We start from the raw sequence: 56714 nt of genomic DNA on the forward strand, positions 1-56714 counted from the left end.
TATTCGTAGGCCGACAGGCCTTGCACCACGACGCTGGACTTGGCCAGGGCGGCGGCATCGATCTGCGGCTGGGCGGTGGCCAGTTGCTCGACCTGACGGCCGACGAGGTTTTTCTTGTCCGGCCAGAACTGCACCTGCCAGGCGCGGTTGCCCTCGGCCAGCGGGCCAATCAGCAGCGGTTGTAACTCGGCCCAGGCTTTTTGCGCGTGGAGGAAGTCGGCGCGCGCGGTTTCCAGGGATTCCTTGCCTTGGCAGTAAGCCAGGGCACTGACGGCCAGTTGCCGGTCAGCTTCGACCCAGCGGCTGTAGGTCGGCAGGATCACTTGCTTGGCGATGGCGGCCGAGGTAACCGCTTGCGGATCCTGTGGCGAGCAGGCGCCCAGGGCGAGGGCGGCAAGGCTGGTGAACAACAACTTGGGACGGAACATGTCGAGCTCCCTTCATTAATTGGGGCAAAGCTTATAGAGAATTCAGGAACGCGAGCAACGCGGCGCGCTGCTCGGCGCTAAATGACAACACATGCTGTTGCGCCGCCTGGGCTTCACCACCGTGCCACAGCACGGCTTCAAGCAGGTTGCGGGCGCGGCCGTCATGCAGCAACTGGGTGTGGCCACTGACATTTTGCGTCAGGCCAATGCCCCACAACGGCGGCGTGCGCCAGTCGCGGCCACCGGCCTTGAATTCGGTACGGTTATCGGCCAGGCCTTCGCCCATGTCGTGCAACAACAGGTCGCTGTAGGGGCGGATTACCTGGTTGGCCAGCTCAGGTTCAGCGGCGTTGCCTGCGGTGGTGAATTTCGGCGTATGGCACGACTGGCAACCCGCCTGGAAGAACAGGTTCTTACCGTCTAGCACTTGCTGCTCATTGACATCACGGCGCGCCGGTACGGCCAGGTTGCGGGTGTAGAACAGCACCAGGCGCAGGATGTTATCGCTGACTTCCTGCTCGCCATTTTCGCCGTTGCCGTTGGGCGCCTGCTTACAGGCAACCTGGGCGTCGGTGCAGTCATCGAAGGGTCTCAGGCTGGTCGTCAGGCCCATATCACCCGAGAACGCGTGAACATTTTGTTGATTGAGGTTCGGTTGTCCGGCTTTCCAACCAAAGCGCCCGAGCACGGTTTTTTGCTGGGCATCATCCCAGACCCAGTTCGGGCGGCCGAGCACGCCATTTTTATCCGGGCGTTTGCTGGCGTTTTGCAGGATGTCCGCATCGCTGATGGCTTCAAGCAGGCCCAGGCCGATCATCGGCGGGGCCACGCGCGCGGAAAACCGCGTATCGGGATGCATCGGGCCATAGCCGAGCTGAGTGATTTGCAGGGTTGGCTTGCGCAACTCGACCACCGTGCCGTCCTTGAACGTGACGTTGACCGGCGTGTAGTCGACCCGCACCTTGCCTTCCGGGACCACACCTGGCACGGCCATGTCCTGCAGTTGGCCACCATAGACTGGCTCCGGGACGACACCCAGTTGCTCGATGACCTTGGCGTAGGGCGGTGAATCCGGAATCGACAGGCGCACCAGCATCGACACCGCATTGCTGGCCTCAGGCAAGGGCGGATGGCCGCGCCCGTCCTTGATGTGGCAGTTCTGGCAGGCGTTGGTGTTGAACAGTGGTCCCAGCCCATCACGGGCCGTGGTGGTGGCCGGGGCGATCACCCACGGGTTGCGGAAAAAGCTGTTGCCGACGCTGAAATCCAGGCGGCGCGTCGGCGCCAAGTTGGCCGACGGCAGCGAGAAGGCATTCTGGTCGGTCTTCCTTACCGTCGTGCTGCCTCCCGAACGCGCCTCACCCGGCTCGGCCTGGGTAAATGTCGGCGGCGGGGCGTCATCGCAGGCACTCAGGCTCACGGCCATCAAGAGTGCAGACAGGCGAAGAAGCAAACGGGGCATCGGTAATCCTGAAAAGACGGGCGACGGTGGATGAAATTCAGGGGGCAAAGTCTAACAGGGCAGGGCGGATTGAATAAGAGCAATTATCGTTTGCTCCAATCTGATGCATTCCCGCTAGAATGGCCGCACATTTTTCCTGGAGGTGGCCAATGCAGGCTCTCGACGCTTTGCTCAACCGTGTTTCCGTGCCGCGCCTGCTGGAGCCGGCCCCCACTGCCGAACAGCGCGAAGTGCTGTTCGCGGCAGCCATGCGTGCGCCGGACCACGGCCAGTTGCGGCCTTGGCGCTTCCTCACCGTGGAAGGCCCGGCCCGCGAGCAAATGGGCACCCTGCTGGCCGAAGCGGCCCGCCTGCAAGACCCCGCGGCACCGCAAGCGGTGATCGACAAGGCACAGAACGGTCCATTGCGTGCGCCGTTGGTGGTGGTGGTGATTGCCCGTCTGCAGGAACACTTCAAGGTGCCCAAGTCCGAGCAGTTGCTGGCGGCCGCCTGTGCGGCCCACGGCATCCTGCTGGCGGCGTACGCCCAGGGGATTGGTGCGGTGTGGCGGACCGGGGAGTTGTCGTATTCGGCGCATGTGGCCAAGGGGTTGGGGCTGGGCGCGGGTGAGGAGGTGATCGGCTTCCTCTACCTGGGCACCGCGCAGAACCCGCCGCGTACGGCGGCAAAGGAAGACATCACGGCGTTTGTCAGTGCCTGGACCGGTCTCTGATACCAGCCACATCCAAATGTTGAAGCTGCTTGTGTGGGAGCTGGCTTGCCTGCGATACAGACGCCTCGGTGCATCAGTTACACAGAGGTGATGCTATCGCAGGCAAGCCAGCTCCCACACAAGCCCGCTCCCACATGGGTATCCGGTGTTTTCAGGCCCGGAACTGATCCATCAGCTTCATCTGCTGGTTGGCCAATGCGTTCAATTGGCTGCTGATCGCCGCCGACTCCGTCGCCTGGCCGGTCAGGGTCTCGGTCACGGTACGAATGGCCGAAACATTGCGGTTGACCTCTTCGGCCACGGCGCTCTGTTCTTCGGCGGCGCTGGCGATTTGCAAGTTCATGTCGCTGATCACCGTCACTGCATCGCTGATCTTGCCCAGGGCCTGAACCGCCTGCTGGATCTGCCCGGCATTGTTCTGCGCCTGGCTCTGGCTCGAATGCATGGTGGTCACCACCCCACGGGTCGCGCTCTGGATGCGTTCGATCACCAGGCGGATTTCCTCCACCGAATCCTGGGTACGTCGGGCCAGGTTGCGCACTTCGTCCGCCACCACCGCGAAACCACGCCCGCTTTCCCCGGCGCGCGCGGCTTCAATCGCGGCATTGAGGGCCAGCAGGTTGGTCTGCTCGGCAATGCTGCGGATCACTTCCAGCACCGAGCCGATCTGCTCGCTGTTGACCGCCAGGGCTTCGACTTCGGTCACTGCCTTGCTGACTTCTTCGGCGAGGGTGGTGATGTCACGGGTGCTGCGCTCGATGATCGCCAGGCCCTCGCGGGCTGACTGATCGGCGCCGCGAGCTGCACTGGCAGCGTTTGAGGCGCTGTTGGCCACATCATGGGCGGTGGCGCTCATCTCGTTGGAGGCGGTCGCCACCTGGTCGATCTCGCGAAACTGCACCTGCATGCCTTCGCTGGTCTGGCGCGCGATTTCCGAGGACTGATCAGCGGTGCCACGGGCTTCGGTGATGCTCTGCTTGATCTGGGCGATGGTCGGTTGCAACTTGTCGAGGAAACGATTGAACCAGCCGACCAGTTCCCCCAGTTCGTCTTTTTTCGTGTAAGCCAGGCGTTGGGTCAGGTCACCGTCGCCGCTGGCAATGTCCTTGAGCATCGCCGCCACGCTGTTGATCGGGCGGGTCACGCCTGTGGCCGTCAGCCACATCAGCAACAGGCCCAGCAGGCCGGCCGCAGCGCCCACCAGCAATGCATGCAGTGTGCCGCGGGCCTGGGCGTCGTCGAGCACGCCTTGCAGCTTGACCGAATCGGCCAGCAGCACGTCCTTGGGCAGTTTGATCACCACGCCCCAGGGCTTGGCCTCGGCAATCGGCTTGACCGGGTACACCGCACGGATCGTATCGTCCTGCTCGCGGACCTTGCGGGTGTCACTGGCCAGCAGTTGCACGATCTCTTTGCCTTCGGCGCCGAGTACATCGACGATGCTCTTGCCGACCTTGTCCGGCTCGCCGCTGTAGCTGGCAATCAGGCCACTGCCGGAGAGGATTTCCATGATCCCGGCGCCGTCGAACAGCTCTTTTTGCGCGGTATTGGCGGCCGCTTGCAGGGCATCCAGGGCAATGTCGACGCCGATCACACCAATCACCTTGCCATCTGCCAGCAGCGGCAGCGAGATCGTGGTCATCAGCATCGACTTGCCGGCGACTTCGTCGGCATACGGGTCCAGCAGGCAAACGCTGCGGGTATCCCGTGGGCAGGTGTACCAGATGTTGTAGGGCGTACCACTAAGATTGAGGGTGGTCTTGGTCAGGTCCGCTTCCACCATCACCGTGTTCAGGCCTTCACCGCCGGCGCGGCTCCAATAGCTGGAAAAGCGCCCGACTTCGTTGGAGGCGCGCAGTTTGTCGTCGACAAATTCGCTGTCCCTGCCATCCAGGCCGTTGGGTTCAAACGACAACCAGATCCCCAGCACCTTGGTATTGCGCTCGAAGGCGGTCTTGATCCGCTGGTTGAGTTCCTCGCGCACGGCCCCCGCTTCCAGCGAGCGCTTGGCGGCCATGTTGCGCAAGTCCTTGACCTGATCGGCGAGGGCGGTGACCACCAACAGGCTCTCGCCGAAGGCTTTCTGCAGTTGCACGGCCTGCTCGGCGGCCTTGGCCTGGAGCAGGTTCTCCACGCTGGTGGTGAGCATGCGTGAACTTTGGGCGCTGACCAGTTGGTCGTTCTGGTTGGCCTGGTAGATATTCAGGCTGACGATCAGCGCAATCACTCCCAACAGGCAGAGGCCAGACAGCAGCACGATTTTCAAGCGGATGGAGAGGGTGTCGAACATGGGCTTACTCGCGATTGGACTTATTGGTGTGCAAGCAGGGCAACGGCCAAGTCCATTCGGCGCTATGCCCGCAACATCGGCACCGGCGAGTAATTCATGAGGGGCAGGCGATGAGCGGTAGCGCTCAGGCAGCGGTTTGCGCGAGGCGTTCGGGGCGTGACCAGATCCACAGGTTGCCCAGGCTCATCCCGGCGATGGCCAGGTAGATCGGCCAGCCGTGATCGAGCATCACCAGCATCAGGCCGGCACACAGCAGCATGCTCACGGTGGCGCTGACCTTGGCCCGGCGCGCGATGATCTTGCCGTTGCGCCAGTTGAACAGGATCGGCCCGAACAGGCGGTGGTTTTCCAGCCAGGCGCTCAGGCGTGGCGAGCTCTTGGTGGCAGCCCAGGCAGCCAGCAGGATGAATTCGGTGGTGGGCAGGCCCGGTACGACAATCGCAATCAAGCCGATCCCCAGGCTGACATAGGCCAGCAGGCCGAACAGGATTCGGGCGAGTTTGGAGGAGGATTGGGTTGTGCCGGTCATGGGTACGATTTGTATGGGTTGCGAAAAACCTGAAAGTGGAGCGCGATCAAAATGTGGGCGCTGGCTTGCCTGCGATAGCATCGCCTCGGTCCAACTGATAAACCGAGGCGCCTGCATCGCAGGCAAGCCAGCTCCCACATTAATTGCATTCCAGCAGTGGGTCAGGCCAGTTCTGGGGCGCTAGCGTACGCCTGTTCAAGCAACACGGTGAAGCGTACGAATGCATCCACCGCACCTTTCTCTGCCGCCGCTTCTTCTTCGGCGCTCAGTTCCAGGCCGTCGAGGGTGCGGGTGAAGCTCTTCCAGCCTTCGGCACGGCCACCGGCTGGTTCGCCCAGGTGGCGGGCACCGAAGGTTTCGCTCAGGCCCAGGCCGACGGCGCGCTTGATCAGGAACGCAGCGCCCAGCTTGGAACCTTCGGACACGAACAGCCAACCCAGGGCTTGGGCCTTGCTTGGGTTCTGCACGGCACCGGCCACAGGGGCGGGCACTGCGGTTTCCAGGTCGGCGAGGTCGAGCTTGGCAGCTTCGGCACGGCAGCGTTCGGCCAGGTCAGGCACCAGCTTGATCAGCTCGGGATCGTTGTACAGCGCCACCAGTTCCGACTGGAACAGGTACTGGGCGACGACGAAACGGGCGAAGTTGGCCTGGGTTTCAAATGGGGCGTGAGCCTTGACCAGTGCGTCGAGCTTGGTGTGCGGCTCGTTGGTGATCTGGTTCAGGCGCTGGGAGCGCAGGCTTGCACGTTCAGCGGTGGTGGAAGCGGTCATGGGATGTCCTTGAGAAGGAAAAGCGCCTTATTGCCAGGCTGTTATTACTAGACGAACAAGAAGACGCGTCACAGTAAAAAAACCTCACCCCGCTGGCGATAAATCCGGCGGGGTGGGGTTGCAGGGATCAGATGTCCCAGATCAGGTTGATCGCGAAGTTGCGACCGGGCTGGGTCAGGCGGTCCAGGCTGGCCGGCGAGGTCACGCCGGCTTCACCCACACCGTCGTAGCTGCGCACGTCATCCCAGTTCCAGTATTTTTTGTCGGTCAGGTTGTACAGGCCGCCATTGACGGTCAGGTCGTTGGTGACTTTGTAGAAACCCGTCAGGTCGACGATGCCAAAGCCCGGGGTCTTGAACGGGCCGTTGGCCTTGATGCCGGTCGGGGTAAAGAACGTGGCGCTGTCGACCCGGTTCTGTTTCTTGACCAGGGTCCAACTGACCAGCGCACCATAGTTGTCCTGGTCGTAGCCCAGGCCAAACACGCCCTTGAGCGGGTTGACGCTGTTCAGTGGCTGGCCGGTTTCGTCGTTGCGACCGTGGGCGTAGGCAATCGCGCCTTTGGTATACAGGCCGTGCGGTGCGCCGAAGGCGTCCAGGTTCAAGCGACCTTTGACTTCCATGCCCTTGATGGTGGCGCGCTTGATATTGCCCGGCTGGAAGATCGTGCCAGACGGGCCCAGCGCGGCGTTGTCCTCGTCAATAAAGTCGCGGTATTTGTTGTAGAACACGGCGACGTCGAAATTGCCCGCATCGAAATTGCCACGGATTCCGGTTTCATAGCTCTTGCTGGTTTCTGGCTTGAGGTTGGAGTTGGGTTCCACGACGTAACCTTCGCCAAGGTTTTCAAAGCGGCCATACAACGCCTTGGCCGAAGGTGTGCGGAAACCTTCGGCGTATTGGCCGAACCAGGTGTATTGCTCGGTCAACGCGTAGGTCACGCCGAGTTTTGGCGAGAAGCGGTGCCAGGTTTTGTTCGAATCGTCGTGGGGATACTTGCGGTCCGGGTCGGTGGTGTTGAGGAACTCTTCGGTCAGCTTGGGTTTGAGCTGGATGTAGTCGTAGCGCACGCTCGGCAAGAAGGTCCAGTCATTCCAGCTGATCTGATCCTGGGCGAACAGCGCGTAGCTGTTGATGGTTGGGTCCGGGAAATCGCTGGCTTTTTTCACACTGTCGGCAGGGGTTGGGCTCGGTGCGCCGATGGCGGTACAGCCGGCACCGACGGCCAGGCAGGTCGCCGCGCCTTCACGGGAGCCGGTGACTTTCTGCTGCTTGATCGTGGTGCCGTAGGTCAGCAGGTGATCGGTGTCGCCGATGACGAAGGCCTTGTCCAACTGTGCGTCGAACACCCACTGCTTTTCTTCGTAGAGGGTGTCGCGGGTCCGCAGTACGCGGCGGCCGACCTGATAGATTTCGCTGGTGGCCTGGTCGGTCTTGGCGATCTGGTAGTTGAGGCTGGTCTTGATGTGATCGGCAAACGGCGAGTCGAGGGAAAACTTGTTTTCCAGGCCAAAGCGTTCGCGGGTGATGGTGTCGTTGCCGCGACGGTCACGGTACATATTCATGCCCTGGCCTTCGAGGAAAATCCCGCCCACCGCGCTTTTCTGGTTGATGTCGCGGTCGTCCTTGTACTTCTCGTAGGTCAGGCCCAGGCGGTTGTCTTCGCCATAGTTCCAGCCCAGCTTGGCCAGCACGTTGGTGGTGCGCACGTCTTCCGGGTTGGCGCCGGTGCGGGCCAGGCCGGTGGCGTTGTTGCCGTCGTAGGACTCCATCTCATGGCCATTACGCTGGCTCAGGTGCAGCAAGCCATCGAAGTCCTGCACGCGACCTGCGACGGTGCCGGAGGTCAGCCAGCTTTCGTCGGCCGAGCTGTAGCCGGTCTTCAGGCGCGCGCCGACGTCCTGGCCGGGCTTGATGATGTCGTCCGGGTCGAGGGTGAAGTAGCTGACGGCGCCGCCGATGGCGCTGCTGCCGTACAGGGCCGAGGCCGGGCCGCGGATGATTTCCACGCGCTTGACGATTTCCGGGTCGACATAGTTGCGGCGGGTCTTGGCGTACGGGCCGTTGAAGAAGTTGTCCGGGACCTCTACACCGTCCACCTGGGTGAGGATGCGGTCACCGTCGATGCCTCGGATGTTGTAGCCCGAATTACCGGAGCGGGTGCCGGCGCCGCCGACCGAGACACCGGGCTCGTAGCGCACCAGTTCACGGATGGAGTTGACGTTCTGGCGGTCCAGTTCCTCGCGCTCATGCACGCTGACGGTGCTGGGCACGCTATCGACCGCCTGTTCCGTGCGGGTGGCGCTGATGGTCATTTGTTGCAGGGTGATCGCGCTGCCCGCCGTGCGCTTTTCCAGGACGATGTTGTTATTGCCCAGTTTGCGGTAGTTCAGGTTGGTCCCCACCAACAGCCGGTCCAGGGCTTTTTCCGGGGTCAGCGAACCGCGCGCGCCCGGGGAGGAAACCCCTTGGCCCAGTTCGGCGGGCAGGCCGATCTGCCAGCCGGTGACGGCGGTAAAGGCGTTGAGCGCCGATACCAGGGATTGCTGCTCGATGCTGAAGGTGTAATTGGCGTGGCTGCGCGCAGCGGGTTCGGCCGCATTGGCCGTGAGCACCGGGCTGCCGGCCAGCAGGATCGCGGCGGTCAGCAGGCACAGCGTGGGCGAAGAGGACCGGCGGTTGAAACGAGAGGACATCGAGAGCGCTCCGAGGGACGAGTCTTATAGTTGCGAGCCTGAATCAAATAGGAATCAGTTGCATTGGCTAAGACGAGACGTACCAGCAGGGGCTATCGAGTAAAAATAATTATTCTCAGTTGAGAATCACTAGCGCCGGGAACTCCGAGAGCTTGGCCGAGGTGATGTGGGCCAGGGAGCGCACCACGTCCAGCGGCTGGTCCAGGCGGTAATTGCCGGTCACGGCGACGCTGGCCAATTGCTCATTGGTATTGACGATCCAGCCCGGGTAATAGCGCCGCAGCTCAGCCAGCACCTCGCTCATCGGGCAGTTTTCAAAGATCAACCGGCCCTGGACCCACGCCAGCTCCTTGGTGGCATCGAGCTTGGCCGGTTGGCCGAAGCCCTTGGGGCCGACGCGGATGCTCTCGCCGGCACTCAGGCGCACCCGGTTATTGCCGAAGGTGGTGCTCAGGTCGACATCCCCGCGTTGCACCTGGACCTGCGCCTCACCGTTGAGGTAACGCACGGCAAATGCCGTATCGCTGACGCTGGCGCGCACCGGGCCGGCGTCGATTTGCAGGGGCAGGCCACGGCTGGCCGCGACTTCGAAGAACGCCTCGCCCTGATACAGGCGGGCGATACGCTGATGCTCATCAATGGTGCTGGAAAACGCCGAATTGGTATTGAGCAGCACCTTGGAGCCGTCATCCAGTTGCAGGCGCTGGCGCTCGCCGACCACGGTCAAATGGTCGGCCTGCAGACGCACCGGCAGGTTGCTGAAGCTGAACAGCCCGAGCAGCAACACCGCCGCCGTGGCCAGGGGTTTCCAGTGCGGCTTGATCCGCCGCCAGGCGCTGGGTTTGCGTGGTGCATTGAGGGCCACGGCGGCGCTGTGCACAGGCGCACCGCCCCAGGCAGCCTGGGCTTTGGCGAAGGCTTGGGCGTGACTCGGGTCGGCAGCCAGCCAGGCCTGAAACTCGGCTTGCTGGCCAGGCTGCGGGCACTGCAAGACGATCAGCCAGTCGAGGGCTTGGTCCATGGCCGCATGTTGCAACACCTCATGAGCCAACTCATGGGGGTGCAGGTTGTTCGGGTCCGTCACGGTGTTCCTCGGGTCTTCGCCACGTTTTATTCAATGTCTTACGTATTTTTGTGACATTTCTGTCGGCTTGTCCCGACAAAGCTTAAGGGTGATCGAGTCGTTCGGCCACACCTATGCAGATGGCCATGATCAATTTCAGTTCCTTTTGCACAGTGCTCAAGGACACCTGCAACTGGTCGGCGATCTCCTGATAGCTGCAGCCGTGCAGGCGGCTGAGGATAAAGATTTGCTGCTGGCGGGCGCTCAACTGCCCAAGGCTGACACTCAGGTGCTCCAGCAATTGCTCGGCGTGGGCGGCATCTTCAGGGGTGGTGACCGGGGAGGCGACACTTTGCAGGACATCCATTGGGACATCTTCCTGCAAGGTGCGCGATTGAATCCGACGCGAGCGCAGATGGTCCAGCGCCAGGTTACGTGCGGTCTGGAAGACAAAAGGTTCGAGATGGTCAATGGGGCGTTCGCTGAGGGCCCGAGTGACGCGCAGGTAGGTTTCCTGCAACAGGTCCTCGGCGGTGCTGTGGTTGTTCACCATCCGCTGCAAGGTTCGCAACAGCACCAGCCGTTGGCTGAGGAAGACTTGGTTGAAGCGAGATAGGCTCACGAGGGTACCAGACCGATTGGTAGTGAATGATAATGCTTATCATCAGCGCAAATGGCAAGTGGCACTTTGCTGTATTCCGCTCAACCCTGTAGGAGCGAGCTTGCTCGCGAAGGTCGTCAACGATAACGCTGGCATTCTGAGTTAGCGTGGTGCCTCTGCGTTTCTCGCGAGCAAGCTCGCTCCTACAGTGATTGGGTCAATCAGGTTTTCAGCGGGTTACTCGGCGTTACACAGCGCCAGGCAGTTATCCAGCATGCGGTTGGAGAAGCCCCATTCGTTGTCGTACCAGGCCAGTACCTTGAGCAGCTTGCCGCTGGACTTGGTGTGGTTGGCGTCGAAGATCGACGACAGCGGGTTATGGTTGAAGTCACTGGAAACCAGCGGCAGGGTGTTATAGCCAAGGATTTTCGAGTGCTGGCTGGCTTCTTTGAGCAGTGCATTGACCTCCTCTGCCGTGGCTTCTTTTTTCAGTTGCACGGTCAGGTCCACCAGGGACACGTTGATCACCGGCACCCGCACCGCCATGCCGGTCAGCTTGCCCGCCAGTTCCGGCAGCACCAGGCCCACGGCTTCGGCGGCGCCGGTCTTGCTCGGGATCATGTTCTGCGTGGCCGAGCGGGCGCGGTATGGGTCGGTGTGGTAGACGTCGGTCAGGTTCTGGTCATTGGTGTAGGCGTGGATGGTGGTCATCAGGCCGCTTTCAATGCCCAGCTCGCGGTGTAGCACCTGGGCGACCGGTGCCAGGCAGTTGGTGGTGCAGGACGCGTTGGAGATGATCTGGTGCGATTGACGCAAAATGTCATGGTTTACCCCGTAGACCACCGTGGCATCCGCGCCCTTGGCGGGGGCAGAGATGATCACCTTGCGTGCGCCGGCGTTAATATGGGCGGCGGCCTTGTCACGGTCGGTGAACAGGCCGGTGCATTCGAATACCACGTCAATCTTGTGTGCAGCCCACGGCAGGTCGGCGGGGTTGCGAATGGCACTGACGGCAATCCGGTCGCCATTGACGGTCAGGCTTTCCTGATCGTGGGCGACCTCTGCATCGAAAGTGCCATGGACGGTGTCGTATTTAAGCAGGTGGGCATTGATCGAACTGTCGCCCAGATCATTGATGGCGACGATCTGCAAATCCTGGCGGTAGCCTTGGGTATAAAGTGCGCGCAGGACGTTGCGGCCGATACGGCCAAAACCATTGATTGCGATTCGAAGAGTCATTTGAAAAGCGCCTGTCGTCGATTTGTTGTAAGAATTACAAGATTATTCGCATAAAAATAGAAAACAAGCCTTTTTAGTGGCAATATTTTGTTCAATCTACAACGAGTGACCTGAATCAACTGGTCCGATTGGTCAAGTAACTCCCTGCCAACCTTTGCGCGGCGGGCTTTTGACCAGCATAGACTTTCAGGTCGCCACATCCGTTAGCCTGGAGTTCTACACATGCATCCCCGCGTACTTGAGGTCACCGAACGCCTTATCGCCCGCAGCCGGGCCACCCGTGAGGCGTACCTTGCGCTGATTCGCGGCGCGGCCAGCGACGGGCCGATGCGCGGCAAGCTGCAATGCGCCAACTTTGCCCACGGCGTGGCCGGATGCGGCACTGAAGATAAAAATAGTCTGCGAATGATGAATGCGGCCAACGTGGCAATTGTTTCGTCATATAACGACATGCTCTCGGCGCACCAGCCCTACGAACATTTCCCCGAACAGATCAAAAAGGCCCTGCGCGAGATTGGCTCCGTCGGTCAGTTTGCCGGCGGCACCCCGGCCATGTGCGACGGCGTGACCCAGGGCGAGCCCGGCATGGAGCTGAGCCTGCTGAGCCGTGAAGTGATTGCCATGTCCACGGCGGTAGCGCTGTCCCACAACATGTTCGACGCTGCGCTGATGCTGGGCATCTGCGACAAGATCGTCCCCGGCCTGATGATGGGCGCCCTGCGTTATGGCCACCTGCCGATGATCTTCGTGCCGGGCGGGCCGATGCCGTCGGGGATCTCCAACAAACAGAAAGCCGATGTGCGCCAGCGTTACGCGGAAGGCAAGGCCAGCCGCGAAGAGTTGCTGGAGTCGGAGATGAAGTCCTACCACAGCCCAGGCACCTGCACCTTCTACGGTACCGCCAACACCAACCAGTTGCTGATGGAAGTCATGGGCCTGCATTTGCCGGGCGCTTCGTTCGTCAACCCGTACACGCCGCTGCGTGATGCGCTGACCCGTGAGGCCGCGCACCAGGTCACGCGCCTGACCAAGGCCAGCGGTAACTTCACGCCGATTGGCGAGATCGTCGACGAAAAATCCCTGGTCAACTCCATCGTGGCCCTCAACGCCACCGGTGGCTCCACCAACCACACCCTGCACATGCCGGCCATCGCCATGTCGGCGGGCATCATCCTGACCTGGCAAGACATGGCCGACCTCTCCGAGGTGGTGCCGACCCTGTCCCACGTCTATCCGAACGGCAAGGCTGACATCAACCACTTCCAGGCGGCGGGCGGCATGTCGTTCCTGATCCGCGAACTGCTGGAAGCCGGCTTGCTCCACGAAGACGTCAACACCGTCGCGGGCCGTGGCCTGAGCCGCTACACCCAGGAGCCATTCCTGGTGGACGGCGAACTGGTGTGGCGCGACGGCCCGATCGAAAGCCTCGACGAAACCATCCTGCGCCCGGTGGCCCGTGCGTTCTCCCCCGAAGGTGGGCTGCGCGTGATGGAAGGCAACCTTGGCCGCGGGGTGATGAAAGTCTCGGCGGTGGCCCTTGAACATCAAATCGTCGAAGCGCCGGCGGTGGTATTCCAGGATCAGCAAGACTTGGCCGATGCGTTCAAGGCCGGCCAACTGGAGAAGGATTTTGTCGCGGTGATGCGCTTCCAGGGCCCGCGCTCCAACGGCATGCCGGAGCTGCACAAGATGACCCCGTTCCTGGGTGTCCTGCAGGACCGAGGCTTCAAGGTCGCGCTGGTGACAGACGGGCGCATGTCCGGCGCCTCGGGTAAGATCCCGGCCGCGATTCACGTCAACCCCGAAGCCCAGAGCGGCGGGCCGCTGGCGCGGGTCATGGATGGCGATATCATTCGCGTCGATGGCGTCAAAGGCACCCTGGAGCTTAAGGTGGACGCCAAAGAATTTGCCGCGCGCACACCTGCCACGGGCCTTTTGGGCAATAACGTGGGGGCGGGGCGTGAGCTGTTTGCATTCATGCGTCTGGCCGCAAGCTCCGCAGAGCAGGGCGCCAGCGCCTTTACCTCTGCCCTGGAGACACTTAAGTGAAGCTTGCGCTGGTTGGTGACATCGGCGGTACCAACGCCCGGTTTGCGTTGTGGCGGGACCAGGAACTGCATTCGATCCGGGTGCTGGCCACGGCAGATCACGCCAGCCCCGAGGATGCGATCCAGGTCTACCTCAAGGAGGAAGGCCTGGCGCCAGGTTCCATTGGCGCGGTGTGCCTGTCGGTGGCGGGGCCGGTGAGTGGTGATGAGTTCAAGTTCACCAACAACCATTGGCGCCTGAGCAGGGCTGCGTTCTGCAAAAACCTGCAGGTGGACGAGTTGTTGCTGGTCAATGATTTTTCGGCCATGGCCCTGGGCATGACGCGCCTGCAACCCGATGAGTATCGCGTGGTGTGCGCAGGCACGCCGGAGCCGTTGCGCCCGGCGGTGGTGATTGGCCCGGGCACTGGCTTGGGTGTCGGCACTTTGCTGGATCTGGGCGCAGGCCGCTGGGCGGCGTTGCCGGGGGAGGGTGGGCATGTCGACCTGCCCCTGAGCAGCCCGCGGGAAACCCAGTTGTGGCAGCACATCTACAACGAAATCGGGCATGTCAGTGCTGAAACCGCCCTGAGCGGTGGTGGCCTGCCGCGTCTGTACCGGGCGATCTGCGCGGTGGACGGTCATCAGGCCGTGCTCGAAACGCCCGAGGCGATTACGGCGGCGGGCCTGGCCGGCGATCCGGTCGCGCTGGAAGTCCTCGATCAGTTCAGCATCTGGCTGGGCCGCGTGGCGGGCAATAACGTGCTGACCACGGGTGGCCGGGGTGGCGTGTACATCGTAGGCGGGGTGATCCCACGGTTTGCCGATTTCTTTATCAACAGTGGTTTTGCCAAGAGTTTTGCTGACAAAGGCTGCATGAGTGACTACTTCAAGGGTATTCCGGTGTGGTTGGTGACGGCGCCGTATTCCGGGTTGACTGGAGCGGGTGTGGCGTTGGAGCAGGCTTTTGCGTAGGCAGTGATGGCCCGATCGCGAGCAAGCCCGCGATGAGGCCCTAGAGAGCACCCCATAACAACAAGGAGGCCCCCGTGAGCGTAATCAGTAAATCCATTCTCCTCGTCGACGACGATGAGGAAATCCGCGAGTTGCTGCAAACCTACCTCAGTCGCGCCGGCTTCCAGGTGCGGGGTGTGTCCAATGGCGCAGGGTTTCGCCAGGCCATGGACGAGGCACCGTGCGACCTGGTGATCCTCGACGTGATGCTGCCGGACGAAGATGGTTTCAGCCTCTGCCGCTGGGTGCGCCAACACCCGCGCCAGGCCCAGGTGCCGATCATCATGCTGACCGCCAGTTCCGATGAAGCCGACCGAGTGATCGGCCTGGAACTGGGCGCCGACGATTACATTGGCAAGCCTTTCAGCCCGCGTGAGTTGCAGGCCAGGATCAAGGCATTGCTGCGGCGCTGCCAGTTTGGCCAGGAGCGCAGCGGTGGTGATGTGCTGGTATTCGATGAGTGGCGGCTGGACATGATCAGCCACCGGCTGTTCCACCTCGACGGCGAGGAAGTCATCCTCTCCGGGGCCGATTTTGCCCTGCTCAAGCTGTTCCTCGATCATCCGCAGCAAATCCTTGATCGCGACACCATTGGCAACGCCACCCGAGGCCGCGACCTGATGCCTCTGGACCGGATTGTCGATATGGCTGTCAGCCGTCTGCGCCAACGCCTGCGCGATACCGAGAAACCTCCACGGCTGATCCGCACCGTGCGTGGCAGCGGTTACCAACTGGCGGCCAGTGTGGTTGCCAGCAATGCCCACTGAACGCCGGCGCATTCCGGTCCCGCGTTCATTATTGGGGCGCATGCTGCTGCTGACCCTGTTGGCCGTGCTGTTTGCCCAGGCCTTGTCCAGTGTGATCTGGGTGTCGCAGTTGCGCGCCACCCAGCTTGAAGGCCTGGTCACCAGTGCCCGTAGCCTGGCGCATTCGATGACTGCCAGCGTCAGTTATTTCCGCTCGTTGCCAGTGGCTTATCGGCCGCTGGTGCTGGACCAATTGCGCAGCATGGGCGGCACGCGTTTTGTGGTGACGCTCAATGACAAGCCGCTGGATATGGAAGTGCTGCCGCAAACGCCACGCAAGCTTGCGGTGCTCGGTGCCGTGGATGAAGTCTTGCGCCAGACCCTGGGCAGCAACGTGCATTTTTCGGTGGAGTTTGTCAGCGCCGAAGACCTGCGCATCTTCAATGCCGGCTTGAAACTCGATGAGCTGCCACGTTCCTGGGCGCATTACGCGTTGACCCTGGAACCGGTCAATCCACCGGTGCTGGTCACGCAGATCCAGTTGGCGGCTGGCGAGTGGTTGTACATCGCATCGCTCTTGCCCGAGCCTTACACCAGCCTTGAAGAGCAAGGCCTGCCGTCCCAGCAAGTGTGGTTTATCGTGCTGACCAGCGGGTTTCTGCTGCTGTTTATCGGGTTGCTGGTGCATTGGCAAAGCCGCCCGCTCAAGCGTTTGGCACGCGCGGCGCGGGACCTGTCCCTGGGGGCCGACGTGGAGCCGGTGGCCGAAGGCGGCGGCAGCGAAGTGGTGGAAGTGGGCCGTGCGTTCAATGCCATGCGCGAACGGATCAGCCGCTACCTGACCGAGCGCAGCCAGTTGTTCAGTGCGATTTCCCACGACCTGCGCACCCCGATCACACGGCTGCGCTTGCGTGTGGAGTTGTTGGAGGACGAGAAGCTGCAAGCCAAGTTCGGCCGTGACCTGGACGAGCTGGAACTGCTGGTCAAAGGTGCGTTGCAGTGCGTCAAGGACACCGATATCCACGAGAACATCGAGCCGGTGGACCTCAATCATGTGCTCGACTGCCTGGTGGAGCCGTACCTGGCGCCCAATGGCAATGGGCGGGTGACCCAGCATGGTCGGGCGCTGACGGCCTATTCGGGCAAGCCGCTGGCGCTCAAGCGCTGCATTGGCAACCTGATCGACAACGCCTTGAAGTATGGGCAGAACGCCCATCTGCATATCGAAGACGATGGCGCGCAGTTCATCCTGCATGTGGATGACGAAGGACCGGGGGTGCCGGAGCAGCGCCTGGAACAGGTCTTTGAACCGCACTTTCGCCTGGCCGGGCAGCAGCAGGGCTATGGCTTGGGGTTGGGGATTGCGCGCAACATCGCCCACAGCCATGGCGGCGAAGTCAGCCTGCAGAATTTGCGCGAAGGTGGCCTACGGGTGACCTTGCAGTTGCCCCGCACACCCGATTGAAGCGGTGGGTCAGATGCTTTGGCGCAGTCTGGCTAAATCTCTAAGCGGCGGCGCGCCAAACAGGCGGCTGTATTCCCGGCTGAACTGCGATGGGCTTTCATACCCCACCCGATAACCGGCCGCCGAGGCTTCCAGGCCCTCGGCGATCATCAGCCGCCGTGCTTCCTGCAAACGCAGCTGCTTCTGGTACTGCAACGGGCTCATGGCGGTGATGGCCTTGAAGCGGTGATGCAGGGTCGACACGCTGAGATTCACTTCCCTGGCCAAGTCATCGATGCGCAGCGGCTGCTCGTAGTTGCTGTTCAACCAGGTGATCGCACGGCTGACCCGGTGGCTCTGACTGTTGGCCACGGCGATTTCATACAGCCGATAACCCTGGGGCCCACGCAGCAAACGGTAGAGAATTTCGCGGTTGATCAATGGCGCCAGCATCGCAATGTCTTTGGGCGTATCCAGCAAACGCGCCAGGCGCAGTACGGCGTCGAGCAGTTGGGTGTCGATCTGGTCGACATACATCCCACGGGATGTCGGGCGCGTGGGCACCCCCATCGGGCCGGCTTCGGCAATCAAGGCAGTCAGTTGCGCCGGGTCGATATTGATCCGTACCGACAGGTTAGGATCTTCGGGCGTGGCATCAATGATCCGCCCGGCCACCGGCATCGCGACCGAGAACACCAGGTAGTTGAGCGGGTCATAGGCAAAGATTTCATCGGCCAGGCGTACTTCCTTGCTGCCGTTGGCGAGGATGCACAGGGCGGGTTCCACCAGCACCGGCATGAAGTCGCGCGGTGTGTTGTGGCGGTTGAGGTACAGCGAGGTGATCGCCGTGCCGTAGGAACCGTCTTCCCAGGTATGCCGGTGCACAATGCCGGCCAGTTCGGCGCGCTGCTTCTCCATTTCGGCATCGAGGGGAATGGGCGGGTGTTCGGGCGACGGCATGGGGCGTCCTCTGCATGCTTCTTGGATGGGCTTAGCTTAGCGGTGGCAGTTGCAATCGCGTTATGTCGATTCTGCACAATCCTTGCCTGATCCTGCGGCGTCTCTTGAATCAGGCAAGCAATACGGCCTGTCATCTGCCTGAAACAAGGCGTATGGACTCTGAGTAAAGCCTGGGGCCGAACTGTCTATCTACGCCTCTGGCAGGATTGTGCAATAAGCCAGCAGGAATCGACTAACTCTGCCCGCACCCGCGCCCGTATCTTTGATCCTGTGGCAACACGCCCTCACAGTGCTTGCCGAGCATCACTTCTCAACGGGAGAGTCGAACATGTCCACCCCCATTCCCGCGAGCCATATGGCCTTTATCCGCGCCTGTAGCGGGTGCAGCACCGAACTGGGTGCACGCTTGAGCAGTTTGATCGAACCGGGCCGCCAGGCTCAGGGTTGCCTGCAGTTCTCGTTGCAGCATTCCCAGATTGACCCCGACGTATGGCTGGTTTCAGGTTTCTGGAGCAGCGAGCAAGCCATGAGTGCCTACTTCAGCTCGCCGGCCCTGATGTTGTTTACCGAGTTGTTGAACGACAGGGTCGTGCGCAGCATGGACTTCCGGACCTTCACCGACGCGTCTGCCCTGGATGCCTACGGCGAGTACCTGCAACTGGCCGGTTAGGGTTTAGAATGGCCGACTTTCCATTGGCCAGGACCTGCAACATGGCACGTAAAGAGTTTGCCCACCACGAAGCTGTTTCCGCCCTCGTGCGCGAAGACCAGGGTGGCTATAGCGCCGCCATTGCCGTCAAGGCACTGGATGGCATGAGCGCACCGCGCTTTCACAAGATCCTTGATGGCCAACTGTTCAAGACTGCCGATGACGCCGATGATGCGGCGGCCCAGCAATTGGAGCGCTTGATCGATATCGATGAAGAGGGCCAGTTGGCCTGGGCGACCGCAACCAACTAAAGCACACCACCGCTCCCACAGTTTTGATTGCATTTCAGTCAGGGTTTGGTGGCGCCTGGGCGGTACATCTTGAACAGCGCTTGCGGGCCCAGTTGGAAGTAATCCGCCGGGCCGCCACCGCGTAAAATCGGCTCGGCAGCAGCGGTGTCGTACACCCCGTCCTTGAGCAGCCACTTGGCGATATGCACCGCGACCACTTCGCCGAGCACCAGCCAGCTAGGTACCAGTTCCTTGTCGGCCCGTTGCAGTTGAATGATCTGCGTGACCTTGCACTCGAACGACACCGGGCTCTCGCCCACCCGTGGTACGGCAATCACCTTGGACGCTACCGGCGTCAGCCCGGCCAGTTCAAACTCGTTGACCTCAGGTGAAACGGCAGCGCAGCTCTGGTTCATCTGCTCGGCCAGTGGGCGCGTGGCCAGGTTCCAGACAAACTCGCCGGTCTGTTCGATATTCTTCAGGCTGTCTTTGCGCCCGACGCTGGAAAAACCAATGATCGGTGGAATGTAGTTGAATGCGTTGAAAAAACTGTAGGGCGCCAGGTTCAGGCGGCCTTCGTTGTCCTGGGACGAAATCCAGCCAATCGGCCGTGGGCCGACGATGGCATTGAACGGGTCGTGGGGCAGGCCGTGGCCGTTGGCGGGTTCGTAGAAGTGGATGTCGTCAGGCATGGCCGGTGTTCCTGTTGCGGGGAAAAGCGCAATAGTGCAACCCCAAGGGCAAGATTTCCACAGACCGTATGGAATTTTCATTCATCGCCCACCTATTTTTCACAGCTGCACGGCCAGTCTGCACGCCAGGTCGATACCCCCCATGAGTCGGCCTTTCGAGACTGAACTCTGGAGCCTTCTGCACAATGAACAAACTTCCTCAGATCACCCTGGCGTTCTGGGTCATGAAAATCTGTGCGACCACCCTGGGCGAAACCGCTGGGGACTTGTTGTCGATGACCCTGAACGTCGGGTATGCGATCAGTTCGATGATCCTGCTCAGTGTGTTCCTGATCACCTTGCTGACACAGTTGTGGTCGAAAACCTACAACCCGGTGCTGTACTGGATCGTAATCCTGTCGACGAGCACGGCGGGCACCACAATGTCTGACTTTATGGATCGTACCCTGGGCCTTGGGTACGCTTCTGGTTCGATGATCCTGATTGTGCTGTTGCTGATGATCTTTGCCCTCTGGCACTTGAGCGGCGATTCGTTGAACGTGAACAAGGTCCAGACCCCGCGTGGCGAGCTGTTTTACTGGGTCGCCATCCTGCTCTCCAACACTTTGGGCACGGCGCTGGGGGATTTCCTCGCCGATGACTCGGGGCTGGGCTTTGCCGGGGGCGCCATGTTGATCGGCGCGAGCATCCTGCTGGTGGTGGCGCTCAAGTACTGCACGACGGTTTCGTCGGTGGTGTTGTTCTGGGTCGCGTTTGTACTGACCCGTCCCTTTGGTGCGACCCTTGGGGACTTCCTGACCAAACCCCATGAAAAGGGCGGCCTGGACTTTGGCACCGTTGGCTCGTCGGCGGTGTTGGCGGCGGTGCTGCTGGTGATGATCGCCGGCGCCTGGTATGTACAGCGCAGGGATAGCCGCCAGCCGGTGGCAGAGCTTTCCTGACACGATGAAAAAAGGGGCCATGTCATTGGCTGACATGGCCCCTTTTTTACACCAGGCGAACGGTCAGTCCGTGGTAATCCGCGAGTGCTTGCGGGTGTCTTTCATGGTGATGTAGACCAGCAACGACACGGCAATACACGCCGTCACATACCAGTAGTAGCCGGTTTCCATGCCGATACTCTTGAACCACAGGGCGATGTATTCAGCGGTACCGCCGAAGATCGACACAGTCAGCGCGTAAGGCAGGCCTACACCCAGTGCGCGGATTTCGGTAGGGAACAGTTCGGCCTTCACCACGGCATTGATCGAGGTGTAGCCGCTGACGATGATCAGCGCCGCCATGATCAGGAAGAACGCGCCCCACCAGGTCTGCACGGTGTGCAGGGTGGTGAGGATCGGTACGGTGAATAGCGTCCCGAGGATACCGAAGGCGATCAGGATCGGCCGGCGACCAATCTTGTCCGACAGGCCGCCGACGATCGGTTGCAGGCACATGAACAGGAACAGTGTGGCTGCAGAAATGGTGGTGGAGTCGGAAATGCTCATGCCGACGGTGTTCACCAGGTACTTCTGCATGTAGGTGGTGTAGGTGTAGAAGGCCAGGGTGCCGCCCATGGTCAGGCCGACCACGGTCATCAGTTCCTTGGGGTGGCGCATCAAGGTGCGCATGGCGCTTTCCTTGGCTTTTTCCTTCTTGGTGAACGATTCGGTTTCTTCCATGCCGCGTCGCAGGTACAGCGCTACGACCGCACACAGGGCGCCAATGGCGAACGGGATACGCCAGCCCCAGGCGTACAGTTGTTCGGTAGTCAGGGTTTGTTGCAGCACGATCAGCACGCCGAGGGCTATGAGCTGGCCGGAGATCAGGGTCACGTACTGGAAGCTGGAGTAGAAACCACGACGTTCTTTGGTCGCCATCTCGCTGAGGTAAGTGGCTGAGGTGCCGTATTCGCCGCCGACCGACAGGCCCTGCAGCAAACGGGCAAATACCAGCAGGATCGGCGCGCCGATGCCGATGACTTCATAGCCAGGGCTCAGGGCAATCAGCAATGAGCCGAAGCACATTAGGTAGACCGAGGCCATCAAGGCCTTTTTACGCCCGACTTTGTCAGCGTAGAGGCCCATCAACCAGCCGCCAATCGGGCGCATCAAAAAGCCCACGGCGAAGATCGCGGCGGTGTTGAGCAGTTGGGCAGTGGTGTCGCCTTTGGGGAAGAAGGCTTTGGCGAAGTACAGCGAGAAGGCGGCGTAGACGTACCAGTCGTACCACTCGACCATGTTGCCGACCGATCCGCTGAAGATCGACTTGATCCGGCTGGAGGTAGTGCGTTCTTTTGCCGGCACGGCAGCCGACCCCAGAGGCAGGGAATTGGAGTTATCCATTGAAGGATCCTTCATGTCATTGTTTTTGTGGAGCGCGCGTCAGCGCAGCCTGGTTGGGGCTATAGCAGGAGCTGTGCCAATTGGCTGAAGGCCCGTTCTAGAAGGGTGTAGGAATTTTTTTGAGCGGAAAGCCGCTGATGATTTTTTGGTGGTGAGCGGAAATCCGCTTATGGCGGTTGTCCTCATGAGCCCCCTCAATCCATCGCAAGAAACATCTCCCGGGTCAGCCCATGCCGCTGCATCTTTTCATTGAAGGTGCGCCGTGGCAGTTGCAGCTCGGCCAGCACGGCCTTGATATCGCCTTTATGCCGGGTCAATGCGGCTTTCAGGCAGTGGGCCTCGAACGCTTCCTGCTGCGCGGCCAGGGATTGCCCTGCCTCGATACCTTCCGGCTCCGGTTCACCCAGGCCCAGCACCTGGCGTTCGGCAACGTTGGCCAACTCGCGCACGTTGCCCGGCCAGTCATGGCTCAGCAGCCGCCCCAGTTGCGGCCCGCTGAGTGGCGCGGCATCCCGGCCCAGGCGCTCGGCGGCGCTCTGGGTGAAGTGTTCGAACAGTAGCGGAATGTCTTCGCGGCGCTCGCGCAACGGCGGCAGGCGCAATTGCGCAACGGTCAGGCGATAAGCCAGGTCTTCACGAAAGCGGCCGGCGCGGGCTTCGTCCAGCAGGTCGGGCTTGGTCGCGGCGATGATGCGCAGGTCCACCTTGATGCTCTGGTTGGAGCCCAGGCGTTCGAGTTTCTGCTCCTGCAGCACCCGCAGCAGCTTGACCTGCTGGGCCAGGGGCATGCTTTCGATCTCGTCGAGAAACAGCGTGCCGCCGTCGGCGTACTCCAGTTTGCCGATGCGCTTGCCCTGGGCGCCGGTGAAGGCGCCGCTTTCATGGCCAAACAGTTCGGCTTCAAACAGTTGCTCGGGGATCGCCGCACAGTTGAGGGCGACAAACGGCTTCTTCGCCCGGGGGCCGAAGTCGTGCAGGCAACGGGCGACCAACTCCTTGCCGCTGCCGGTTTCGCCACGGATCAGCACGTTGACCGGCAAGGCCGCCAAATCCAGGACTTGGCGTCGCAACGTTTGCAGGCTGCGGGACACCCCCAGCAGGCTCGATTCGAGCTTGGCCCGATGATCGGCCTGTTGGTGCAGGCGGCGGTTTTCCAGGATCAGGCCGCGCTTGTCCAGGGCTCGGCGCAGGCCGGCGAGCAGGGCGTCGGGGCTGAAGGGCTTTTCGAGGAAATCGTAGGCGCCGTCGCGCATGGCTTCGACGGCCATGGGGACGTCGCCATGACCGGTCAGCAGGATCACCGGCAGGTCGGCATCGCGTCGTTGCACCTCGGCCAGCAGCTCCAGGCCACTGAGGCCCGGCATGCGCACGTCACTGAGAATCACCCCGGGGAAATCCCTGGGCAGGTGAGCCAGGCAGTCCTCGGCACGGCTGAACAGTTGCACCTCAAAACCAGAGAGGCTCAGCCACTGTTCGACGGCCGTGCGGATGCTGGCCTCGTCATCAACCACGATCACCGCGTTCAGCATAGGTCCGGCGCCTCCAGCGCAATGGGCAGGGTCAGGGTGAAGACGGCGCCGTCGCCGTGGTTGGCAGCACTCAAGCGTCCCCCCAGTTCATGCACGATAGCGTAGGACACCGCCAACCCGAGCCCGAGGCCGTCACCCACCGGTTTGGTGGTGAAGAACGGGTCGAACACATTATTCAGGTGTTCCTCGGCAATGCCGCCGCCGCTGTCGCTCACACTCAAGTGCCACAGTTGTTGATCGGCATGCAGGCGGATTTCCAGGCGTTTGTGCGGCGCGTTGGCCATGGCATCGAGGGCATTGCGCAACAGGTTGATCAGCACTTGTTCGAGGCGAATGGCATCACCACGCACCCAGGCTGGGCGGGTCAGGTCGAGCACGATGCTGATGGCTTCGTCGCGCAGGCGGGCGTCGAGCAAATGCAGGGACTGGTCGACCACGGTCGCCAGGTCCAGGCGTTCGCGCAGGCCGCTGGGGCTTTTGCGGGCGAAGGTCTTGAGGTGGCCAGTGAGGCCTGCCATGCGGGTGAGCATATCGTCCAGGGGCGTCAGCGCCTGGTAAGCGTCATCGATGCGCCCGTGATCGAGCAGCAGGCGCAAGGTGGCCAGTTGCATGCGCTGGGCAGTCAGTGGCTGGTTGATTTCATGGGCCAGGGCCGCAGACATCTGTCCCAGTGCTGCCAGCTTGGCCGATTGCACCAGGCCATCCTGGGCGGTGCGCAAGGCCTGGGTGCGCTCTTCCACCAGGCGCTCCAGTTCTTCGCGGCTGCGCTGGCGCAAACGGGCCAGGCGCCAGCGTTGGGTCAGGAACAACAGCAGGAACACCAGTGCCAGCCACAGGCCGGCGGCGGCGAGCCCAGCATTACGCTGATCTTCAAAGGCGACCTGGGGTTTGCGCAGTAAGTGCAGGGTCCAGCCTTCGGCTTTGAGGGGCAGGGATTCCCAGATGTAGTTGGCGTTGCCTGCGGGGCCGGCCACACGCACCAGGTGACTGTTTTCGTCGAAGCGCTGCAAGGTCTGAGTGTCCAGGGGCAGCAGTTGTTTCTTGTCGTATTGGCGCGTGGCCTTGAGTTCAGCCAGATCGTTGGCCGACAGCGGGCGCAGGTTGCGGTAACGCCATCCGGGTTTATTGGCGATAAATACAATGCCCCGTGCATCACTGACCAGCAGCAGGTCATCGCCCTGGGCCCACTCGCGTTCCAGTTCCGGGAACTCCAGCTTGACCACCATGGCGCCAATGAACTGCTCCTGCTCATCCACTACCGCGCAGGAAAGGAAATACCCCGGGATCCCGGTGGTCACCCCCACCGCATAAAAACGCCCGGTGCCCTGGCTGCGGGTCTGGCTGAAGTAGGGGCGAAACGCATAGTTGTGGCCGACATAGCTGCTGGGCAGGCGCCAGTTACTGGCAGCCACGGCCAGCCCGGTACGGTCCATCAATTCCAGGGTCGAAGACTGCGCGGCGCCGTTGATACGTTCCAGCTTGTGGTTGAGCACGTCCTGGGTCGCCGGATCCAGTGGGCCTTTCAAGGCGCGGATCATTTCCGAATCCAGGGCCAGCACGGCGGGCAGGGCGCGGTAACGTTCGATCAGGGTGTGCAAGGAGTTGGCATACAGTGCCAACTGCTGGTTCGCGCGCCCGGCATCGTCCACCAGTGACTGGCGTTCGGCCTGGCGGATGGCCACGCTGGCCGCCAGGACGGCACCGGCAATAATCAGCAGGGAGTAGAAGGTCAGACGCAATGGGCGAGGGATCGCGATCATACGAGAATGAGCAGCTGCAGTAGGGGGCGAGCACCATAACATGTGCTGCTTGGATCTTGTGGCGAACGGGCTGGTGTGACAGCTGGGCTTGTGTGGGAGAGGGCTTGCTCGCGAAAGCAGTGTGTCATTCAACGCATCCAGCGCCTGATTCAGCGCTTTCGCGAGCAAGCCCGCTCCCACATGACTGCGTTTGCAGCGACCACAAAAAAGGCGACTGCGGCATGGAGCCACAGTCGCCTTTTATCCTTGCTGGGAGGTGCTTACTGCACTTCTACCGCCAGGCTCTCACTGATCTTTTGCTGCCAGATGGCAGGACCTGTGATGTGTACCGACTCACCGTTGCTGTCGACTGCAACAGTCACCGGCATGTCTTTGACGTCGAACTCGTAGATCGCTTCCATGCCCAGTTCGGCGAACGCCACCACACGCGACTTCTTGATGGCTTGCGCCACCAGGTAAGCCGCGCCGCCGACGGCCATCAGGTACACGGCCTTGTGGTCCTTGATTGCTTCGATGGCGGTCGGGCCACGCTCGGATTTGCCGATCATGCCCAGCAGGCCAGTCTGTTCAAGGATCTGGCGGGTGAACTTGTCCATCCGCGTAGCAGTGGTCGGGCCAGCCGGGCCAACCACTTCTTCGCGCACCGGATCGACCGGGCCGACGTAGTAGATGAAACGACCCTTGAGGTCGACCGGCAGGGTTTCGCCCTTGTTCAGCATCTCGACCATGCGCTTGTGCGCTGCGTCGCGACCGGTGAGCATCTTGCCGTTGAGCAGCACGGTTTCGCCCGGTTTCCAGCTCTGCACATCTTCCGGGGTCAGGGTGTCGAGGTTGACCCGACGCGCCGACGGGCCGGCTTCCCAGACGATTTCCGGGTAGGCGTCCAGAGGTGGCGCTTCCTGGGCAACCGGGCCGGAACCGTCGAGCACAAAGTGCGTGTGACGGGTGGCAGCGCAGTTGGGGATCATGCACACCGGCAGGGAGGCGGCGTGGGTCGGGTAGTCCATGATCTTCACGTCGAGCACGGTGGTCAGGCCACCCAGGCCCTGGGCACCGATGCCCAGTTGGTTGACCTTCTCGAACAGCTCCAGGCGCATCTCTTCGATACGGTTGGACGGGCCGCGCTTTTTCAGCTCGTGAATGTCGATGGATTCCATCAACACTTCCTTGGCCATCACTGCGGCTTTCTCGGCGGTGCCGCCGATGCCGATGCCGAGCATGCCCGGTGGGCACCAGCCGGCGCCCATGGTCGGAACGGTCTTGAGCACCCAGTCGACGATCGAGTCGGACGGGTTGAGCATGGCCATTTTCGACTTGTTCTCGGAACCGCCACCCTTGGCCGCCACGTCCACTTCCACGGTGTTACCCGGGACGATGGAGTAGTGGATCACCGCAGGGGTGTTGTCCTTGGTGTTCTTCCTGCTACCTGCCGGGTCGGCGAGGATCGAGGCCCGCAGGACGTTTTCCGGCAGGTTGTAGGCGCGACGCACGCCTTCGTTGATCATGTCGTCCAGGCTCATGGTGGCGCCATCCCAGCGCACGTCCATGCCGACACGGACGAACACGGTGACGATCCCGGTGTCCTGGCAGATCGGGCGGTGGCCGGTGGCACACATGCGCGAGTTGATCAGGATCTGGGCCATGGAGTCACGGGCTGCCGGCGATTCTTCGCGCAGATAGGCCTCGTGCATCGCCTGGATGAAGTCAACGGGGTGGTAGTAGGAAATGAATTGCAGGGCGTCGGCAACGCTCTGAATCAGGTCGTCTTGCTTGATCACGGTCATGAGTCGCGCTCCTCTATAAGGGAACATTCAATAAAGGTGGCTTCAGTGTTGCGTCGGTCGGCTGAAGCCACCTTTCCAAGGCACGCCAAGTGGTGCAGGCGCGACGCTAAAAAGGCGCGGCAGTATAACCCGGCGCGGTGGCCGATACACCCGACGATGGTCACGAATGGCTGGCTCGATTTAGCTGTAGGAGCGAGCTTGCTCGCGAAAAACGTGAATCTGGTGGGTTTCGTCAGACAGCCCGCGCTATCGTTAGCGACATTCGCGAGCAAGCTCGCTCCTACAGTTGAAGAGTTTTATGCCTGAACTGCACGTCGGCGCACGCCACTGGTCGGTTTCCACCGGCAGCAATCTGCTGGATGCCTTGAACCAGGCCGGTGTGGCCGTTCCCTACAGCTGCCGCGCCGGAAGTTGCCACGCTTGCCTGGTGCGGTGCCAGGGTGAGGTCGAGGACAAGCAGCCCGATGCCTTGAGCCCGGCACAACGCCAGGACGGTTGGCGCCTGGCCTGCCAGTGCCAGGTCACGGGTGACGTGCAGGTTGAAGCCTTTGACCCCTTGCGCGATGGTGCAGCGGCAACGGTACTGAGCGCGGACTGGTTGAGCCCGACGGTGCTGCGCCTGCGCCTGCAACCGGAGCGTGGGCTGCGTTATCGGGCCGGCCAGCACCTGGTGTTGTGGGCGGGTACGGTGGCGCGGCCATATTCCCTGGCCAGCCTGCCCCAGGACGATCCGTTCCTGGAGTTCCACCTTGATTGCCGCTTGCCCGGCGAGTTCAGTGATCTTGCTCGGCAGCTACAGGCCGGTGATCAACTGCGCCTGGGCGAACTGCGCGGCGGGGCGTTGCACTACGATCCGGACTGGCAATCCCGGCCGCTGTGGCTGCTGGCATCCGGCACCGGCCTGGCCCCCTTGTGGGGCGTGTTGCGCGAAGCCTTGCGCCAGGATCACCAGGGCGCCATCCGCGTGATTCACCTGGCTCATGATACGGGCGCGCATTATCTGGCCGAACCCCTGGCCCAGCTTGCCGCCAGCCATGACAACCTCACCGTCGAGCTGTGGACAGCGGCGCAGTTGGCCGGTGCTTTGGCGCAACTGCGGCTTGTTTCCCGGCAAACCCTGGCCTTACTCTGCGGGCATCCCGACAGTGTCGAGGCCTTTTCCAAGCGCCTGTTCCTGGCGGGCCTGCCGCGTAATCAACTGCTGGCCGATGTGTTCCTGCCCCGTGGTTGAGCGCTGATTCCAATCTGCGAGACTCACCATGACCGATGCCATTGTGCTGCAACGTGACCGTGGGCTGCTGATTCTGCAGCTCAATCGCCCCGACAAGAAAAACGCCCTGACCCGCGCCATGTACCATCAGTTGGCCGAGGCGTTGGAGCAGGCTGATGCTGATAACACGGTCAATGCGGTACTGATCCAGGGCAGCAGCGAGTGTTTTACCGCCGGCAACGACATTGGCGATTTCTTGCAACAACCGCCTACGGACCTGGACAGCCCACCGTTCCTCTTCATGAAAAGCCTGCTTAATTGCCGCAAACCGGTGATCGCTGGCGTGGCCGGTGCTGCGGTGGGCATTGGCACGACGCTGTTGCTGCATTGCGACCTGGTGTATGTCAGCCGCGATGCCCGGTTGCGCATGCCGTTCGTCAACCTGGGGCTGTGCCCGGAGTTTGGCTCCAGCCTGATCCTGCCGCGTTTGCTTGGGCATGCGAAGGCTGCCGAATTGTTGCTGCTGGGCGAAGGATTCAGCGGCGAGCAAGCAGCGCAGTGGGGCATTGCCACACAAGCGCTGGACAGTGGCGAAGCCGCGCTGGCCAAGGCGCGGGAGGTGGCCGAGCGTTTCGAGAGCCTGGCGCCGGGCGCGGTGCAGATCAGCAAACAGTTGATGAAGAGCGTTGATCGCGAGCAGTTGCGCCAGGTGATCGAGGAGGAGGGCGCGCTGTTTACCCAGCGGTTGAGGTCGCCGGAGGCGATTGCGGCGTTGTCGGGGTTTATTGCCCAGCGCTGAAATCGAAGTGGCTGGACTGACGCTTTCGCGGGCAAGCCCGCTCCCACATGGGGATGCATTTCAAGTGTGGGAGCGGGCTTGCCCGCGAAAGCGCCAGTGCAACCACCACCTCACCCTGATTAGAAATGCAAAAGGCCCTGTCACTCACATGACAGGGCCTTTGCTTTCAGCAGGTCACTCAGACCATCTTGTCGCCAACATGCAGGATCTTCATGCCGTTGGTGCCACCGATGGTGTGATAGCTGTCACCTTTGGTCAGGATCACCCAATCGCCTTTCTCCACAACGCCACGCTTGAGCAGTTCGTCGATGGCAGCCTGGCTGACTTGCTCAGGCGGCAGGGACGCCGGGTCGAACGGTACGGTGTACACGCCACGGAACATGGCCGCACGGGCCTGGGTTTCGCGGTGCGGGGAGAACGCGTAGATCGGGATCGAGGAGCGGATACGCGACATGATCAACGGCGTGTAGCCACTTTCGGTCAAGGCGATGATCGCCTTTACACCCGGGAAGTGGTTGGCGGTGTACATGGCGGCCAGGGCGATGCTCTGGTCGCAGCTTTCGAACACTTTGCCGATGCGGTGGCTGGAGGTCTTGCTGGTCGGGTGCTTTTCGGCGCCGACACAGATACGCGCCATGGCCTGGACCGCTTCCAGCGGGTACGGGCCGGCAGCACTTTCCGCCGAGAGCATCACGGCGTCGGTGTAGTCGAGCACGGCGTTGGCCACGTCGGACACTTCGGCACGGGTCGGCATCGGGTTCTGGATCATCGACTCCATCATCTGGGTCGCCACGATCACCGCTTTATTGTGGCGACGAGCGTGCAGGATGATTTTCTTCTGGATGCCGATCAGCTCAGCATCACCGATTTCCACGCCGAGGTCGCCGCGGGCAACCATCACTGCGTCGGATGCCTTGATCAGGCCGTCGAGGGTTTCGTCGTCGGCCACGGCTTCGGCGCGCTCGATCTTCGCCACCAGCCAGGCGGTACCGCCGGCCTCGTCGCGCAGTTGGCGGGCGTATTCCATGTCGGCGGCGTCGCGTGGGAAGGACACGGCGAGGTAGTCCACTTCCATTTCGGCGGCGAGCTTGATGTCAGCCTTGTCTTTTTCAGTCAGGGCTGGCGCGGTCAAGCCACCACCACGACGGTTGATGCCTTTGTGGTCGGACAGCGGGCCGCCGATGATCACGGTGCAGTTCAGCTCGGTGACGGTGGCGGTGTCGACGCGCATGACCACTCGGCCATCGTCCAGCAGCAGTTCGTCGCCGACGCCGCAATCCTTGACCAGGTCCGGGTAGTCGATACCCACGACTTGCTGGTTGCCTTCGGTCAGCGGATGGCTGGTGGAGAAGGTGAACTTGTCACCGATCTTCAGCTCGATGCGCTTGTTGGCGAATTTGGCGATCCGGATCTTCGGACCTTGCAGGTCACCCAGCAGCGCGACGAAGCGGCCATGCTTGGCGGCGATGTCACGTACCAGCTTGGCGCGAGCCTTGTGCTCGTCCGGGGTGCCGTGGGAGAAGTTCAGACGGGCAACGTCCAGGCCAGCCAGAATCAGCTGTTCGAGGACTTCCGGCGAGTTACTGGCCGGGCCAAGGGTGGCGACGATTTTGGTACGACGGACGGACATGCACGGACTCCTGAGTTCTAGCGCTGGGGAAGGCTACTATGCTCTTTGGCTGTAGTCATTGTTCGTTTGCACTACTTATTATCGATTCGCTTGTTTTCACTCTAAGGAGCGGGACGAACAACCCTGAAGATTTTCGCCCAAGGGTCGATACACTGCTCAAGACAGGAGAACACCCCATGCGAGTTTTGATCATTGCTGCCCTGGCCGTCAGTGTTGTCGGCTGTACCCGTTGGTCGATGGACCATCATTTGAACAATGCCTACCGTGCCTACAACGTAGGCGACTGCGAACGGGTCACGTTGGAGTTGTCCCAGGTCGACCGTGAAAGCCGCTCCCGTCGCTACGTGCAGCCGGAGGTCTCGATGCTGCGTGGGCAGTGCCTGGAGCGGCAGAAGTTGTTTGTGGACGCGGTGCAGACCTATCAGTTCATCATCAGCCAATACCCGGCGAGCGAATACGCGTTCCGCGCTCGCGCACGCCTGGACACGCTGCAACAACTGGGGCATTACCCCGGTGCAAGCCCGGCACGAGCACGCCCAGCAGCCTTGTAATGACATTTGTCATTTCATAGCTGGCCTCTTGCCAGAGTTAGGCTATTCTTTGGATGTCCGTTTGTACAACTTTCAAGTCAAACAGATATAAAACCCGAGTTTCGGCGCAGCTAACGTGATGTCGTACCGAGATCCAGGGAGAGCGGGGCGTTGCAGGCAGCGCTCCGACCCGTATCACAGGAGCGGCCAGAGTCATGGCCATTGGACGGCGATCTCAGCATGTTTACCGACCGACGAATTGAGCGGCATCAATTGCCCGGCTTTTTACAGGTATTCAACCGCTTCACGGATAAGCCCATCGGTTACTTGGGCAACATCTCCAGTGAAGGGCTGATGCTGATCAGCCAATTACCCATGATGGTCAACGTGGATTTTGAGCTGCGCTTGAAAATCCCCGGACCTGAGGGGGATATGCATGCCATTGATTTTACGGCCACTTGCCTGTGGAGTCGTGAAGATATTAACCCCCTACATTACGATTCGGGGTTCATCCTGCTGCAGGCACCCGCCGAGTACGGGCAACTGATGGTCGCGTTGTTGCAGTACTTCAGTTTTTACCCCTTGCAGACTTCGGCCTAGCGCCATACGCCCTTCATAGCACGCCGGCTTTTTTCCAACCCAGGTAACGGGTGACCAGGTCGGCTCCCAGGTCCGAGGGGTGGGCATCCAGCACCGCCAGGCCCTGCGCTTTCAGGCGGTCATGCAGTTCTTCCCGGGCATTGAGGTAGTCGACACTGCCACAGTAGGCCAGCGCTTGCGGTAGGGTTTGCACGGGGGCCTGGCGCACTTGATCCAGCACTTCTTCGCGCAGGCTCGCGACCAATACCCGATGCTGGCGACCGATGCGCTTGACTGCGGTAAGCAGATCCTCGTCGTCTTCATCACGCAGGTTGGTCACGACAATCACCAGCGCCCGGCGTTTCTGGCGGGCCAGCAGTTGATTGGCCGCGCCCTGGTAGTCAACGGCTCGTCGGGTGGTGTCCAGGTCGTATACCGCGTTGAGCAACTGGTTCAATTGGCCACTGCCCTTGACCGGCGCCAGGTAGCGCGGCTGGTCGCTGGCGAAGGTACACAGGCCCACGGCATCGCCCTGGCGCAAGGCTACATAGCTGAGCAGCAGGCAGGCGTTGAGGGCGTGGTCGAAATGCGACAGTTCGCCGTCCTGGCTACGCATCCTCCTGCCGCAATCGAGCATGAAGACAATCTGCTGGTCGCGTTCATCCTGGTATTCCCGGGCAATCGGCGTGCGTTGCCGTGCGGTAGCCTTCCAGTCGATCTGGCGCAGGCTGTCACCCTCGCGAAACTCCCGCAGTTGATGAAACTCCAGGCCCAGGCCGCGACGCTGGCGCTGGCGTACACCCAGTTGGCTGAGCCAGTTATCCACGGCGAGTAACTGAGCACCGTACAGGCGGGCAAAATCCGGATAGACCCGTGTGGCATCCTTGACCGGCACCTGGCGTTTTGCTGTCCACAATCCCAGGGGGCTGGGCAGGTGCACCTCACAGCGTTCGAAGCTGAAATGCCCGCGGCTCAAGGGTCGCAGGCGGTAGCCCAGGTCACTGTGCTCACCGGGGCGCAGGGCGATGGACTGCGGCAGGTTTTGCATGCTCAATCCATCCGGTACGTGATCAAACACCTTCAGGATCAGCGGCTGTGGATAGTCATGCTCCAGGGTAATCCGCACCTCGCTCCAGCGCCCCAAAGCCAGGCTGCCCGGCATCTGCCGGCGCAGGCGTGGCGAGGGGCGGCGCTTGAGGCGGGCCGCATCGAGCAATGTCAGCAACAACAGCGCCAGGAGCAGGCCCCAGGCCACGGAGTGCAGGGTGACCGGCACCTTGAATTGCAGGGCCATGGCCGTTCCGAGGGCGATGTTCAGACCCAGCAACACCGCGAGCCAGGCCAGCAACAGGCGAGTGGGTCTCATGGGCAGGTCACTGGCGGGGTGCCGACACTTGGTCGAGCAGTTGGGTCAGCACCTGATCCACTTCCAGCCCTTCGATATCCAGCTCCGGGGCGATGCGTACCCGATGGCGCAACACCGCTAGCGCGCAGCTCTTGATGTCGTCCGGGGTCACGAATTCGCCACCGCGCAGCAGGGCGCGGGCGCGGGCACCACGGACCAGGGCGATGGAGGCCCGCGGTCCGGCGCCAAGGATCAGGCCGGGCCAGGTGCGGGTGGTGCGGGCCAGGCGTACGGCGTAGTCGAGTACCTGCTCATCCAGGGCCAGCTCACTGGCGACCTGCTGTAACAGCAGCACATCCTTGGCCTGGAGCACGGTGCGCAGAGGCTGTACGTCGAGCATGTCGGCGCGGGATGAACGGGTCACTTCACGCACCATATCCAGCTCTTGCTGCGCGTTCGGGTAGTCCATGCGCACCTTGAGCATGAACCGGTCGAGTTCGGCCTCAGGTAGCGGGTAAGTGCCTTCCTGCTCGATGGGGTTCTGGGTGGCCAGCACCATAAAGGGTTGGCCGATAGGCAAGGCTTCGCCCTCAAGGGTGACCTGGCGTTCCTGCATGGCTTCGAGCAAGGCGGCCTGGGTTTTCGCCGGGGCCCGGTTGATCTCGTCCGCCAGTAGCAGGTGGGTGAACAACGGCCCTTTGCGCAGCTTGAACTGTTCGGTGTGCAAGTCGTACACGGCATGACCTGTGACATCGCTGGGCATCAGGTCCGGGGTGAACTGGATACGTGCGAAGTCGCCGTCAAAGCAGCGGGCCAGGGCGCGTACCAGCAAGGTCTTGCCCAGGCCGGGAACGCCTTCGAGCAGTACATGGCCGCCGGCGATCAGCGCAGTCAGTACGTCATCGATCACCGCATCCTGGCCAATCACCGCCTTGCGCAATTCGGTGCGCAGCGCTTGGGCCAACTGGGTGGCCCGCCCGGTGTCGAGGGTGTTGGATAAGTCCACTGGAGAGTCGCTCATAGGGCATTCCTGAGAGTTTGCAGGCAGGCCACCTGGCGGCTGAAGTCGGCGCTGGAAAGCCGCTTTGCCGGGAGTGGGCCGAGGGCCTGGCTGATAATTGAAGCGGGTTGACGGGTCAGGCGTTCAAGGGCCTGCCATTGTCCGGCGGTATCCAGTTGCTCGAATCCGGGGTGGCGGCGGCGCGCGGTGCGCTGGATATCGCGCTGCAAGGCTTGCAGCAGGCTGTTTTGCCCGCTGCGGCGCAGCAGGAAGTCGGCACTGGCATTCAGGTGTTCCAGCAATTGGCGGCGGGCTTTCGGGGCCGGCGCCTGGATGGGCCCTTGGCGTACTCCGGCGCGCCACAACCCCAGCAGAATCAAGGCGGCGAGTGCCACCAGGGCCTGGGGGAAATAACGCAGCAACAGGCTGAACAGATTCTCGACATCAGTATTGGACAGCAGGGTGACATCGCTGCCCTGGGTCAGGTACCACAGTAGCCAGGCGTTGTCGTGCAAGCCGATGGCCGGGATTTTCCACAGCTCGCTGTCGGTGATCACGGTCACCCGACCGTGCCCGAGATTGAGTTGCATCAGGTGGCTGGACTTGGCGCTGTTGGCCGAAAACTGTGCAAGGTGCCTGGGGTCGATGAGGTTGAAGTCCGTGTCGAAACTGAAAAACGCCGGTGCGGTTTCGTTATCGACATAGAGCCGTGTCAGGTCCGGTTTCTTGCCCTTGCGAGCGGGAGCCGGCTGGTCGAAATCATCGCTGAAGGCCTGGCGCAACTGCAGTCGATCGAGCAGCAGGTCGCCGCTGTCCTGGGTTTCTTCATCCCAGATGGCTTCGGCCACCAGCAGCAGATGGCCGCCGGCCTTGGTCCACTCCAGCAGTTGTTCAACCTGGCGTGGGGTCATGTTACTGCGCTCGCTGAGCAACAGCAGGCTGCTGCCTTTGGCGGGCAGGGTGGCCAAGCGCTCCAGGTTTTGGGCGTGCTCGACGGCCAGGCCTTGCTGGCTGAGGAAATGTTCCGCAGCCAGGTAGGGATTGGCCTGGGCTTCGGGGGATGGCCCGCGATCGACGACTTCCTCATAGGGGATCGCCTTGTGCCAGGCGTAGAAGCCTCCTGCCGTCAGCAGGCACGCCAGGATCAACCCGAGCCAGATCAGCAGCCGGTTCATTGCGCGGCCTCGCTGTTGAACAAGCTGCGCCAATGGGTGCAGAGCTGTTGTTGGGCCAGGGGCGTCGGTACGCGATGGCCATAGGCGAGATTTTGCCAGTGCCGGGTCAGGTCGTCGCTGAACGCCAGCAGTTGTGGATGTTGCAAATGGCGCACGTGTTCCAGGACCTGACCTTCGGTGTCGGCGTTTTTCAGTGGCAGGTTGAAGTCATGCAGCAGCCGGCTAAGCAGGCCGCGATACAGCAGGCCAAGGGCTTCACGGGGTTGCGTGGCCCAGAGTTGCTCGGCGGCACTGGCGATATCGTCGGGCAAGGTTTCCACACCCATGTCCAGGCCGAATAGTTGTGACGGCATCGGTTGCGTTGGCGTGGGGCGGGCTGCGCGGCGACGGCTGACAAAGGCGTGCAACCAGTCGCGATAGCGCCAGGCGACCAGGCCAATACCTGCGATCAGCAGGCCCCACAACAGCACCTCCATGACGAGTGCCAGGGACTTGAATGTGTCGCTGTTGAGCTTTTTGAATAAGGACTCAAGCCAGGCAGGCAGCCGTGCATCACCTGTGGGCTTGGCTTTGTCGGTGGTCTTGTCCTCGCCAAAACGGTAGCGGGTAACGGTCTCTGGGTTCTTGAAGGGGGGGTGTTCCAGCAGGCGCTTGATCGCCTGGCTGGCGGCGGGCGTACTCAACGGTTTCGCGGGCTGGGGTTGATCGGCCATGGCGTGGGGTGTTGGCGGGACCACCAGCAGGCCGACAGCCAGCAGCAGGACGGCCACTGCCGATCCCAGGCGCTGGCGCAAACGGCGGAACACCAATTCCAGGTCCCAGGCTTCAAGCACGGTACGCCGGTTCAGGTAGAGGCTGAATCCACACGCCACATAGATTGGCTCCCAGAGCACCAGAATCAGGGCGTAGAAGGCATTGCTCAGGTGTTCCAGCCAGAGCCAGTCCTGGCTGCTGGCCAGCGCCAGTTGCTGCCAGTCCCAGTCCAGCTCTACCTGTTGTGGCAGGAAGAGGTAGAACAGCGCCATCAAGCCAATCCACAGGGCTGTTTCCAGGTGTATGCCGATCAGCGTCAGCCAGCGTGCAGCGCCGGCATTACGTTGTTGCAGCACTCCCAACCGCTGTTGGCGGGCCTGGCCTGCGAGGCCTTCAAGTTGCACCACGGGCATGACAAAGCTGCGACTGAGGCTAAAGCGTCTCCAGGTCAGGCTGGCCAGCAGTTGCCCCTTGAGCAGGCGCGGCCATTGGCGCAGCGCTTGCTTGAGAGTGGGTGTCTCGCCAAATAGCGCCTTGGACAGGATATACAGCGGCAGGCGCTCAAAGGCGGGTTTCAACCACCAGAACACCAGCACGGCTACAGACGGGTAGTCCCACAGTACAAGGCTGATCAGGGCAAAGATCGGCAGGCTCACCAAGGCCCAACTGCTCATCAATAGCACACGGTGCTCACGGGCCAGCAATACCCCCAGGTCCATGGCCTCCCATGTGGAGCGAGGGCGGATCACCACGCTGGCGTCACTCAGGCGCATGACGACTCCTGCCGGCGAACAGCAGATAGGCGATCACCATCGCCCAGAGCGTGGCGCCCACCAGGTATTTCCCCCAAGGCTCCACGGCGGTTGTGGAGGACCAATAGGCTTCTATAAAGGCGGCAATCAGCAGGAATACAATTACCCCACAGATCATTTGCACGCTTTTACGGGCGGCCAGCCGCAGGGCTTCACCCCGGGGCAGCGCACCCGGTGCGATCAAGGCCCAGCCCAATTGCAGGCCAGCCGCGCCGGCCAGGGCGATGGCCGTCAGTTCAAAGGCACCATGGCCGATGACAAAGGACCAGAAGGTTTGCCCGTAGCCGATTTCTGTCAGGTGCCCGGCGATGGCGCCGATCATCAGGCCATTGAAAAACAGGAAAAACACGCTGCCCAGGCCAAACAGCAAGCCGCCGGCGAAGGTCTGGAAGGCGATGCCGATGTTGTGCATGACGTAGTAGCCGAACATCATCCAGTCCTCACTCGATGCCCGCTCGGCCGCGCGCCCCAGGCGGCTGGCGTCGGGGTCGTACATACCCTGCATCTCGGTCACTTGCTGGGGGCTGACGATGGCGTAGATCAGGTCGGGGAACAGATAGACCAGCAGCGCAATACCGATCAGGCTGCCAAAGAACAGCAGGCAGGCCACCAGCACGAAGCGCCACTGTTCGCGAACCGTACGGGGAAAGTCGGCCAGCAGGAAGCTCAGGGTCTTGGCGCCGAGTTGGCTGCGATGGCGATACAGTTGTTGATGGCCGCGCAGGGCCAGTTGTTGCAGTGGGTCTACCAGGTAGCTGCTGTAGCCGCGCTCCTGCGCCAGCGCCAGGTGTTGGCACAGGCGTCGGTAATCATGGGGGAAGTGCGTCAGGTCCTGGGTCTTGGCCTTGCCTTGTTCAAGCAGTGTCACTTGCGTGGCGAAGGCCTGCCAATGCGGCTGGTGACGGGTTTCGAACAGGCTCTGTTTCATGAAGGCCCCAGCAGGCCACGGGCCACGCCATTGAGTTGTTCCACGGCGCGTGCGGGGGAAACCTGCAGGGGCGTGGCCAGAATCGCCGCCAGCTCGTGGGTCCGTTCGGCGGAGAGATCGGCCTGGCGCTCGGCAAAACCCAGGATCGCCCGCTGCTCGTTCAGCTCAAGGGCAAAGGGCAGGCGCAATGCCGGGGCCTGGGGCACGTGTGGCCGGGCCAGGGGCTGCTCGCGATAAATCACCAGTGTCCCGGCCGCAATGTCGCCCAGGCGCTTGAAGTGGGGATGTTGCAGGCAACTGATGGCGCCGAGGAAGTAGCCGAACGGCAACATATCGACAAAGCGCAGCAGGTTGCGGATCAAGGAGGCGGACCAGCCAATGGGCGTGCCGTCATCCTGTACCACGCGCAGGCCCATGATCTGCTTGCCCGGTGAACAGCCCTGGTTAAGCACTTCGAACAGCACCATGTACCACCAACTGACGAGAAACAGCAGGATCGAGCCGAGGCCGATGCCCAGGTTGCCGAGAAACGCCAGGGCGATGAACAGGATGCCGAGGATCAGGCCGCGCAGTCCCAGGTCGAAACCGAATGCCAGTGCCCGGGGCATCAGCCCGGCGGGGCGCAAGGGCAGGTCGATACCTTCGGGGGTCTCGATCTGGTAGCGAGTGTCCAATGGGGCGGTGGGCATTGCGTTCCCTGGCAGTGCGGCGTGGCTGGGCATGGGCAACCTCATCGGCTGGCCGGCAAGTTGAGAGGCCGATGCTAGCAGTGTCGTCGCTGGAAGTAACACCAGAAAATGCGCCAAGGTTTCACTGAATGTTTATCCAGTGCACATGGCGCTAGCCCCGAGCGGCGTCCAGCGCCTAGACTTTGTCGGTCTTCAGCACAGGAATAGCCCGTGACCTCGATCTTCTGGTACGACTATGAAACCACCGGCATCAACCCACGCAGCGACCGCCCGCTGCAGGTCGCCGGGATTCGCACCGACCTTGACCTCAATGAGATAGGGCCGCCGGTCAACCTCTATTGCCAGCCCAGCGAGGATATCCTGCCGCACCCGGCTGCGTGCATGATCACTGGCATTACCCCCGGCCAACTGGCGGAAAAAGGCCTGGCCGAAGCCGATTTCATGACGCGGGTGCATGCCGAACTGGCGGCCCCCGGCACCTGCGGCGCGGGTTACAACACCCTGCGTTTCGACGATGAAATGACTCGCTACAGTTTGTATCGCAACTTTTTCGACCCTTATGCGCGGGAATGGCAGGGCGGAAACAGCCGTTGGGACTTGATCGATGTGATGCGCACGGCTTATGCCCTGCGTCCCGACGGCATCGTCTGGCCCGAGCAGGACGGGCACGTGACCCTCAAGCTGGAGCGCTTGACGGCGGCCAATGGGATCGACCATGGCCAGGCTCACGAGGCCTTGGCCGACGTGCGTGCCACCATCGCCTTGGCGCGCCTGGTCCGGGACAAGCAACCCAAGTTGTACGAGTGGTTGTTTCAACTGCGCAGCAAGCAGCGGGTCATGGATCAAATCCGCCTGTTGCAGCCTATGGTGCATATTTCCGGGCGTTTCTCCGCCGAACGCCATTACCTGGGGGTCGTCCTGCCGCTGGCGTGGCATCCGCGCAATCGCAACGCGTTGATTGTCTGTGACCTGGGGCTCGACCCGCAGGGGTTGCTGGACCTGGATGCCGAAACCCTGCGCCAGCGTCTGTATACCCGACGCGATGAGTTGGCCGAAGGTGAGTTGCCGGTGCCGCTCAAACTAATACACATCAATCGTTGCCCGGTGGTTGCGCCGCTGAGTGTGTTGCGGGCACAAGACCAGCAGCGCTTGAATCTGGACATGAGTGAATATCAGGCCCGGGCACTGCGGCTAACTGACGCACAGGAACTTTGGCAGGATAAATTGCCAGCGATTTATGCCGAAGAAGATTTCGCTGCCAGCACCGACCCGGAGCAACAGCTCTACGATGGTTTTATTGGTGATCGGGATCGGCGGTTATGTGAACAAGTCCGGACTGCGGAGCCTGCGCAATTAGCACGCCAGCAGTGGCCTTTTGATGATCATCGTTTGCCGGAATTATTGTTTCGCTATCGTGCCCGTAACTTTGCGTACACCTTGGACGATGAAGAGCAACAACGCTGGAAACTATTCTGTCAGCAACGCTTGTCAGACGCGGATTACGGTGCGCCCAATACCCTTGAGAGTTTCAATAAAGCCAGGCTTGAATTGGACGTTAGTGCTACATCGTTTCAGCGTCAGGTACTGGATGAATGGCAGGAATATGCTGACGCTTTACGCCAGCGCCTGAGTCTGTAATCGGCACTTTATAAAAGACGGCAATAAAAAAACGCCAGCGAACTGGCGTTTTTTATTGTGTCGCGAATCAGGTGGCGACCTGGCGAGCCTTAGCCCAGCAGGGTAGCCCAGCCTTCAACCACGTCACCGCCCCACTTGGCTTTCCACTCTTTCAGAGTCTTGTGGTTGCCACCTTTGGTTTCAATCACTTCGCCGTTGTGCGGGTTTTTGTATTGCTTGACCTTGCGCGCGCGCTTGGTGCCGGTAACTTTTACCGCGCCGCGTGGTGCTTTAACTTTCGATTCCGGATCCAGCAGCGCGATGATGTCACGCAGGGATTTGGAGTACTCACCCATCAGGGTGCGCAGTTTGCCTTCGAATTCCAGCTCGGTTTGCAGTTTGTCGTCTTGGGACAGGTTCTTCAAACGGGCTTGCAGCTCTTTGATAGCTTCTTCGGTGGCACGGTATTCGTTGATCAGGGACATGTGGACTACCTTATGCGGGGCGCTGAGGGACAGGGATAGTGGCCTAATAATAGTCAGACAGTTTCCCCAAGTAAACATTTAAGCTCGGTTTTATGTAATTTACTTTGCTTGTTTGTAGGGAAGGTGGGAGTGAGTGCATTATTTAGTGCGTACAAGCGGCTAAAGATATTCTCATTAAATCTTGGCTAATTGCCGTAACAGATGCTCGTGTTGACATAATGCTCAGGTAAAAACCGTACGCAGTTTAGGGACACCGCAAGGAATCGCTCGAATAAGCGTTGAGGAATACTGCAGTTTTTCTACGGTGTCGCTAGAATGGCGGCCTTTGCGAAGTTCTGGAGTTTGCCCCTAATGCGCACTTTTCGTCTGGTGATTGCTTGCCCGGATCGGGTTGGTATCGTCGCTAAAGTCAGTAACTTTCTGGCCTCCCACAATGGCTGGATCACCGAAGCGAGTCATCACTCGGACAATCTCAGTGGTTGGTTTTTCATGCGCCACGAAATCCGGGCCGACACGCTGCCTTTTGGCCTCGAAGCGTTTCGCGAGGCGTTTGCGCCTATCGCCGAAGAGTTTTCGATGACATGGCGCATCACCGACACCGAGCAGAAAAAACGCGTGGTCCTGATGGCCAGCCGCGAATCCCATTGCCTGGCGGATTTGTTGCACCGCTGGCACAGCGACGAACTGGACTGTGAAATCGCCTGTGTGATTTCCAACCACGACGACCTGCGCAGCATGGTTGAGTGGCATGGTATTCCGTACTACCACGTACCGGTTGACTCGCAGAATAAACAGCCAGCCTTCACCGAAGTCTCGCGTCTGGTCGAGCAGCATGAAGCTGACGTAGTGGTACTGGCGCGCTACATGCAAATCCTGCCGCCAGAACTGTGCCGTGAATATGCAGGCAAGGTGATCAACATTCACCACAGCTTCCTGCCGTCGTTTGTCGGTGCCAAGCCCTATCACCAGGCGTCCTTGCGTGGCGTGAAGCTGATTGGTGCAACCTGCCACTATGTCACCGAAGAGCTGGACGCCGGTCCCATCATCGAGCAGGACGTGGTACGCGTCAGCCACAGCGACAGCATTGAAGACATGGTGCGCTTCGGTCGTGACGTCGAGAAAATGGTCTTGGCCCGTGGCTTGCGCTATCACCTGGAAGACCGGGTGCTGGTGCACGGCAACAAGACCGTGGTGTTCTGATCGACTGTTTTTAGTTGAAGCAAAAAGGGCCTGGGCGTTAAATCACCCAGGCCCTTTTTTATTGGTGTCAACTGCGAGGATCGAACGATGAGTGATCCCCTGGATAAAGCCACTTCCCGAGCACCTGCCACGTTGGGCGAGGGCTGTTTGAGCCGCTATGACCCGGATGCCCTGGGTACCGAGGATGGCACGGACTTTCCGGATGCTGCGCGATTGTGGGAGCAATTGCAGGAAGAGTCGGAGCCGCCCGACAAGCCCGGCCCGGCCGCAATGCCGGGCAACAAAGCAGGTTGAATGTAGGAGCAGTGTGTTCGGGTTCAGATACGGAAGCTGCCCACCAGTTGTTTCAGGCGCGCCGCTTGTTGCTCCAGGTCGGAGCAGGCACGCAAGGTCGACTGCAGGTTTTCCACGCCTTCCTGATTGAGCGTATTGATTTCGGTGATATCGATGTTGATCGATTCCACCACCGAGGTCTGTTCCTCGGTAGCGGTGGCCACCGATTGGTTCATACCGTCGATTTCACCGATACGCTGGGTCACGCTGCTCAGGCGTTCGCCTGCCAGGTTGGCGATTTCCACACTGTCGAGGCTGTGGCGCTGGCTTTCGCTCATGGTACTGACCGAGTCCCGGGCGCCGACTTGCAGCTCCTCGATCATCTTTTGCACCTGTTGCGCCGACTCTTGCGTGCGATGGGCCAGGTTGCGCACTTCGTCGGCCACGACCGCAAACCCGCGCCCGGCTTCCCCGGCACGCGCAGCCTCAATCGCCGCGTTGAGTGCCAGCAGGTTGGTTTGCTGGGAAATACTGGTGATCACTTCGAGGATCTGCCCGATATTCACGGTTTTGCTGTTGAGTGCCTCGATATTGCTGCTGGAGGCGCTGATCATCTCGGACAGTTGCGTCATGGCCTTGATATTGCGCTCCACCACTTGCTGGCCATCTTCGGCCAGGTGGCGTGCATCGCTGGCCTGGTGCGAGGCCTGGGCGGCGTTACGGGCAATTTCCTGGGCTGCGGCACCCAGTTGGTTGATGGCTGCCGCGACACTGTTGGTGCGGTTGGCCTGTTCGTCAGAGTTGACCATCGACGAGTTGGAGGCACTGACCACGCGTAATGCCACTTCATTGACCTGGCCGGTGGCGGAGGACACTTCGCGAATAGACGTGTGAATCCGCTCCACAAAGCGATTGAAGGCTTTGGCGAGAATGCCGAACTCGTCGTGGTTCTGGATATTGAGGCGGCGCGTCAGGTCGCCTTCGCCATCGGCGATGTCTTCCATGGCGCGGGTCATGACGTGCAGCGGTTGCAGCAACACGCGGATCAGCATGCCCAGCAACGCGATGATGATCGCCACGGCAATCACGGTGGCGATGATGGCAGAAGTGCGGAATTCGCTGAGCATTGCGAAGGACTTGTCTTTATCTACCGACAGACCGATATACCAGTTCACTGACGGTAAGCCCTTGATCGGGGCGAAGGTGACGATGCGGGTTTTGCCATCGACCGCAATTTCACTGAAGTCAGCGCTGATTTTCAGGGATTGATTCGGGTAAACCTCGCTCAAGGTTTTCATCACCAGGGTTTTATCCGGGTGGACCAGGATCTTGCCGTCGGCGCTGACCAGAAACGCATAACCCATGCCGCCGAAGTCCAGGGCACCAATATTATCGACCAGGGTCTGCAGGCTCAGGTCACCACCTACCACGCCGACACTTTGTCCGGCCTTGCTGCTGGGCGTGGCGATGGAAATGATCAGTTGGCCGGTGGCTGCATCAATATAGGGTTCGGTCAGGGTCGAGCCATTGCTGGCCTGGGCGCCTTTGTACCAGGGACGCACGCGTGGGTCGAAGCCGTCGGGCATCTTGGCATCGGGGCGAATAGTGAAGCCGCCTTGGCTGTCCCCCAGGTAGGTGGCCATGAACGACGATGTCAGGGCTTTCTGTTCCAGCAAGCTGGCGACAACGGCCGGCTCGGGATTGATGGCGATGTTCTGGGCGGCGTTCTCCACCAGCACAATGCGCCCGGCCAGCCAGCTCTGGATATTACTGGCGGTGACATCACCCATTTCATGTAGATAATTGTCTAGGTCGTCGCGAATCGCGTTACGTTGCAGATAGTCGTTGTATAACGTGAACAACGCAAAAGCGGCAATGACGATAAGGGCGGCTGCAAGCAGGATTTTGTGGCTGAAGCGCAGATTTTTATTCATGGCTTGTCGTGTCCGCTAAGGTCTTAATGTCCGAGGCGCATTCTTGTGTAGGCGCGCAAAATGGCAGCGATAAAAAAACTGTGATATTTCCATTTGGTGTGTGGGAATTATCTGTTCTGTTTTAAGGACTTTTCTGGTCTCCGCTTTGTCTGTATCGACCGTGCAGCGCTAAAGATTAACCATGGGTGACAAAATGCCTGACTCCTCGCAACTTCTTATTGGCGCAGATCTCGAAGGCCAACCCATTGCCCAGGCCATGCGCCTGGCTAATCGCCATGGCCTGATCGCCGGCGCCACCGGCACGGGCAAGACCGTGACCTTGCAACGGCTGGCGGAGGCGTTCAGTGATGCTGGCGTCGCGGTGTTCGCCGCCGATATCAAGGGTGACCTGTGTGGCCTGGGCGCCGCAGGCAATCCCCAGGGCAAGGTGGCCGAGCGTATCGCCGGCATGCCGTTCCTTAATTACGCGCCTAAGGCGTATCCGGTAACACTGTGGGATATCCACGGTCAGTCCGGTCATCCGCTTCGTACAACCTTGAGTGAAATGGGCCCGTTGCTGCTGGGCAGCCTATTGGAGCTGACCGACAGCCAGCAGTCGACGTTGTATGCCGCCTTTAAGGTGGCGGATCGCGAGGGCTTGCTGCTGCTGGACCTCAAGGACCTCAAGGCCCTGCTCAATCACCTCAAGTTCAACCCAGAACTGCTGGGTGATGACGCGGCCTTGATGACGACCGGCTCCAGCCAGGCTTTGCTGCGTCGCCTGGCCGTGCTGGAACAGCAGGGCGCAGAAGCCCTGTTCGGCGAGCCGGCGTTGCAATTGGAAGACATTCTGCAGCCGGCCAGCGACGGGCGTGGACGCATTCATCTGCTGGATGCCAGCCGTCTGGTACACGAGTCGCCAAAAGTCTATGCGACCTTCCTGTTGTGGTTACTGGCCGAGTTGTTCGAGCAATTGCCGGAGCGCGGCGATGCCGACAAGCCGCTGCTGGCGCTGTTTTTCGACGAGGCGCATTTGCTGTTCGCCGATACGCCCAAGGCGTTGCAGGACCGTCTGGAGCAAGTGGTGCGGCTGATTCGCTCCAAAGGCGTGGGGGTGTATTTTGTCACCCAGTCGCCAGGCGATCTGCCGGACAACGTGCTGGCGCAACTGGGTCTACGGATCCAGCATGGCCTGCGCGCGTTCACGACCAAGGAACAAAAATCCCTGCGGGCGGTGGCTGATGGCTTCCGACCTAACCCGGCGTTCGAGGCCCTGGCGGTGTTGACTGAGCTGGGTACGGGTGAGGCGCTGGTGGGGACGCTGCAGGAAAAAGGTACGCCTGAGGTGGTCCAGCGGGTGCTGGTAGCACCGCCGCAATCGCGGATCGGGCCGTTGACCGAAGCCGAGCGTGCGGCCTTGATTGCCAGCTCATCGCTGTTGGGACGCTACGACAAGCCGGTTGATCGTGAGTCGGCCTATGAAGTGCTGATGGCGCGTAAAGAGTTGGGACCGGAGGCGGGTGCTGCACCTGTTGCAGAAGAGCCGAGCTTCACCGACAAGGCCGGGGCGTTTCTGGGAACTACAGCGGGCAAGGCCTTGAAGTCGGCGATGCAGCAGGCTGCCAATCAGATGGGTCGCCAGTTGGTGCGCGGGTTGCTGGGCTCGTTGCTTGGCGGTAGCAAGCGTAAGTAGCCAGCAAGGTCTATGCAATCCAGCTGTGGGAGCGGTTTTCAGGTTTTGGGCTTGGCATGCGCGGCCAACCGCTCCAGCGCCGCGCGCAACTTCGGATCGGTAATCCCGTCCGCCGTGGCCTGGATCGTCTCGGCGGCATTCACCGACAAATCCATGGTATGCCCCACCGCGCCTTGCTGTACGGTCGGTGGCTGGACCTTGAACTGGATGCGTAGCAGGCTGGCAAACACATCAAATGCCTGTAGTTGGCGCTGCAAGCGTTTTTGCTGGTAGCGCAGGCGGGTTGCCCAATGCCCGTCGGTGACGATCAGCAGCAGCGTCCCTTCCCGCCACGACGCCACATGGCAGTGCTCGCGGGCCGCAGGTTGCAATTGGCTTTCCAGCAGGCGTTGCAGATGACCCAGGCGTTGCGCATGGCCAAAGATGGCTTTTAAAGGCTTGGCTTCGCGCAGCAGCACGGCGGGAGCTCGGGCCGTAAGAGGGCGAAATGCCATGATCTAGACACCTTAGGTAACAGAGCCGCCATGGTAGCAGAAAGCGTGTGCGGCACCGTGGTCATTGCTTTGTTGGCAGTTTATCCATTAAATCAATAAGTAACTTCTCGCTCGAATGGGTTGAAGTTCAGCAAAAAGCCCTTATTTTAGACAAGCCCTCCTGGAACGCTGTGTCTGCATCGTGGAACAACGCCACTTTCCTCACCCTCGTTTCCGGGTAGAATGCTCGTTCGCATGCGGCCGTGAGGGCTGCTCGGGCGACTTACGGGGCGCCCCTTCATCCCTAATGTGTGGAAGAACCTGCCGATATGTTTGCGCCTTTGTTAAAGAAACTTTTTGGAAGCAAGAATGAGCGCGAAGTCAAACGCATGCTCAAGACGGTGCAGCTGGTCAATGCCTTCGAAGAGCAGATGGTTGCTCTGTCGGATGAGCAATTGCGCGCCAAGACCGAAGAGTTCAAGGCCCGCATAGCCAAAGGTGAATCCCTCGACAAATTGCTGCCCGAAGCCTTTGCGGTCGCCCGCGAAGCCGGTAAGCGTGTCATGGGCATGCGTCACTTCGACGTGCAGTTGATCGGCGGCATGACCTTGCATGAAGGCATGATTGCCGAAATGCGTACCGGTGAAGGCAAGACCCTGGTGGCAACCCTGGGCGTTTACCTCAACGCACTGTCCGGCAAGGGCGTGCACGTTGTGACGGTGAACGATTACCTGGCCCGCCGGGACGCCAACTGGATGCGCCCGCTGTATGAATTCCTCGGCCTGACCGTCGGCGTCGTGACGCCGTTCCAGCCGCCGGAAGAGAAACGTGCCGCCTACGCTTGCGACATCACCTACGGCACCAACAACGAATTCGGTTTCGACTACCTGCGCGACAACATGGCGTTCAGCATGGAAGAAAAATTCCAGCGCGAACTCAACTTTGCCGTGATCGACGAAGTCGACTCCATCCTGATCGACGAAGCCCGTACCCCGCTGATCATCTCTGGTCAGGCCGAGGACAGCTCGCGCCTGTACACCGAGATCAACAAGCTGATCCCGCGCCTTGAGCAACATATCGAGGAAGTGGAAGGCGTGGTGACCAAAGAAGGTCATTACTCCATCGACGAGAAGACCCGCCAGGTCGAGCTCAACGAAGCCGGTCACCAGTTCGTCGAAGAGATGCTGACCCAGATCGGCCTGCTGGCCGAAGGCGAAAGCCTGTACTCGGCACACAACCTGGGCCTGTTGACCCACGTGTATGCCGGTCTGCGCGCCCACAAGCTGTTCCATCGCAACGTCGAATACATCGTCCAGGACGGCCAGGTCGTGCTGGTCGACGAACACACCGGCCGTACCATGCCCGGTCGTCGTTTGTCCGAAGGCCTGCACCAGGCCATCGAAGCCAAGGAAGTGCTCAACATCCAGGCCGAGAGCCAGACGTTGGCCTCGACCACCTTCCAGAACTACTTCCGCCTGTACAACAAGCTGTCCGGCATGACCGGTACCGCTGACACCGAAGCGTTCGAGTTCCATCAGATCTACGGTCTGTCGGTGATGGTTATCCCGCCGAACAAGCCGCTGGCGCGTAAAGACTTCAACGACCTGGTGTTTCTGACCGCCGAGGAGAAGTACGCTGCAATCGTTGCCGACATCAAGGAGTGCATGACCCACGGCCGTCCGGTCCTGGTGGGTACTGCAACCATCGAAACTTCCGAGCACATGTCCAACCTGCTCAACAAGGAAGGCATCGAGCACAAGGTCCTCAACGCCAAGTTCCACGAAAAGGAAGCCGAGATCATTGCCCAGGCTGGTCGCCCAGGCGCACTGACCATCGCTACCAACATGGCCGGTCGTGGTACAGACATTCTGTTGGGCGGCAACTGGGAAGTGGAAGTGGCTTCCCTGGACAATCCGACACCTGAGCAGATCGCCCAGATCAAGGCTGACTGGCAGAAGCGCCACCAGGCCGTGCTGGAATCCGGTGGCTTGCAGGTGATCGCGTCCGAGCGTCACGAATCGCGCCGTATCGACAACCAGTTGCGTGGTCGTGCCGGTCGCCAGGGTGATGCCGGTTCCAGCCGTTTCTACCTGTCCCTGGAAGACAGCCTGATGCGTATCTTCGCCTCTGACCGGGTGAAGAACTTCATGAAGGCTCTGGGCATGCAGTCCGGTGAGGCGATCGAGCACCGCATGGTGACCAACGCCATCGAAAAGGCCCAGCGCAAGGTCGAAGGCCGCAACTTCGACATTCGTAAGCAACTGCTGGAGTTCGATGACGTCAACAACGAACAGCGTAAAGTGATCTATCACATGCGTAACACGTTGCTGGCCGCCGACAACATTGGCGAAACCATTGCCGACTTCCGCCAGGACGTGCTCAACGCCACCGTCAGCGCGCATATCCCGCCACAATCCCTGCCTGAACAGTGGGATGTTGCCGGCCTGGAAGCTGCGCTGAAGAGTGATTTCGGGGTCGATCTGCCGGTCCAGCAATGGCTCGACGAAGACGACCACCTGTACGAAGAAACCCTGCGCGAAAAACTGATGGCCGAACTGCTGGCCGCGTACAACGAGAAAGAAGAGCAAGCCAGTGCCGAAGCGCTGCGCACCTTCGAGAAACAAATCGTCTTGCGCGTGCTGGATGACCTGTGGAAAGACCACCTGTCGACCATGGACCACCTGCGCCACGGTATCCACCTGCGTGGCTACGCTCAGAAGAATCCGAAGCAGGAGTACAAGCGCGAGTCGTTCACGTTGTTCTCCGAGTTGCTGGATTCGATCAAGCGCGATTCGATTCGTGTGCTGTCTCACGTTCAGGTGCGTCGCGAAGACCCGATTGAAGAAGAAGCCCGCCTGCGCCAGGAAGCCGAAGCCCTGGCGGCGCGCATGCAGTTCCAGCATGACGAAGCACCGGGCCTTGAGTCGCCGGAAGTGCTGGGTGAAGAGGTCGATGTGGCCCTGGCCCAGGCTCCCGTGCGCAACGAGCAGAAGCTGGGCCGCAACGAGCCATGCTGGTGCGGTTCGGGCAAGAAGTTCAAACACTGCCATGGCGAAATCAACTAAGATTTTTGCCTGACGCTGCAATACCCCGCGCCGCGACCGGCATCAGCCGTCGCGGCGTTTTGCCATTTATTCACCGTCGACGACGACGGTGCAGACATCACATCGTTAAGGAGCGCATTCATGGCTGTTGGTCTTGGTCCTTTGCCCACGTTGCACCCGGTTGCCGGTTTTGAACTCGGTATCGCTTCGGCCGGCATCAAGCGCCCCGGGCGCAAGGATGTGGTGGTGATGCGTTGTGCCGAAGGCTCGACCATCGCAGGCGTGTTCACCCTGAATGCGTTTTGCGCAGCCCCTGTGATCCTCGCCAAGCAACGTGTCGAAGGCCCGGTGCGCTACCTGCTGACCAACACCGGCAATGCCAACGCCGGTACCGGCGAGCCTGGCCTGGCCGCTGCCGCGCGCACTTGCGCCAAGCTGGCGGAGTTGACCGGGGTGGACGCCAGCCAGGTGCTGCCGTATTCCACCGGGGTGATCGGCGAGCCGTTGCCCGTGGAAAAAATCGAAGGTGCCCTGCAAGCGGCGCTGGACGACTTGTCCGTGGATAACTGGGCGGCCGCGGCCACCGGGATCATGACCACCGACACCTTGCCCAAGGGCGCCAGCCGCCAGTTCGAACATGACGGCGTGACCGTCACCGTGACCGGTATCAGCAAAGGCGCGGGCATGATCCGCCCGAACATGGCAACCATGCTTGGCTACATCGCCACCGACGCCAAAGTCTCCCGCGATGTGCTGCAAAACCTGATGCTCGATGGCGCCAACAAGTCATTCAACCGCATCACCATCGACGGCGATACTTCGACCAACGACTGCTGCATGTTGATTGCCACCGGTAAAGCCAACCTGCCGGAAATCACCTCCTCCAACGGCCCGCTGTTCGCGGCGTTGAAGCAGGCGGTATTTGAAGTGTGCATGGAAGTGGCCCAGGCCATCGTGCGCGACGGCGAAGGCGCGACCAAGTTCGTCACCGTGCAAGTCAATGGCGGCGGTAATCACCAGGAATGCCTGGATGTCGGCTACACCGTGGCCCACTCGCCACTGATCAAGACCGCGCTGTTTGCGTCCGACCCGAACTGGGGCCGCATCCTCGCAGCGGTGGGTCGCGCCGGCGTGCCGAACCTGGACGTGAGCAAGATCGACGTGTTCCTCGGTGATGTGTGCATCGCCAGCCGTGGTGCGCGCGCCGAGACCTACACCGAAGCCCAAGGCTCGGCGGTGATGCAGCAGGAGGAAATCACCATCCGTATCGAACTGGGGCGCGGTGAGTGCAGCGAAACCATCTGGACCACCGACCTGTCCCACGAATACGTGAAGATCAACGCCGAATACCGTACTTGATACCTGTCCGGGGCATTGGCAATGCCCCGCCAGACGTAGGCTTAGAGGACGTAATACCGTGAAACGAGTTCATGTAGCAGCCGCAGTCATTCGCGGTACCGATGGCCGGATTTTACTGGCGCGTCGCGCAGACACCCAGCACCAGGGCGGCCTCTGGGAGTTTCCTGGCGGCAAGGTGGAGGCTGATGAATCGGTTGTCACGGCACTGGGTCGAGAGCTGCAGGAAGAGCTGGGCATCCAGGTCACCACGGCCCGCCCGTTGATCAAGGTGCAACATGATTACCCGGACAAGCAGGTGTTGCTGGATGTCTGGGAGGTCTCGGGGTTTACCGGCGAGCCCCATGGCGCCGAAGGCCAGCCCCTTGAATGGGTGGCACCACGGGACTTGCTCAACTACGAATTTCCGGCAGCCAATGCGCCTATTGTTGCCGCAGCCCGTTTGCCCGCCGACTACCTGATCACCCCTGGTGAACTGGAAACCCCGGTGTTGTTGCGCGGTATCCAGAAGGCCATTGCCGGTGGCATCAAGTTGGTCCAACTGCGTGCGCCCAACGGTTACGACCCTAGGTATCGTGACCTGGCGGTGGATGCCGTGGGTTTGTGTGCCGGCAAGGCGCAACTGATGATCAAGGGGCCGTTTGAGTGGTTGGGCGACTTTCCTTCTGCCGGCTGGCACATGACGTCGGCGCAACTGCGCAAGTACGCCAGCAAAGGCCGGCCGTTGCCCAAGGATCGTTGGTTGGCTGCGTCTTGCCACAACGCCGAGGAGTTGGCATTGGCAGAGCTGATGGACGTGGACTTTGTCACCCTGTCACCGGTGCAGCCGACCCAGACACACCCTGATGCCGAGCCGTTGGGTTGGGAGCAGGCGGCGCAGTTGATCAGTGGGTTCAGCAAGCCTGTGTATCTGCTGGGTGGGGTTGGGCCTGCCGAGCGGGAGAAGGCCTGGCAGAACGGGGCGCAAGGTGTTGCGGGAATTCGGGCGTTCTGGCCTGAGGTTTGAGTTGTCAGTGATGGCCTCATCGCGAGCAAGCCCGCGATGAGGCCCTGTCAGGCAATACAAATCCCGGCAGAATCTCAGTGCGGCTTCGCCGCCGCCTGCCACAAAATCTCGGCAACGCCCTGGCGCCTGGCAATTACCCTGGCCGCCACAAACAGCAAGTCCGACAGCCGATTGATATAGGCCAGACCCACCCCCTCCAACGGCTCCAGCGCATTCAATTGCTGGCACCGCCGCTCGGCGCTGCGGGCCAGGCTGCGGCATACATGGGCCTGGGCAATCAGCGCTGAACCGCCGGGCAGGATGAAGTTCTCCAGCGGCCCGACTTCTTCATTCCAGCGATCAATCGCCGCTTCCAGCCGATCCACCTCGCCCGCATTCAGCGCCTTGTAGACCGGCATCGCCAGCTCTCCGCCCAGGTCAAACAGTCGATGCTGGCACGGAGTCAGGACCTCAATCACATCCTTGAGCGCTGGATGTTGCCCGCTCTGTTCTTCAAGGCCGGCCAACAGCAAGCCCAGTTGGCTGTTGAGGCTGTCCACTTCGCCGATCGCCTCCACCCGAGGATGATCCTTGGGCACGCGGCGCCCGTCGCCCAGGCCGGTTTCACCCTTGTCGCCGGTACGGGTATAAATTTTCGACAGGCGAAAGCCCATGGTCAGTGCTCCAGTTGAGTCAGTTCGTGGGGGGCAAGCTGGCTGCCAGCCAGCGGCAGGCGCAAGGTGAAACAGGTGCCTTGGCCCAGGGTGGAGTGAACCTCCATCTGGCCCTTGTGATTGTTGGTGATGATGAAATATGAGACCGACAAACCCAACCCTGTGCCCTGGCCGATTTCCTTGGTGGTGAAGAAGGGCTCGAAGGTGCGTTTGCGCACGTTCTCGCTCATGCCGATGCCATTGTCCTCCACCTGGATCTCGGCCCAGGGCGGGTTGAGCCGGGTGCGCAGGGTGATGCGTCCAGGCTCGCTGTCGTCTTCGCGCAGGTGGATGGCCTGGGCGGCGTTTTTCAGCAGGTTGAGCAACACCTGTTCCAGCTCGTTGGCGGTGCCCGGCACCGGGCCCAGCAGCGGGTCGAACTGGCGAATGATCGCCTGGCCCTTGAAGTCGAAGCCGATGGCCAGGTCGAAATCGTTACCGGCGATCTCCACGGCCTGGTCGATCAGGGCTGGCAGGTCGCAAGGCGCCATCTGGCGGTTGCTACGGCGGCTGAAACTGAGCATATGGGTGACGATTTTCGCCGCGCGGGCGCCGGCTTGCTGGATGCCGTCGAGCAGTTGCGGGACTTCGCGGCTTTGCAGGTAGCGGTTGACCGTATCCAGTTCGACACCCAGTTGTTCGGCGTGCTCCAGGTTTTTCGGCAAATCCGGGGACAATCGCCGACGAATGTTCTGCACGTTGTGCAGGATCGCTCCCAGCGGGTTGTTGATTTCGTGAGCCATGCCGGCGGCCAGTCCGCCAACAGAGAGCATTTTCTCCGACTGCACCATCATTTCTTCAAGTGACAGGCGCTGGGTAATGTCGTCGATACGGATTACCACCCCGCGCCCGGCGCCGCCCATCAGCGGGTAAAAGGTCAGGGCGTAGTGCTTGGGTTCGTCGTCCTTGATCCAGGTGACGCGCTCGATGCGCTCCACCGTGTGCTGCTCCACCGTGGCCTTGAGCTGGGGCAGGTAGGGCTTGAGGGGTTCGAAGGCGAGGAAGATCGGCTGGTTCAGGGCTTCACCCAGGCGCGTACCGGACAGGGCGCTGGCTTCCTGGTTCCATTGCGTGACGTAGAGCTGCTCGTCCAGTGCGATCAGGGCGGAGGGCATGGAGTCGATGATACTGTTGAGATAGTTCTGGAAACCGGTGAGTTTTTTCTCGATCTTGCTGCGCACCTGGACTTCCAGTTCCAGCTTGCGGTTGGTATGCCGCGTCTCTTCGGCCAGGCCCTGGGCCTGATCATAGGCGGCCTGGGAGTCATCCCGCGCGCGCTTGAGTTGCTGCTCCCGGGCTTCAATGCGCGACAGCATGGTATTGAACGCTTCAGCCAGGCTGCCGATTTCGTCATGGTTGCCGCGACCGGCCCGCAGGGCGTAGTTCTCTTCGCGAGTCACTTGGCGCGACAATTCTTCCAGCTCATGGATGGGCCGGGTAATCAGGCGCTTGATCTGCCGGGCGATGATCATCCACAGCAATACGCTGAAAATCAGGATGCCCAGGCTGGCAGTCAGGGTGCCCGTATAAAAGGCGACTGGCAGCTCGCTGCTGGCCACCAGCAGCAAATGCCCCGAGGGCAGGCCGGGGCGGGGCAGGGTGATGACTTGATTGCTGCGAAACTCAGTAACGCGCCAGGCTTCGATATCGCGATAGTGCGCTGGCAGTTGCAGGCGATCGCCTTGTTGCAACTGCGCCAGGCGACTGCCTTCACCGTCATACAGGGCCGCCGCCCGCAGTGGCGAATAGCTGGTCAGCTCATTGAGCAGGGCATCGGCCTTGGCGGGAGAGTCCAGGGCTTGCGCGGCGAGTGCCGGGTTGGAGACCAGCCGGCCAATCGCCTGCAAGGCTTGCGGGGCCATGCTTTCCTGGGAGATCCAGTAGGCGGCGCTGATAAAGGTCAGGTTGGCCACCAGTAGCACGGTGGTCAGCAGTACCAGCAGGGCCGCCAGCAGTTTCTGCCCTACGGGGAGATTTTCGAGACGCTGGCGCAGTGGCATCAGGTTGTTCGCAGGCAAGGATCAAGTTGGCAGGGTAGCGCGTGCCTCAGTCGCTGGGCAATCCGCGTGCATCCAGGTAGCCGGCCAGGCGCACATGCAGTTGTTGCAGGTGCGGCAGGCTCAGGCGATGGCGCAAGGCCGCCTGGCAGGCATGGCCGAGCAGATAGCTGATCTCGGTCCGTCGGCCGTTGGCCACATCCTGGTACATCGACGAGAAGTTGGCCGCCGTCGCCTGGATCACCCGCTCCACTTCAGCCTGCAGATCCTGCGCCGCTGCGGGCTGGCCGCAGCACTCCAGCAGCTCGGCGAGCTCGGCACACAAGGTCGCTACCTCGCATTGATGCTCCTGCAGCCCGCCATTACGGCATTGATAGAGCACGGTCAGTGGGTTGATCGCACAGTTGAGTGCCAGTTTTCGCCAGAGGCGGGTGAGGATGTCGGTGCTCCACTGGTGGGGAATGCCCGCGGCGTCTAAATCGTCTAGCCACAGCGGCGCAGTGGGGTGGCTGGCGTCACCCAGCCAGGTAAAACCGTGACCGGCGAATACCACGCGCCAATCGCTTTCGCGAAATGCGCCCTCGGTGCTGGAGGCAAAGATGCAGCGTGCCTGGGGTAATTGCGTGGCGACCGCATCCTGGCTGCCCAGGCCGTTCTGCAGCAGGATCACCTCGGCGTTGGGTGTCAGGCGTCGGGCCAGCTGTGCGACGGCGTCAGGTGCGTCGTAGGCTTTACACGCGACCAGCAGGCGATCAATGGGCTCGGGGCTGTCGGAGGTTTGTGCCATGACCGGATACGTGCGGGCCAGGCCCTGCTCGACCAGGGTCAGCCCCGGCGATGCCTGATAGCGGGCCAAGCGCTCCTTGTCACGCAGGATCAGTTGCACCGGCAGGCCTGCACGCGCCAGGCGTGTGGCCCACAAGGTGCCAAGACTGCCAGCACCGAGGACATGCCAAGTGGTGGACATCAATTTTGCTCCATAAGCCGTTGGGTGAGCCGTTATAATGCCCGGGAATTTTACCCGCAAGCCGGGTGCGCTCCATCTTTACTGAGCCGTGCCCCTTTTTACTGGAGAAACTACATGCCGTCGTTCGACGTGGTATCTGAACTGGACAAGCACGAAGTCACCAACGCCGTCGAGAACGCCGTCAAGGAGCTGGACCGTCGTTATGACTTGAAAGGCAAGGGCAGCTTCGAGTTCAAGGAAAAAGAGCTGACGGTCAACCTGACCGCTGAAGCCGATTTCCAGTTGGAAGCGATGATCGAGATCCTCAAGCTGGCCCTGGTCAAGCGCAAGATCGATGCGCAGTGCCTTGAAGTCAAGGATGCCTACGCTTCGGGCAAGTTGATGAAGCAGGAAGCCGTGCTCAAGGAAGGCATCGACAAAGAGCTGGCAAAGAAAATCGTCGCTCACGTCAAGGACGCCAAGCTCAAGGTCCAGGCGGCGATCCAGGGCGAGCAGGTGCGTATCACCGGCAAGAAGCGCGACGACTTGCAGGACGCGATTGCCGCCCTGCGCGCCAAAACCTTCGATATGCCGCTGCAGTTCAATAACTTCCGCGACTGATCCGGTTTTGGGGAACCCGTGGGGCTTTTCGACGTCCCACGCCCCAGAACTTGCAGAAACGATTGAGCCCTCCGGGGCTCAATTGCTGTGGTGACCTTTATAGGCAGTGGTAAACAGGAGAATCTAGATGGACTTGAATGCTGAAATGGATCAATTGATCAAGGCTTCCCAAGCCTGGGTCCCGATGATCATGGAATACGGCAGCCGGGTATTGCTGGCGGTGCTGACCCTGGCCATAGGCTGGTGGCTGATCAACAAACTGACCCACAAGGTAGGGCGCCTGCTGGCCCTGCGCAATGCCGACCTGGCGTTGCAGGGCTTTGTGACCAGCCTTGCGAACATCGTGCTCAAGGTGATGCTGATCGTCAGCGTGGCCTCGATGATCGGTGTCGAAACCACCTCGTTTGTCGCGGCGATTGGTGCTGCAACCCTGGCCATTGGCCTGGCGTTGCAAGGCAGCCTGGCCAACTTTGCCGGTGGCGTGCTGATCCTGCTGTTCCGTCCGTTCCGTATCGGTGACTGGATCGAAGCCCAGGGGACCTCGGGGACTGTCGACAGCATCCAGATCTTCCACACGGTGATCCGTACCGGTGACAACAAGACGGTCATCGTGCCTAACGGCATCTTGTCCAACGGCATTATTACCAACACCAACCGCCAGCCGACCCGCAAGGTGGTGTTTGACGTGGGTGTGGATTATGAAGCCGACCTGCAAAAAGCCCGTGAAGTGTTGTTGGAGCTGGCCAAGGACCCACGAGTTTTGGCGGACCCAGAGCCTGTCGCAGTGATTTCGACCTTGGGTGACAGTTCGATCACGGTTTCCCTGCGTGTATGGACCAAGACTGCGGATTATTGGGACGTGCTGTTCATGTTCAATGAACTGGCGCGGGATCGGTTGAAGGCGGCCGGGATTGATATTCCATTCCCGCAGCGCGTTAT

The 56714-nt window shown here is 61.0% G+C and carries 49 protein-coding genes and 2 pseudogenes (2 of these 51 only partly in view); 21 read left to right on the forward strand and 30 right to left on the reverse strand.

What is annotated here, in order from left to right:
- Window positions 1-428, reverse strand: the beginning of a protein-coding gene (locus tag FJD34_RS05625) for an imelysin family protein (RefSeq protein ID WP_032862436.1). Its footprint begins 637 nt before the window's first position; the window shows 428 of its 1065 coding nt (coding positions 1-428); the start codon lies at window positions 426-428; its stop codon lies beyond the left edge, outside the window.
- A gap of 31 nt (window positions 429-459) precedes the next feature.
- Window positions 460-1890 (reverse strand): di-heme oxidoreductase family protein, encoded by a 1431-nt coding sequence (locus FJD34_RS05630; RefSeq protein WP_090291854.1) that lies wholly within the window; start codon window positions 1888-1890, stop codon window positions 460-462.
- 149 nt (window positions 1891-2039) lie between these two features.
- Between FJD34_RS05630 and FJD34_RS05635 the strand changes: the two genes are divergently transcribed.
- Complete coding sequence (locus FJD34_RS05635) at window positions 2040-2603, forward strand: nitroreductase family protein (protein ID WP_032862438.1); 564 nt, start codon at window positions 2040-2042, stop codon at window positions 2601-2603.
- Between the two features lie 151 nt (window positions 2604-2754).
- Here FJD34_RS05635 and FJD34_RS28805 read toward each other — a convergent pair whose 3' ends face one another.
- The 8 genes and pseudogenes from FJD34_RS28805 to gap form a co-directional block, all read right to left on the reverse strand.
- Window positions 2755-3510, reverse strand: coding sequence for a methyl-accepting chemotaxis protein (locus tag FJD34_RS28805; protein ID WP_373290036.1), 756 nt, complete (start codon window positions 3508-3510; stop codon window positions 2755-2757).
- 102 nt (window positions 3511-3612) lie between these two features.
- Window positions 3613-4893 (reverse strand): annotated as a pseudogene (locus tag FJD34_RS28810) (methyl-accepting chemotaxis protein); the annotation flags it as partial.
- Between the two features lie 124 nt (window positions 4894-5017).
- Window positions 5018-5422 carry a YbaN family protein gene (locus FJD34_RS05650; RefSeq protein WP_032862440.1) on the reverse strand — a complete coding sequence of 135 codons (405 nt, stop codon included), beginning with the start codon at window positions 5420-5422 and terminating at the stop codon, window positions 5018-5020.
- A gap of 161 nt (window positions 5423-5583) precedes the next feature.
- The gene (locus FJD34_RS05655) at window positions 5584-6192 is read right to left on the reverse strand and encodes a biliverdin-producing heme oxygenase (protein ID WP_032862441.1); all 609 of its coding nucleotides are present in this window, start codon (window positions 6190-6192) and stop codon (window positions 5584-5586) included.
- A 127-nt stretch (window positions 6193-6319) separates the two neighbouring features.
- Window positions 6320-8887: a TonB-dependent receptor gene (locus FJD34_RS05660; protein ID WP_090291850.1), complete on the reverse strand. Its 2568-nt coding sequence runs from the start codon at window positions 8885-8887 to the stop codon at window positions 6320-6322.
- 115 nt (window positions 8888-9002) lie between these two features.
- Window positions 9003-9971: a FecR family protein gene (locus FJD34_RS05665; RefSeq protein ID WP_032862443.1), complete on the reverse strand. Its 969-nt coding sequence runs from the start codon at window positions 9969-9971 to the stop codon at window positions 9003-9005.
- Window positions 9972-10053: 82 nt separating this feature from the next.
- Window positions 10054-10572 (reverse strand): RNA polymerase sigma factor, encoded by a 519-nt coding sequence (locus FJD34_RS05670; RefSeq protein WP_032862444.1) that lies wholly within the window; start codon window positions 10570-10572, stop codon window positions 10054-10056.
- A 216-nt stretch (window positions 10573-10788) separates the two neighbouring features.
- Window positions 10789-11790, reverse strand: coding sequence for a type I glyceraldehyde-3-phosphate dehydrogenase (gap, locus tag FJD34_RS05675; RefSeq protein ID WP_032862445.1), 1002 nt, complete (start codon window positions 11788-11790; stop codon window positions 10789-10791).
- 222 nt (window positions 11791-12012) lie between these two features.
- Between gap and edd the strand changes: the two genes are divergently transcribed.
- The 4 genes from edd (at window position 12013) to FJD34_RS05695 (ending at window position 17042) form a co-directional block, all read left to right on the forward strand.
- Window positions 12013-13839 carry a phosphogluconate dehydratase gene (gene edd, locus FJD34_RS05680; protein ID WP_090291848.1) on the forward strand — a complete coding sequence of 609 codons (1827 nt, stop codon included), beginning with the start codon at window positions 12013-12015 and terminating at the stop codon, window positions 13837-13839.
- A complete protein-coding gene (locus FJD34_RS05685) occupies window positions 13836-14792 on the forward strand; it encodes a glucokinase (RefSeq protein ID WP_032862447.1) in 957 nt (318 codons plus the stop codon). Before edd ends, FJD34_RS05685 begins: the two co-directional genes overlap by 4 nt.
- Before the next feature lie 74 nt (window positions 14793-14866).
- Window positions 14867-15598, forward strand: a complete 732-nt coding sequence (locus FJD34_RS05690) for a response regulator (RefSeq protein ID WP_032862448.1) — start codon at window positions 14867-14869, stop codon at window positions 15596-15598.
- Window positions 15588-17042 (forward strand): ATP-binding protein, encoded by a 1455-nt coding sequence (locus tag FJD34_RS05695; protein WP_032862449.1) that lies wholly within the window; start codon window positions 15588-15590, stop codon window positions 17040-17042. The genes FJD34_RS05690 and FJD34_RS05695 overlap by 11 nt, the downstream gene beginning before the upstream one ends.
- 9 nt (window positions 17043-17051) lie before the next feature.
- On the opposite strand, the gene FJD34_RS05700 is transcribed toward FJD34_RS05695, so the two are convergent.
- The gene (locus tag FJD34_RS05700) at window positions 17052-17981 is read right to left on the reverse strand and encodes an AraC family transcriptional regulator (RefSeq protein ID WP_032862450.1); all 930 of its coding nucleotides are present in this window, start codon (window positions 17979-17981) and stop codon (window positions 17052-17054) included.
- A gap of 328 nt (window positions 17982-18309) precedes the next feature.
- On the opposite strand from FJD34_RS05700, the gene FJD34_RS05705 reads away from it, so the two are divergent.
- Together FJD34_RS05705 and FJD34_RS05710 are read left to right on the forward strand one after the other, a co-directional pair.
- The gene (locus FJD34_RS05705; RefSeq protein ID WP_032862451.1) at window positions 18310-18651 is read left to right on the forward strand and encodes an antibiotic biosynthesis monooxygenase family protein; all 342 of its coding nucleotides are present in this window, start codon (window positions 18310-18312) and stop codon (window positions 18649-18651) included.
- Window positions 18652-18659: 8 nt separating this feature from the next.
- Window positions 18660-18941 (forward strand): hypothetical protein, encoded by a 282-nt coding sequence (locus tag FJD34_RS05710; RefSeq protein ID WP_032862452.1) that lies wholly within the window; start codon window positions 18660-18662, stop codon window positions 18939-18941.
- A gap of 38 nt (window positions 18942-18979) precedes the next feature.
- Here FJD34_RS05710 and FJD34_RS05715 read toward each other — a convergent pair whose 3' ends face one another.
- Complete coding sequence (locus FJD34_RS05715) at window positions 18980-19612, reverse strand: flavin reductase family protein (protein WP_032862453.1); 633 nt, start codon at window positions 19610-19612, stop codon at window positions 18980-18982.
- A 185-nt stretch (window positions 19613-19797) separates the two neighbouring features.
- Between FJD34_RS05715 and FJD34_RS05720 the strand changes: the two genes are divergently transcribed.
- The gene (locus FJD34_RS05720) at window positions 19798-20553 is read left to right on the forward strand and encodes a COG4705 family protein (protein ID WP_032862455.1); all 756 of its coding nucleotides are present in this window, start codon (window positions 19798-19800) and stop codon (window positions 20551-20553) included.
- Between the two features lie 63 nt (window positions 20554-20616).
- Here the strand turns inward: FJD34_RS05720 and FJD34_RS05725 are convergent, their stop codons facing one another.
- The 4 genes from FJD34_RS05725 to FJD34_RS05740 all read right to left on the reverse strand — a co-directional run bounded on the left by FJD34_RS05725 (window position 20617) and on the right by FJD34_RS05740 (window position 27009).
- Window positions 20617-21936, reverse strand: coding sequence for an MFS transporter (locus FJD34_RS05725; protein WP_032862456.1), 1320 nt, complete (start codon window positions 21934-21936; stop codon window positions 20617-20619).
- A gap of 194 nt (window positions 21937-22130) precedes the next feature.
- Window positions 22131-23465 (reverse strand): sigma-54-dependent transcriptional regulator, encoded by a 1335-nt coding sequence (locus FJD34_RS05730; RefSeq protein ID WP_032862458.1) that lies wholly within the window; start codon window positions 23463-23465, stop codon window positions 22131-22133.
- Window positions 23459-25225, reverse strand: coding sequence for an ATP-binding protein (locus FJD34_RS05735; protein ID WP_090291846.1), 1767 nt, complete (start codon window positions 25223-25225; stop codon window positions 23459-23461). The genes FJD34_RS05730 and FJD34_RS05735 overlap by 7 nt, the downstream gene beginning before the upstream one ends.
- A 260-nt stretch (window positions 25226-25485) precedes the next feature.
- Entirely contained in the window at window positions 25486-27009 is a 1524-nt protein-coding gene (locus FJD34_RS05740; RefSeq protein WP_032862460.1) for a fumarate hydratase, read from the reverse strand.
- Window positions 27010-27307: 298 nt separating this feature from the next.
- On the opposite strand from FJD34_RS05740, the gene FJD34_RS05750 reads away from it, so the two are divergent.
- Together FJD34_RS05750 and FJD34_RS05755 are read left to right on the forward strand one after the other, a co-directional pair.
- Window positions 27308-28240, forward strand: coding sequence for an iron-sulfur-binding ferredoxin reductase (locus FJD34_RS05750; RefSeq protein WP_065943997.1), 933 nt, complete (start codon window positions 27308-27310; stop codon window positions 28238-28240).
- Between the two features lie 28 nt (window positions 28241-28268).
- Window positions 28269-29018, forward strand: a complete 750-nt coding sequence (locus FJD34_RS05755; protein ID WP_065943998.1) for an enoyl-CoA hydratase — start codon at window positions 28269-28271, stop codon at window positions 29016-29018.
- 178 nt (window positions 29019-29196) lie between these two features.
- Here the strand turns inward: FJD34_RS05755 and pyk are convergent, their stop codons facing one another.
- Window positions 29197-30648: a pyruvate kinase gene (pyk, locus tag FJD34_RS05760; protein ID WP_032862464.1), complete on the reverse strand. Its 1452-nt coding sequence runs from the start codon at window positions 30646-30648 to the stop codon at window positions 29197-29199.
- 176 nt (window positions 30649-30824) lie between these two features.
- Here pyk and FJD34_RS05765 point away from each other — a divergent pair, with 176 nt between their 5' ends.
- Together FJD34_RS05765 and FJD34_RS05770 are read left to right on the forward strand one after the other, a co-directional pair.
- The gene (locus FJD34_RS05765; protein WP_032862465.1) at window positions 30825-31199 is read left to right on the forward strand and encodes a tol-pal system YbgF family protein; all 375 of its coding nucleotides are present in this window, start codon (window positions 30825-30827) and stop codon (window positions 31197-31199) included.
- A gap of 219 nt (window positions 31200-31418) precedes the next feature.
- Window positions 31419-31778 (forward strand): PilZ domain-containing protein, encoded by a 360-nt coding sequence (locus FJD34_RS05770; RefSeq protein ID WP_032862620.1) that lies wholly within the window; start codon window positions 31419-31421, stop codon window positions 31776-31778.
- Between the two features lie 13 nt (window positions 31779-31791).
- Here the strand turns inward: FJD34_RS05770 and FJD34_RS05775 are convergent, their stop codons facing one another.
- The 6 genes from FJD34_RS05775 to FJD34_RS05800 are packed head-to-tail and all read right to left on the reverse strand — an operon-like array spanning window position 31792 to window position 38459.
- Window positions 31792-33123 (reverse strand): DUF58 domain-containing protein, encoded by a 1332-nt coding sequence (locus tag FJD34_RS05775; protein ID WP_065943999.1) that lies wholly within the window; start codon window positions 33121-33123, stop codon window positions 31792-31794.
- Window positions 33124-33130: 7 nt separating this feature from the next.
- Window positions 33131-34123, reverse strand: coding sequence for an AAA family ATPase (locus tag FJD34_RS05780; protein ID WP_090291843.1), 993 nt, complete (start codon window positions 34121-34123; stop codon window positions 33131-33133).
- A complete protein-coding gene (locus FJD34_RS05785; protein ID WP_065944000.1) occupies window positions 34120-35277 on the reverse strand; it encodes a DUF4350 domain-containing protein in 1158 nt (385 codons plus the stop codon). Before FJD34_RS05785 ends, FJD34_RS05780 begins: the two co-directional genes overlap by 4 nt.
- A complete protein-coding gene (locus FJD34_RS05790; RefSeq protein WP_065944001.1) occupies window positions 35274-36803 on the reverse strand; it encodes a DUF4129 domain-containing protein in 1530 nt (509 codons plus the stop codon). The genes FJD34_RS05785 and FJD34_RS05790 overlap by 4 nt, the downstream gene beginning before the upstream one ends.
- Entirely contained in the window at window positions 36790-37770 is a 981-nt protein-coding gene (locus FJD34_RS05795) for a stage II sporulation protein M (protein ID WP_032862470.1), read from the reverse strand. The genes FJD34_RS05790 and FJD34_RS05795 overlap by 14 nt, the downstream gene beginning before the upstream one ends.
- Window positions 37767-38459: an RDD family protein gene (locus FJD34_RS05800; RefSeq protein WP_032862621.1), complete on the reverse strand. Its 693-nt coding sequence runs from the start codon at window positions 38457-38459 to the stop codon at window positions 37767-37769. The genes FJD34_RS05795 and FJD34_RS05800 overlap by 4 nt, the downstream gene beginning before the upstream one ends.
- Window positions 38460-38669: 210 nt before the next feature.
- On the opposite strand from FJD34_RS05800, the gene sbcB reads away from it, so the two are divergent.
- Complete coding sequence (gene sbcB / locus FJD34_RS05805; RefSeq protein WP_090291840.1) at window positions 38670-40097, forward strand: exodeoxyribonuclease I; 1428 nt, start codon at window positions 38670-38672, stop codon at window positions 40095-40097.
- Between the two features lie 89 nt (window positions 40098-40186).
- Here sbcB and mvaT read toward each other — a convergent pair whose 3' ends face one another.
- Window positions 40187-40561 (reverse strand): histone-like nucleoid-structuring protein MvaT, encoded by a 375-nt coding sequence (gene mvaT, locus FJD34_RS05810; RefSeq protein ID WP_029295469.1) that lies wholly within the window; start codon window positions 40559-40561, stop codon window positions 40187-40189.
- Window positions 40562-40912: 351 nt separating this feature from the next.
- On the opposite strand from mvaT, the gene purU reads away from it, so the two are divergent.
- Both purU and FJD34_RS05820 read left to right on the forward strand, forming a co-directional pair.
- Window positions 40913-41761 (forward strand): formyltetrahydrofolate deformylase, encoded by an 849-nt coding sequence (gene purU, locus FJD34_RS05815; RefSeq protein ID WP_032862472.1) that lies wholly within the window; start codon window positions 40913-40915, stop codon window positions 41759-41761.
- Window positions 41762-41848: 87 nt separating this feature from the next.
- Entirely contained in the window at window positions 41849-42055 is a 207-nt protein-coding gene (locus FJD34_RS05820; protein ID WP_032862473.1) for a hypothetical protein, read from the forward strand.
- A gap of 23 nt (window positions 42056-42078) precedes the next feature.
- On the opposite strand, the gene FJD34_RS28815 is transcribed toward FJD34_RS05820, so the two are convergent.
- The gene (locus FJD34_RS28815; protein ID WP_371923390.1) at window positions 42079-42843 is read right to left on the reverse strand and encodes a methyl-accepting chemotaxis protein; all 765 of its coding nucleotides are present in this window, start codon (window positions 42841-42843) and stop codon (window positions 42079-42081) included.
- Between the two features lie 93 nt (window positions 42844-42936).
- Window positions 42937-43968 (reverse strand): annotated as a pseudogene (locus FJD34_RS28820) (HAMP domain-containing protein); the annotation flags it as partial.
- A 193-nt stretch (window positions 43969-44161) separates the two neighbouring features.
- Between FJD34_RS28820 and FJD34_RS05830 the strand changes: the two are divergent.
- Window positions 44162-45640, forward strand: a complete 1479-nt coding sequence (locus FJD34_RS05830; protein WP_032862622.1) for a helicase HerA-like domain-containing protein — start codon at window positions 44162-44164, stop codon at window positions 45638-45640.
- Window positions 45641-45678: 38 nt separating this feature from the next.
- On the opposite strand, the gene FJD34_RS05835 is transcribed toward FJD34_RS05830, so the two are convergent.
- Complete coding sequence (locus FJD34_RS05835) at window positions 45679-46134, reverse strand: DUF721 domain-containing protein (RefSeq protein ID WP_032862475.1); 456 nt, start codon at window positions 46132-46134, stop codon at window positions 45679-45681.
- Window positions 46135-46442: 308 nt separating this feature from the next.
- Between FJD34_RS05835 and secA the strand changes: the two genes are divergently transcribed.
- The 3 genes from secA (at window position 46443) to FJD34_RS05850 (ending at window position 51519) form a co-directional block, all read left to right on the forward strand.
- On the forward strand, window positions 46443-49178 hold the full coding sequence (gene secA, locus FJD34_RS05840) for a preprotein translocase subunit SecA (protein ID WP_032862476.1): 2736 nt from the start codon (window positions 46443-46445) through the stop codon (window positions 49176-49178).
- Window positions 49179-49298: 120 nt separating this feature from the next.
- Window positions 49299-50516, forward strand: coding sequence for a bifunctional glutamate N-acetyltransferase/amino-acid acetyltransferase ArgJ (gene argJ / locus FJD34_RS05845; RefSeq protein WP_032862477.1), 1218 nt, complete (start codon window positions 49299-49301; stop codon window positions 50514-50516).
- Window positions 50517-50574: 58 nt separating this feature from the next.
- Window positions 50575-51519, forward strand: coding sequence for a Nudix family hydrolase (locus FJD34_RS05850; RefSeq protein WP_090291837.1), 945 nt, complete (start codon window positions 50575-50577; stop codon window positions 51517-51519).
- 74 nt (window positions 51520-51593) lie between these two features.
- Here the strand turns inward: FJD34_RS05850 and FJD34_RS05855 are convergent, their stop codons facing one another.
- From FJD34_RS05855 to FJD34_RS05865, 3 genes are read right to left on the reverse strand one after another with little or no spacing between them, the layout of a single operon-like run.
- Window positions 51594-52172 (reverse strand): cob(I)yrinic acid a,c-diamide adenosyltransferase, encoded by a 579-nt coding sequence (locus tag FJD34_RS05855; protein WP_032862480.1) that lies wholly within the window; start codon window positions 52170-52172, stop codon window positions 51594-51596.
- 2 nt (window positions 52173-52174) lie between these two features.
- Window positions 52175-54211 carry a sensor histidine kinase gene (locus tag FJD34_RS05860; protein WP_065944047.1) on the reverse strand — a complete coding sequence of 679 codons (2037 nt, stop codon included), beginning with the start codon at window positions 54209-54211 and terminating at the stop codon, window positions 52175-52177.
- Between the two features lie 46 nt (window positions 54212-54257).
- The gene (locus FJD34_RS05865; RefSeq protein ID WP_032862481.1) at window positions 54258-55175 is read right to left on the reverse strand and encodes a putative 2-dehydropantoate 2-reductase; all 918 of its coding nucleotides are present in this window, start codon (window positions 55173-55175) and stop codon (window positions 54258-54260) included.
- Window positions 55176-55289: 114 nt separating this feature from the next.
- Between FJD34_RS05865 and FJD34_RS05870 the strand changes: the two genes are divergently transcribed.
- Both FJD34_RS05870 and FJD34_RS05875 read left to right on the forward strand, forming a co-directional pair.
- Window positions 55290-55775 carry a YajQ family cyclic di-GMP-binding protein gene (locus FJD34_RS05870; RefSeq protein WP_065944004.1) on the forward strand — a complete coding sequence of 162 codons (486 nt, stop codon included), beginning with the start codon at window positions 55290-55292 and terminating at the stop codon, window positions 55773-55775.
- A gap of 127 nt (window positions 55776-55902) precedes the next feature.
- Window positions 55903-56714, forward strand: partial view of a mechanosensitive ion channel family protein gene (locus tag FJD34_RS05875; protein ID WP_032862483.1) — the 5' portion only. Its footprint extends 31 nt past the window's final position; the window shows 812 of its 843 coding nt (coding positions 1-812); the start codon lies at window positions 55903-55905; its stop codon lies off the right edge, out of view.

It is taken from the genome of Pseudomonas brenneri, from assembly GCF_007858285.1.
In the GTDB taxonomy this organism is placed as follows: Bacteria; Pseudomonadota; Gammaproteobacteria; order Pseudomonadales; family Pseudomonadaceae; genus Aquipseudomonas; species Aquipseudomonas brenneri.

Excerpts from the sequence above, each read along its gene's own strand:
- gap (WP_032862445.1), bottom strand. The coding sequence starts at position 11,790 with ATGACTCTTCGAATCGCAATCAATGGTTTTGGCCGTATCGGCCGCAAC.
- FJD34_RS05835 (WP_032862475.1), bottom strand. The coding sequence starts at position 46,134 with ATGGCATTTCGCCCTCTTACGGCCCGAGCTCCCGCCGTGCTGCTGCGC.
- FJD34_RS05855 (WP_032862480.1), bottom strand. The coding sequence starts at position 52,172 with ATGGGCTTTCGCCTGTCGAAAATTTATACCCGTACCGGCGACAAGGGT.
- FJD34_RS05660 (WP_090291850.1), bottom strand. The coding sequence starts at position 8,887 with ATGTCCTCTCGTTTCAACCGCCGGTCCTCTTCGCCCACGCTGTGCCTG.
- FJD34_RS05750 (WP_065943997.1), top strand. The coding sequence starts at position 27,308 with ATGCCTGAACTGCACGTCGGCGCACGCCACTGGTCGGTTTCCACCGGC.
- FJD34_RS05740 (WP_032862460.1), bottom strand. The coding sequence starts at position 27,009 with ATGACCGTGATCAAGCAAGACGACCTGATTCAGAGCGTTGCCGACGCC.
- FJD34_RS05655 (WP_032862441.1), bottom strand. The coding sequence starts at position 6,192 with ATGACCGCTTCCACCACCGCTGAACGTGCAAGCCTGCGCTCCCAGCGC.
- FJD34_RS05635 (WP_032862438.1), top strand. The coding sequence starts at position 2,040 with ATGCAGGCTCTCGACGCTTTGCTCAACCGTGTTTCCGTGCCGCGCCTG.
- FJD34_RS05720 (WP_032862455.1), top strand. The coding sequence starts at position 19,798 with ATGAACAAACTTCCTCAGATCACCCTGGCGTTCTGGGTCATGAAAATC.
- FJD34_RS05730 (WP_032862458.1), bottom strand. The coding sequence starts at position 23,465 with ATGCTGAACGCGGTGATCGTGGTTGATGACGAGGCCAGCATCCGCACG.
- FJD34_RS05755 (WP_065943998.1), top strand. The coding sequence starts at position 28,269 with ATGACCGATGCCATTGTGCTGCAACGTGACCGTGGGCTGCTGATTCTG.
- secA (WP_032862476.1), top strand. The coding sequence starts at position 46,443 with ATGTTTGCGCCTTTGTTAAAGAAACTTTTTGGAAGCAAGAATGAGCGC.
- FJD34_RS05765 (WP_032862465.1), top strand. The coding sequence starts at position 30,825 with ATGCGAGTTTTGATCATTGCTGCCCTGGCCGTCAGTGTTGTCGGCTGT.
- FJD34_RS05630 (WP_090291854.1), bottom strand. The coding sequence starts at position 1,890 with ATGCCCCGTTTGCTTCTTCGCCTGTCTGCACTCTTGATGGCCGTGAGC.
- mvaT (WP_029295469.1), bottom strand. The coding sequence starts at position 40,561 with ATGTCCCTGATCAACGAATACCGTGCCACCGAAGAAGCTATCAAAGAG.
- FJD34_RS05710 (WP_032862452.1), top strand. The coding sequence starts at position 18,660 with ATGGCCGACTTTCCATTGGCCAGGACCTGCAACATGGCACGTAAAGAG.
- FJD34_RS05830 (WP_032862622.1), top strand. The coding sequence starts at position 44,162 with ATGCCTGACTCCTCGCAACTTCTTATTGGCGCAGATCTCGAAGGCCAA.
- purU (WP_032862472.1), top strand. The coding sequence starts at position 40,913 with ATGCGCACTTTTCGTCTGGTGATTGCTTGCCCGGATCGGGTTGGTATC.
- FJD34_RS28805 (WP_373290036.1), bottom strand. The coding sequence starts at position 3,510 with ATGCAGGTGCAGTTTCGCGAGATCGACCAGGTGGCGACCGCCTCCAAC.
- FJD34_RS05785 (WP_065944000.1), bottom strand. The coding sequence starts at position 35,277 with ATGAACCGGCTGCTGATCTGGCTCGGGTTGATCCTGGCGTGCCTGCTG.
- FJD34_RS05735 (WP_090291846.1), bottom strand. The coding sequence starts at position 25,225 with ATGATCGCGATCCCTCGCCCATTGCGTCTGACCTTCTACTCCCTGCTG.
- argJ (WP_032862477.1), top strand. The coding sequence starts at position 49,299 with ATGGCTGTTGGTCTTGGTCCTTTGCCCACGTTGCACCCGGTTGCCGGT.
- FJD34_RS05725 (WP_032862456.1), bottom strand. The coding sequence starts at position 21,936 with ATGGATAACTCCAATTCCCTGCCTCTGGGGTCGGCTGCCGTGCCGGCA.
- FJD34_RS05780 (WP_090291843.1), bottom strand. The coding sequence starts at position 34,123 with ATGAGCGACTCTCCAGTGGACTTATCCAACACCCTCGACACCGGGCGG.
- FJD34_RS05870 (WP_065944004.1), top strand. The coding sequence starts at position 55,290 with ATGCCGTCGTTCGACGTGGTATCTGAACTGGACAAGCACGAAGTCACC.
- FJD34_RS05770 (WP_032862620.1), top strand. The coding sequence starts at position 31,419 with ATGTTTACCGACCGACGAATTGAGCGGCATCAATTGCCCGGCTTTTTA.
- FJD34_RS05800 (WP_032862621.1), bottom strand. The coding sequence starts at position 38,459 with ATGCCCACCGCCCCATTGGACACTCGCTACCAGATCGAGACCCCCGAA.
- FJD34_RS05695 (WP_032862449.1), top strand. The coding sequence starts at position 15,588 with ATGCCCACTGAACGCCGGCGCATTCCGGTCCCGCGTTCATTATTGGGG.
- FJD34_RS05700 (WP_032862450.1), bottom strand. The coding sequence starts at position 17,981 with ATGCCGTCGCCCGAACACCCGCCCATTCCCCTCGATGCCGAAATGGAG.
- FJD34_RS05790 (WP_065944001.1), bottom strand. The coding sequence starts at position 36,803 with ATGCGCCTGAGTGACGCCAGCGTGGTGATCCGCCCTCGCTCCACATGG.
- edd (WP_090291848.1), top strand. The coding sequence starts at position 12,013 with ATGCATCCCCGCGTACTTGAGGTCACCGAACGCCTTATCGCCCGCAGC.
- pyk (WP_032862464.1), bottom strand. The coding sequence starts at position 30,648 with ATGTCCGTCCGTCGTACCAAAATCGTCGCCACCCTTGGCCCGGCCAGT.
- FJD34_RS05705 (WP_032862451.1), top strand. The coding sequence starts at position 18,310 with ATGTCCACCCCCATTCCCGCGAGCCATATGGCCTTTATCCGCGCCTGT.
- FJD34_RS05775 (WP_065943999.1), bottom strand. The coding sequence starts at position 33,123 with ATGAGACCCACTCGCCTGTTGCTGGCCTGGCTCGCGGTGTTGCTGGGT.
- FJD34_RS05715 (WP_032862453.1), bottom strand. The coding sequence starts at position 19,612 with ATGCCTGACGACATCCACTTCTACGAACCCGCCAACGGCCACGGCCTG.
- FJD34_RS05860 (WP_065944047.1), bottom strand. The coding sequence starts at position 54,211 with ATGCCACTGCGCCAGCGTCTCGAAAATCTCCCCGTAGGGCAGAAACTG.
- FJD34_RS05650 (WP_032862440.1), bottom strand. The coding sequence starts at position 5,422 with ATGACCGGCACAACCCAATCCTCCTCCAAACTCGCCCGAATCCTGTTC.
- FJD34_RS05820 (WP_032862473.1), top strand. The coding sequence starts at position 41,849 with ATGAGTGATCCCCTGGATAAAGCCACTTCCCGAGCACCTGCCACGTTG.
- FJD34_RS05795 (WP_032862470.1), bottom strand. The coding sequence starts at position 37,770 with ATGAAACAGAGCCTGTTCGAAACCCGTCACCAGCCGCATTGGCAGGCC.
- FJD34_RS28815 (WP_371923390.1), bottom strand. The coding sequence starts at position 42,843 with ATGGTCAACTCTGACGAACAGGCCAACCGCACCAACAGTGTCGCGGCA.
- FJD34_RS05865 (WP_032862481.1), bottom strand. The coding sequence starts at position 55,175 with ATGTCCACCACTTGGCATGTCCTCGGTGCTGGCAGTCTTGGCACCTTG.